Genomic DNA, 57671 nt, shown 5'->3' on the forward strand with positions numbered 1-57671 from the left:
CGTGACCTCGCCGTCTCCATCCTGCTCGACGTCTCGCGCTCGACCGAAAGTGCAATCCCCGGACATGGCCACGGCGGGCGCAGCGTCATCGACGTGGAACGCGAGGCGCTGGCCGCGCTGGCCTGGGGGCTTGATGCCACCGGCGACGATTTCGCGATCCATGCTTTTTCCTCGCTCAAGCGCCAGCGTGTCTTTGTGCAAGAGGCCAAGGGCTTTGGCGAGCCAATGGGGCCCGAGGTCGAGGCCCGCATCACGGCCCTTCGCCCCGGTCACTACACACGTCTGGGCGCCGCGATCCGCCACGTCTCGCGCGGGCTGGCTGAGCAGGCGCGCAGGCGTCGCCTGCTTCTGGTCATCACCGATGGCAAGCCAAACGACCTCGATCACTACGAGGGGCGCCACGGCATCGAGGACAGCATGATGGCCGTGCGCGAGGCTCGGCGCGCCGGGCACGCGGTCTTCGGCATCACCGTTGACCGTGACGGCAAAAGCTGGTTTCCGCGCATCTTCGGGCAAGGCGGCTTTGCGCTGATCCCTGACCCCGAAAAGTTGACGCAGGCGCTTCCTGCCATTTACAGGCAACTGGTGGTCGGATGACCGCGAATCATCCTCTCTCCTTTTCCCAAATATCCTCGGGGGGTCCGGGGGGCGACGCGCCCCCGGCCTCGCCATCCGCACAGGCACCCGACCGCCCCGGCCCCTTCGACAAACTGCCGGGCGAGTTCATGATGTGGGTCCTGATCGTGTCCGAGCTTCTGGTCTTCGGGGCCGGGCTGATCGCCTTTCTGGCGGTGCGCAGCACCGATCCGGCAGGCTTTTCCGAAGCGCAGTCGCATCTGCATCGCACCGGCGCCGGCATCAACACCATCGTTCTCGTCACGTCCGGCTGGCTTGCCGCGCTTGCGGTGCAAGCGGCCGAGGCCGGGCGGATCGCCCGCATGCGCACCCTCCTCGCGCCGGCAGCAGCGCTCGGCATCGTCTTTCTGGTGCTGAAGGCATCGGAATACGCAGACCTCGCCGCCGCGGGCATCAGCTTTGAAACCCACGCCTTCTTCACTTTCCACATGCTGCTGACCGGGTTTCATGCAGCCCATGTGCTGGCGGGCGTCGGCTTGCTGGCACTGGTCGGCGTCCTCGCCCGGCCACGCGCAGTCGAGACCGGCGCCGCCTTCTGGCACATGGTGGATCTCGTCTGGGTCCTGCTCTTTCCGGTGGTTTATCTGCTATGACGGCGACGCGCGCCTGGATGATCCTCGTCGGGCTCTCGGCCCTGTCCACATTGGCTGCAGCCAGCGGCATCGCGGGTCCCTGGCTTGCCGTCGCCGTGCTGCCCGTTGCGGGCCTCAAGGGCCGGGTGATCCTGAACCACTACCTGCACCTCGCCCAAGCGCCCGAGATCGCGCGCGGCTTCTCGCTGGTGCTCGGGCTGTTCATCGCCCTGCTGATCGGCCTTGCGATCCTGCCCTCAGCGTGACCAGGCCAGCGCCGGGTCTTCCTCGACATAGTCGCGCAACTGCGACACATCGCCGATCTGCGCCACGTTCTGGCGGATGACGACACCATGATCCTTGAGCCGCGCGAAAGCCCGGCTCAGGCTTTCAGGCTTCATACCCAGACGACCGGCGATGAGCACCTTGTCGTAGGGCAGCGTCACCTCACAGGCGCCGCTCTCGCACGGGGCTAGTTCTAGCAGGAACTCGGCCACCCTCTGCGCGCCCGTCTGCGCTTTTAGCTGCTCGATCTGCGCGACAAGGCTGTGCAGATGCACAAACGTCGAGGCAAGGACCGCAATGGCAACCTCGGGGTTGTCGCGGATCTGGCGCAAGAAGCTGTCTGCCTCGATGCGGATAAGGGTGCAATCCGTCACGGCTTCTGCGGAGACCGGGTAAGTGTCGTGCCGGAATGCCACTGCCTCACCAAAGGACGAGCCCTTGGTGAAGACGCCCACAACAGCCTCTGCCCCATTTGGCGCAATGCGGTAGAGCTTTACCCAACCATCGGCCACAAGATAAATCGCGCTCGCACGCTCACCCTGCAGGAAGATTGTTGCGCCTCGCGAGAAATTGCGGACGCGCGCCTCATCGAGCATGGTGCCCACCACGTGCTCGGGCGCCGAAGACAGCAAAAGCGAGCGTCTGATAAGGGCGGCATACTCTGCTTTCATGGCGGTTCTCATAGCAAAATCTGGGGCTTGCGGCATCGACTACTGCCGGACCATATCCTGCATCGCCGTCAATTGCCATCCGCCCTTGGGCGATTGCGACAAGTTGACTACGGCTAGAGGGCGGCTGCACTGCGCCCATCATGGTCCCGATCAGCCACTCGACATGCTCACCAAAGTGAGTGATTCCCGGCGGTCGATAGACCAGGTTGATTCCCAATTCCGCGCAGGCCGATTGGAAGGCACGGGATCGAAAGTCGCGGCCATTGTCGACGTGAACGCTCTCCGATTTGCCCTGCGCGGGCCACGGGACATTGGACTTGAGGTCGTCCAGAAACTCTGCTTTGGGGCGACGGCCCGCGCGAGGCACAAGGCCACCGAAAGGCGGGACCGCGCTTCAAAGCTGACGTGATATCGCGTCACCGGCGCAAACCTTTGGCGCGCAGCCTTTGCGCCCTCAAGAGCTTTCATGATTTCGCGGGTATCCATCGAATTAAGCCGTCGCTGAACAATGCGGCGCGTCGGGGGCTAAAGCCCCCGCTCAAGGCAGGCACTGCGGATTTCTGTCACAACTAGCGCCAGACTGGGGAGCCCTCGCCGAAGGTAGCATCGAGTCAAATCTTCTTCGATAATGCCTTCGACATCACCAAGCACCATGACCGCCACAGTCGGTCGGCCGCGTTTGCTGGGAACAAGAACGCTTATCTGGCCACCTTCTTCCGCAAGCCGTCGGATCCAGCGCCAGAAAGTGGTCTTGCTTACACCAAGCTCCCAGACTGCTTCACGGATGCCGCTCGCCGAACTCCCAGTGCGGCTGAGATACGCCTGTACAAGCGGTCGAAGGGCCGATGACCGACGCAGCACCAGAGTCGCCACCTTCTTCGTCACTACCCACTAACGCTGCCGAGCGTCCAATCCCGCGCACCTTGTGTCAGCTTTAATGGCAAGATACCATCTGTAAATGCACAACTGCACCACTGATTTTGTTGACTTTCGTGTACGGCATTTGTGGGCTACGTGACAACGGCTATGCCCACTACCCGGAATCGCGAAGCCTGCTAGAAGTCGATAGCGATGTGTTCTCGACCGCCTATGAAGCGCTGCGCAATACAGCGAACTAACGGTCGTCCACCATTGCTCCGGACCAGTTCGCGCCGGCCGGCCCGCGCAGGAAGCCATCGGACAGACGGCCCCCGGGCACGGTGGGGCGCAGAACCGCCTCCAGGCCCGCCGCATCAAGCCTCCCGCCTAACCGCCCATCCCAGGCATTGCAAACCGCAGAAAAGTCTTGCGACTGCGGCGAAAGGCGCAGGGCGGCGACCCCGGCGTCGCGCAGGACTTCGGTCTGATGCGCCATGCAGGCGGTGGATTGGCTGAGCGTCTGCACCCCGTTCACCGCCAGGAAGGGCTGGCCATCCAGCGTCTCGACATCGCGTCCGTCCGGGTCTTCGCCACAGACGAACTGGCAGCTGTCCTTCATCCGGTCATGCAGCCGTGCGTGATAGCAGCGCCCCGAGATCGCCAGCGGCAGGCGGCCATGGCCCCAGACCTCGACCGGAACGCCTGCCTCGCGGCCCAGCCGGGCCAGGATGGCGATCGAGGCGACCGGCAGTTCGGGCGGCAGGCAGATGCGCGTCGCACCGCGCCGGATCAGCCAGCTGAGCGTGCCTTCGTTGTAGGTGTTGACCAGCGGCCCGACCCAGAACGGGCGGCCCTGAGGCACATGGGCCAGTGCCGACAGGTCGTTCACCTCGACCGGCAGGCCCATGTCGGCAAGATCGGCGGTCAGCTTGCGTTCGCGCTTCAGCGTGATCAGGGCCAGCGAGGTAATGGCCACCTCCTTGCCCGCCGCCAGCAGGCATTCCACGGCACCGGGGATTTCGTCCTGCCAGAACGGCAGGCGCTTGGAGCAGACGAGTTCGCCTAGCACGACACGCGCGACCGGGGCTTGCGCGACGCCGGCATAAAAGGCGCGGACGGCTTCGGCCTGCCAGAAGAAGAAGTTCGGGCCGACGGTCAGGTCCATGGCTTTACCTCCAGGTCTTGGCATAGGCACCCGCCGTTGCGGCCTGGCCTTCGGTCAACCGTGCGAGCGTGGATTCGGGCAGGGGGCGGCCTGCCGCCTGCGCCTCGACCGCGGCGCGGAAGGCGCGGACGACCTGCGCCACATAAGCGCGGCTGCGCTGCCGCCCCTCGATCTTGAGCGCGCGCACCCCCGCGCCGGCCAGGCGCGGGATCAGATGGGTGGCATCCAGGCTGACCGGATCCTCAAAGATATGGCCGGTCTGCGGGCCAGAGGTGAAACACCCCTTGCACAGCGTGGGATAGGGCGCCGGGGCGGTTCTGGCGGTGCGGTGGATGGTAAAGCCGCCCAGCCGCGCCGCCAGATCGTTGCCCTCCTCGGCATAGGCGACATGGCTGGCGGGCGAACAGACGCCGTTCATGTTGGGCGATTTGCCGGTGGCGTAGGACGACAGCGAACAGCGCCCCTCGGCCATGACGCAGAGGCCGCCGAAGACAAAGACTTCGGTCTCGACCTCGACCTCGCGGTTGATCGCGGCGATTTCCTCGACCGTGAGAACGCGGGGCAGCACCACGCGACGCACGCCAAAGGCGCTGGCATAAAGGTTGATCGCATCGGGATTGGCCGCCGCCGCCTGCACCGACAGATGCCGACGCAAGCCGGGGTGATGTTCGGCGGCATGGGCCAGCAGCCCGAGATCGGCCAGGATCACCGCATCGACCCCCGCGGCCTCGGCATGGGCGAGCGCGCGGTGCCATATGGGTTCGGCCCCGGCGCGAGGAAAGGTGTTGATGGCGACCAGAACCCTGGCGCCGCGCGCATGGGCGAAGGCGACCGCCTCGGCCATGTCTTCGGGGGTGAAGTTCAGGCCAGGAAAGTTGCGGGCATTGGTTTCGTCGGCAAAGCCGCAATAGACCGAATGCGCCCCGGCCTCGACGGCGGCGCGCAGGGCGGCGGGGGTGCCTGCGGGACAGACGAGTTCCATCATCACTAGCCCTCCGCGGCGTCCATCCGGTGCAGCGCCAGCCCGGTTGCCCGTTCGGCCCGCGCAAGCGCGCGGCGCAGGGGCGCGCCAAGAGGGCCAGAGATGCCGACCAGTTCCTCGGTCAGGTCCAGTTCGGCGTCGTCCATCGCGTTGCGGAGCGCCAGCACGGCGGCGGTGTCGCCCTCGACCGTCAGGTCGCGCGAGAAGAAGAGGGCATCGCCATCCTCAGCCCCGTGTATCATCGCCAGGAACGCCGATAGCGGCCCGGCAATGCGGGCGTCATGTGCGGGCGGGCGGGCGCGGCGGTGGGCGGTCATTGTCGCGGTTTCGGGGTGCAACAGCAGGACCCAAGGCAGGTCTGTCGGGTCGATCAGGAAGCGCCGCGCGGAATGATCGCCCAGACGGCGCAGCATCGCGGGATGTGCGCGGGAGATGCGGCGGGTGAGGGCGCCAAGGAACAGGTTCGCGGGCGGCAGTGGCAGCGGCGAGGCGACCAGGCCGAGCGCGGGCGGCAGGCGAGGCAATGTGGCGGTCATGGATCGGTCCCGAAAGCAGGTGACCCGGTGATAGGGGATCGGCGTCGCGGACGGATTGATCTTAGTCAATTACCGCCGCCGACTTTGACGCTAACGCATCCGGGAAAGGACCTTTTCGAGCCATGCGCAGCCTGCCCGTCTTCCCCGACCTGCGTGCCTTTCTGACCCATGCCGAGGGTCGGGGCGATCTGGTGCACATCGCCGATCCGGTGGACCTGCGGCACGAGATGACGGCAGTACAGTTGGCCGCCTTGCGGGCAGGTGGGCCGGTCTTGCGCTTCAACGCCGCGCAGCATTGCGGCAGGCCCGCCGCAATGCCAGTAGTTGCCAACCTGTTCGGCACGCCGGACCGGGTGGCGGCGGGGCTGGGCCTGTCGCTGGATCAGGTGTCCGCTTTCGGCGAGTTCCTTGCCGCGCTGCGCAGCCCCGCCCCGGTTGAGGGGATGCGCGACACCCTGTCGCGCTGGCCCGTGCTGCGGGCCGCGCTGCAAAGCCGACCGAAGCTTCTGCGCCGCGGGCCGGCGCAGGAGGTCTCTGCACCGCTGGATCTGTCCCTGATTCCGGTGCAGACCCCGTGGCCTGGCGACGCCGGGCCACTGATCACCTGGCCCGTCGTCGTGACCCGCCCACAGGGGTCGGACGCGGGCCAGGTGGCGCGCTACAATCTTGGCGTTTACCGGGCGCAGGTCATCGGCCCCGACCGGCTGATCCTGCGCTGGCTGGCGCATCGCGGCGGGGCGGCACATCATCGCAGCTGGGCACGGGCGGGAGAGCCGATGCCGGTCGCCATCGCGTTGGGGGCCGATCCGGCCACGCTTCTGTCCGCCGCGCTGCCCCTGCCGGAAACGGTGTCGGAACTTTCCTTCTCGGGCGTCCTGCGCGGCGCGCGGGCCGAGCTTGTGGCGGCGAAAACCGTGCCGCTGCTGGTCCCCGCAAATGCCGAGATCGTCCTTGAAGGCTGGGTCCACCCCGGCGAGACCGCGCCCGAGGGGCCGTTTGGCGACCACACCGGCTATTACAACGCGGTCGAGCCCTTCCCGGTGATGCGCCTTTCCGCCATCACCCACCGGCGCGATCCCCTGTATCTGACCACCGTGACCGGCCGCCCGCCGGACGAACCCTCGGTCATCGGCGAGGTGTTCAACACCCTCGCCCTGCCCGTGATCCGCGCCCAGATCCCCGAGGTGACCGACCTCTGGCTGCCGCCCGCCGCCTGTTCCTACCGCATGGCCGTGGTGCAGATCGACAAGCGTTATCCCGGCCAGGCGCGGCGGGTGATGCTGGCGCTGTGGGGCATGCTGGCGCAGTTCAGCTATACCAAGACCATCATCGTGGTGGATCGCGATATCGACCCGCGATCCTGGGATGACATCGCCTGGGCCATGGCCACGCGGATGGACCCCGCGCGCGATGTGATGCTGATCGACGGAACGCCGATGGATTATCTCGATTTCGCCAGCCCGCGCGAGGGGTTAGCCGGCAAGATGGGGATCGACGCCACCACCAAGATCGGAGCCGAGACGACTCGCGACTGGGGGCAGGTCATGGAACTGGATCCGGTGCATGCGACCCGGGCAGAGGCGCTTTTGCGCGGCGTGCTGCGATGAGCGCGCGGGTCGTGCTGGGGGTCTCCGGGGCGTCGGGTGCGGCGCTGGCGCTGGATTGCGCCCGCGCCCTGATCGCCTGCGGCGCAGAGCTGGATCTGGTGCTGTCGGCCATGGCCGAACGCACGCTGGCGCTGGAGGTCGGGCCGGATGCGGTTGGTGCGCTGCGTGCCCTGGCGGCCCGGGTGCATCCGGTCACCGATCTGGGCGCCGCCATCGCCAGCGGCTCTTGTCCGCTGCACGGGATGATCGTCGTGCCCTGTTCGATGCGCAGCCTGGCCGCCATCGCGCAGGGGCTGGATGACAACTTGCTGACCCGCGCCGCGTCGGTCCAGCTGAAGGAGCGGCGGCCGCTGGTGCTTTTGGCGCGCGAGGCGCCGCTGACGCTGGCGCATCTGCGCAACATGACCGCTGTCACCGAGATGGGGGCCATCGTGATGCCCCCGGTCCCCGCCTTTTATCTGCGCCCCGCCACAACGGCGCAGATCACCGCACAGATCGCCGCGCGCGCCGTCGATCTGCTACGCATCGCCACGCCCCGGGCCCGCGCCTGGGACCCAACCGAAGGAACCGCCCCATGACCGACCTTTCCCCCGCTTCCATCGTCGGCGACATCGCCTCGGACCTGCCCGGCGCTGCCGAAGTGTTCCGCCAGCACGGCATCAGCTTCTGCTGCGGCGGCAAGCTGTCCGTTGCCGAGGCCGCCGCCAAGCATGGGCTGGCCGCCGAGGCGCTGCTGGACGCGTTGCGCGCCCTTGCCGCCGCCGCCGGCCGTGACGCGCCGAGCGAGACCCTGCCGCTGATCGACCACATCCTGACGCGCTACCACGAGACCCACCGCACCGAACTGGACTGGCTGATCCCGCTGGCGCAGAAGGTGGAAACCGTCCACGGCGACCACGAGGAAGCTCCGCTTGGCCTGACCGAGGCGTTGCTGGCGCTGCGCGTCGATCTGGAAAGCCATATGATGAAGGAGGAACAGGTGCTGTTCCCGATGATGCGGCAGGGCGGGCATCCGATGATCGCGCATCCGATCGGCGCGATGCGGCACGAACACGAGGTGACGGCCGACCTCATGCGGGGGATCGAGCATGTCACCCATGGCCTGACCCTGCCCGAAGGCGCCTGCCGGTCCTGGACCGCGCTATACACGGGGCTCGCCAAGTTCACCGAGGATCTGGTGACGCATATGCATCTGGAGAACGCGGTGCTGTTCCCCCGGTTCGAGACAACCTGACGCGCGGTCATGGCCAATCGCGGCCTCTGGCGCGCGCCGCACCTGCCTCTGTTCCTGCTGGCCTCGGTCTGGGCCATGCTGGTGCCGCTGATCTGGCTGGCGCCGGATCTGGTCTGCGACCCCGTGGCCTGGCACCGGCAGGAACTGATCTCGGGTGTCGCGGGGGCGGCGATGGGCGGCTATCTGCTGACGGCGCTGCCGCACTGGATCAGCCAGAGCGGGCGTGGCGATGCGGTCTCTGATCACGGACCCCTCGCCACGCAGCTTCTTGTGCTTGCATGGGGGCTGGGGCGGGTTTTGGGCGCGCCTTGCACACCCGATGCCTGGGCCTTGGCGGGGCTTTGCCTTTATCCCGTTGGCCTGGCGGCGGCCCTGGTCCGGCCCATCATCGCCGCGCGGGCTTGGGGGCGGTTGCCCATGGCGCTGGCCCCTCTGCTTCTGGTGCTGATCGCGGTCCGTCTGAGGCTTGCTGCCGACGGTCTGACCGCCGTTCTGGGCATCGCGCTTCTGGTGGCGCTGGTCGGAGGCCGGATCCTCCCGGCCTTCCTGCGCGCCCGTGCCGGGGGCGCTACGACCGGGCGCATCCGCGTGCCGGTCGCCGGACGGGCCGCCGACCTGACGCTGGCGCTGGCGCTGGCCGCGCATTTGGCGGGGCTGGGGCCGCGGCTGGCCGGTGCGCTGATGCTGCTGGCGGCGCTGGAACAGGGGCTGAGGCTGGTCGGCTGGCCCCTCGCCAAGGGCCTGCGCGGCGGGCAGAGCGACCTTGCGGTGCTGGTCGTCGCTTGGCTCTGGCTTCCCGCCGGTCTGGCGCTGACCGGGATGGCCCTGCGATCCGATGCGGGCCTTCCCCTGCCCGCCGCCCTGCACGCGCTGACCATGGGGCTGATGGGCAGCATGGTGCTGGCCGTGATGGCGCGGGCCTGGATGCGGCGGGTGCCGGGCGCGCTGCGGCTGGGATGGCTGCCGGGGCTGGCCTTCGCCCTTGTGCAATTGGCGGTGCTGCTGCGGTTGGCGCTGACGGATCCCGCCCTTGCCACCCTGTGCTGGAGCAGCGGCTGGGCGCTGGCCAGTTTCGCAGCCTCTGCTGCGCTTTGCCACCCGGTGCCGCGCCCGGTCCTCAGCGCCCGCCGCCAGCGAGGACCGACTGGCGCGGCAGAGAATGGGCCAGCCGCCGGTATTCGCTCCAGTCGGTGATCTCGGGGTAATATTGCTTGCGCCAGGCGCGGACGCGCGGGTTGAACATCCGCCGCCACAGCGGGGGCACCATGGCCAGTGCCGTCATCGGCGGATAGCCCGTGGGCAGGCGGGGCACCACCTTCTCGTCATAGATTTGCAACAGCGGAAAGCGCCGCTGCGGGTGCAGGTGGTGGTCGGCATGGCGTTGCAGGTTGATCAGCAGCAGCCCGGAAATCGCCTGCGCCGAATCCCAGGAGTGATGCGGCTGCACGGGCTCATACCGCCCCTCGCCCAGATATTTCCGGGTCAGGCCGTAATGCTCGACATAGTTGGTCAGTTCCAGTTGCCAGACCGCGACCAGCGCCTGAAAGGCGAAAAGCCCGACGCCGCCCCAACCGCCGATGCCATAGGCCAACCCAAGGAACGCCGTTTGCAGGCAGAGGTATTTCCAGACCGGGTTGCGCCAGTGCCAGCCGGGCAGGCCGCGCCGCGCCAGTATTGCCGCCTCGGCGGCCCAGGCCGAGCCCGGCCCCTGCCAGAGGACACGCGGGAAAAAGCGCAGGAAGCCTTCATTGTAGCGCGCCGTGACCGTATCGCGGCCCGTCCCGACATGAGGGTGATGCACCAGAAGGTGCTCGGTGCGGAAATGGCCATATAGCACCATTGCCATCAGCAGGTCGCCCAGGTTGCGCTCGATCCGCCCCGGCTTGTGGAACAGCTCATGCGCATAGACGATGCCGATCGTGCCAGTAGTGACGCCGATCGCGAACATCAGCGCCAGCGTCTCGGCCAGGGAATAGTCGCCCCGGGTGATGACCCAGATCCCGCCGAAGACCAGCGCGAACTCGATCGGCAACCAGATCCAGGTCAGAAGACGGAACCAGAACAGATCCACATCCGGGGTGTCGGGATCGGGGTTCTTCAGGTTGCGACCCAGCAGGATGTCCAAAGCGGGCATCAGCACCCAGCCATAAAGCGGCACCAGCGCGATCCACCAGCCGCCCTTGGCCAGCGCCAGTGCGACGAGCGGCACGAAGGTGATCGACAGCCAGTAGGGCCAGGCGGAAGGGGTCTTGGCGTCAGCGCTCATTGCGGTTCTCCATCGGGGTGGCGCGGGGTCAGCGCAAGGTGAATGCCGTCTTTGGCCCGCACCGTCAGATGCGCGACGGGCATCGGGTCGCGGCCTTCGATCCGCGAAAAGCGGTAGGCGCGGACCAGATGCGCCAGGATCAGCGTGCCTTCGGCCATGGCAAAGGCCGAGCCGGGGCAGACCCGCGGCCCGGCTGAAAACGGTATGTAGGCCGCGCGCATGCAGTCGCGCCCCTCGGGCGTGTCAAAGCGGCTAGGATCAAAGCCATGCGGGTTCGCCCAGATCCGCTCGTGCCGGTGAAGGTGCCAGGGCGACAGGATCACCTGCGCGCCTTTCGGCACCTGCCGCCCGCGGAACTCCTGCGGGCAGGCGGCGTCGCGCACATACATCGGCACCGGCGGGTAAAGCCGCATCGCCTCGCGGAACACCGCCCGCGCGGTCTTCAGCCGCGAGAGGGTGGAGAAATAGATCTTCTCCGTGTCGATCTCGCGCAGCACTTCGGCCGCCACCCTTTCCTGCCATTCGGGGTAAAGCGCCAGCAGATAGAGCGCCCAGCCCAGAGCGGCGGCGCTGGTCTCGTGCCCGGCAAGGAAGAAGATCGCCACCTGGTCGGTCATTTCCTCGGTCGTGAAGGCGGTGCCCGTCACCGGATCCTTCGTCGTCATGATCCGCGTCGCCAGATCGTCCGGCGCGCCGCCCGCGGCAATCTCGGCGGCGCGCGCCGAGACCAGTTGCCCGATCAGGCCGCGGATGGTGGCCGCGGTGTCGCGCGCGCCCCTGGCGTGGCGGCGCGGCATCCATTTCGGCCAGGGCAGCAGGGCGGCGATATTGGCCACCGGTTGCGCCGCCTGATGGGCGCGGAAGGCGGCAAAGGCGGCGGCGGCAATTTCATGCTCGACCGGCACGGAAAACAGCGTGCGGAAGATCACGTCCATCGCGACATGGCTGGTTTCAGCCTCGATCTCGACCGCCCGGCCATCGGCACACGGGGAAAGCCGCGCCACCGCCGCCTGCGCCGCATCCCACATCGCGGGGAAGATGGTCTTCAGCCGCCCGCCCTCGAAGGACGGGTCGATGATGCGGCGCTGCCGCGCCCAGGTCTCGCCGTTGGAGATGAATACCGATTCGCCCAAGAGTGGCTTCAGCCCCACCCGGATCCGTTCGGATTTCGGAAATTCGGTCGCCGGGGCGGACAGGATCTGGTCCACCAGCGGCGGGTCGTTGACCAAATAGCTGCGGAAGAAGGGGGTGCGGAACTCGGCCATCCAGGCGCGGTAAAGATGCGCGGGCTGTGCCGAAAGGACATCGCGCCGGAAGAGGCGCAGGTAGGACCAGAGGCCGACCTTGCCCTGTCGAGCGGGCGGCATGGGCGGAAGCGGTGCGGGCGGGCCATCTGCCCGCATGGCTTGTCGACCGTTGCTGTCCATTTCGCTGTCCTCCCCTGGTTCTTGCCAGTGTTGCGGCTGGCGGCGACGCGCCCGCCTTGACCGAAATCAGGCCCTCAACGCTCCCGCCCGGGTTTTTCTGCCCCAGAGGAAGGCCAGGCCGTAGACCCCCAGCACCGCCGCCTGCGCCAGGAGGGCCTCGGCCACCGGAAAGAGGCCCAGCCAGAGTTGCAGGGCTTCCGCCTCGGGGAACCAGCCGACCGGCGTTGCCGGCAGAAGCGCCGCCGTCTGCAGGCCGCGGATGCCCGCCCCGGTCATCATCACCGAAAGAACGGCCAGCATCACCCCCGTCACCGTGAACAGCAGCCGGAGCGGCAGGCGCCGGCCCAGGACCAGCGCGGCAAAGCCCGCCACGAAAACTGCCATCGTGCCAAGGCCAAGTCCCGCCAGAACCGCGCCCTTCGGCGCATCGGTGAGAAGCGCCTCGTAGAAAAGCACCGTCTCGAAGCCCTCGCGGAAGACCACCAGAAAGGCCAGCGCGAAGATGGTCGCTGCCGAGCCGCCCGCCAAGTCAAGTCTCTCTCGCAGCCGGGCGACATGGCCACCCTTCGCCGGGACGAAGATGGTCAGCGCGAGCGGCACCAGCACCGCCACCGCCAGAAGTGCGGTGGCGCCCTCCAGCAACTCGCGTTGCAGCGTCGAAATCTCGATCAGCCCCCGCGCCGCCTGCCAAAGCGCAAGACTTGTCGCCAGCGCCAGCCCCACACCCGCCAGCACCGGGCGGCGCCATTGCGCGGCGCCGATCCCCTCGCCCGCCAGTGCGGCCATGAGCGCGGCAAGGATCAGCACCGCCTCGAGCCCCTCGCGCAGGATGATCCCTGCCGATTGCACCGCCGCCGTGACGGGCGAAAGCGGCGCTTCGATCTGCGTCCGCGCCTCGGCGAGCCGCGATTTCAGCGTGGCGCTGACGGAGGCAAGCGCCGGGGCATCCTTCCCCGTCGCGATGATGGCGCCCAGACCCGGCTCGGCGGCGCTGCCCTCCCAGAACAGCGCTTCCAGCCGCAGGGCAAGGCCCGGGTCGCGCGGCATCAGGCGCTGTTCGATATCTGGATCGAACCAGGAATAGGCCTCGATCCGCTTGGCCTCGGCGGTGACCCAGTCGCCCGCCCCGGCCGCCCGCAGCATCTCGTCCAGCGCGGCCGGCAGAAGCTCGACTGCCGCAGCGTAGCCCCCCGCCGTGGTGGCCGCGCCGAAAGCCGCTGCCACCAGCGCCTGCGCCTCGTCGATAAGCCCGCGCAGCACGGCGGGCTCGGCCTTGGCCGCGTGCAGGGTCTTCAGATCGGCCAGCAGAGTTTCCAGCCGCGCCACCGTCGCCTTATCCGCCAGCGCAGGGCGCAGGTCGGCGAACAGCATCGCCGCCCGATCGCGGAACAGCGCCGCTTCATGATATTCCAGCGCTACCGTGACCCTGCCGTCGCGCACGCCGTCCTTGTATTCGATCCAGACCATGCCGAGGTAGCGGTGCAGCAATAACGCCCGGCGGTTGCGCTCTGCCTCGGACAGGGCCACGGCCGACCAGCTGGCCAGCGCCTCTGCCGCCCGGGCAAGCGACCCGGCATCGCCCGAACCGGCCCGGTCCAGATCGGCGCGCAGCTGCGCCAGCCCCTCGGGCCCAAGCGCGGCCTGCAACTGCGGCGACAGAAGCGCCGCCAGCCCCTCGGCCCGGCCGATATCGCCGGCAAGCCGCTGGCTTTGCCGCTTGGCCAGATCATCGCCCGCCCGCGCCAGCGCCAGTTTCAATTCGCCGTCATAGGTGGAGAGCAACTCGTCGCGCACGATCCGCGCCGCCTCGGCCATGGCCAGCCGCCCGGCCCCGGCCTCGGCCAGCGCCAGCGTCGCCGCGGTATCGCGCGCGGCGCGGGCATAGTCCCGGATCAAAAGCCAGTCGTGCGCCGTGGGCAGATCGCCCGCCTCGAGTGCCGCCAGCCCCTGCGCCATCGCCCCGGCCTGCACCCCCGCCCAGATCCGTCCCCGTGCCCGGGCGATGCCCGCCCCGTCGCCCGCCGCGACCGCTTCTGCAAGCGCCGTCATCTCGCCCGCGACCGGGCCCTCGCCCAGGTGCGGGGCCAGCGCCTGCCACGCGGCCGTCGCAACCGCCAGCTCCTCTGCAAGTGCCGCCGACCGCTCGGGGCTTTCGCTGCGGTAGGCGAGCCGCTCCAGCCGCCCGAGTGTGGCGCGCAGCGTCTCGGCGGATTGGGAGGGGCTGTCGGCAAGGGTTGCCCCGGACAGGACCAGGAGGAACGACAGGGCAGAGATGAACAGGCGGATCACTTGAGGGCCTCGTCCGGCAGGGTCAGGTCCAGTTCCGCCAGCGCAAAGGGCGGCACCGGGGTTTCCAGCCGCAGGTTCTGGTAGACCAGATCCTGAAGCGCGACCCGATACCAGAGCCGCGCGCGCAGGCGGAACGGTCCTCTGGCGTCGGCCGGCAAGGGGATGTCATATCCCACCACTTCCTCGCCCCTCGCCGGGATCGCGCGGCGGAGCCATTTCACCTCGGCCGTGGCAAAGGTCAGGTGGTTCGGGATCACCTCACCCCGGTCGTCCAGGAACTTCTCGATCCACATCACCGCGTCGGGGTCGGTCATGCCCGCGCGGTCATCGAACTGGCCCGAGCGGTAAATCACGGCGCCGGCGACGTCCTGCACCTCGACCTCAAGCCACATGTGCTTCTGGTCGGAGACGCCGGTGGGCAGGTTGTGCCCGGCGCCAAGGTTGCGCACCGCGATGTCCAGCCGCAGGCCGGCGCCTTCGGCCCGGACGCCGCGCAGTTCCAGCCCCGCCGCCGCACGCAGGAGGGCATGGGTCGCCTCGCGCTGCGCGGCGATGGCGGCATCGGCCTCGGCCATGGTCAGGCCCGGCGTCGTGCCACCGCGCAGGAAGGTGAGCGTCTCGCCCAGGCCGGTTTCGAACATCAGGTAGTTCGCGCCGACGAAAGCATGTGAATAGCGGGCGGGCTTTTCCACCCGGCCTTCGCGCAGCGCCAGAACCTGCGCGGCGGGGTCAGGGGCCATGTGGCAATCCTGACAGGTCACGCCCTGATCGGCATACCAGCTTGCCTGCCATTCGGCATAGGTCGATTGCACGTCCTGCGGGCTTGTCGCGCTGGACATCGACGCATCGTAGATCTCGGTATGGCAGGCGGCGCAAAGCTCGGACTTGCCGATCAGCGCCCTGGTCGCATCGCTGCCCCAGCGGGCGGCGTGGTCTCGCGGGGCGGCCAGAAGCGCCAGATCGGCCGGGTCGTCGCCCAGCCCCGCCAGCCGCAGGGTCAGGGCGCCATTGCCCGCCTTGGGATCGGAATGCACCGCCGCGTGGCAGGCCAGGCAGGACACGCCATCGGCCGAGGCCGGGCCGGGCGCGACCGAGGCGAGCTTGGTCACCCGGCCCGATACCAGTTCGTTCGGCGCATGGCAGCCTTCGCAGAACCGGCCCTGCTCGACGCCGTGGCGCAAAAGGTCCTCGTTCGCTTCGACGGTCTTTTCGTAAACGGCATCGCGGTCGGCGATCCCGTGCAGCGAGGGCGCCCATTCCATGAATTCCTGCCGATGGCAACCCGCGCAATCGGTAGCGGCCGGCAGGGCATCGGCGGCCGCGAGAAGGTTGCCCTCCGTCGCCAGCTGCGAGGGCCAGAAAGGCCGATCCTGCCCTTCTGCGTTAGGACCGAAGGGCAGCGCGTAATAGGGCACGGCGTCCGACGAAAGCGTGTCCGGGCGCGGCGCAAGGAAGGAATACAACCCCGCCGCGGCCAACAGCGAAAGCAGCGCGCCGCCCAGCAGCACGGGGGTATGAAATCGGGCCTGCAACTTCAGTTTCATGATTGACGCCAGTGCCTTAGTGTCAGATGCAAGATCAGCCCGAGAGCGGCGGCCAGTGAAAGCCACAGATGCAGGAAGGCCAGAAGGTGCGTGGCGGCCATCGGCCAGAACCAGATCCGCCCCACCAGCCACAATGCGGGCGGCAGGGCCATCACGAGCCCCGTTGCCAGCACGACAAGGTATTTCACCAGTAGCGCCCAGCCCAGCACGCTGAACAGTCGCCGTTGGCTTTTCGCCGTGGCAAGGCGTATGTGCCGCAGGGCCCAAGGGGCGAAGAGCGCCGCGAAAGCTCCCCCCGCCACAACATGCGCCAAGATCAACGCCGCCCCGGCCCTGCCGACACCCTCGGGGCCCCATTCCAGCACGAGCCCGCTGCCCAGAAGCGCTGCGAACTGGGCCGAGAGCATGGCGGATGCCCGTGTGCCACCCCTGCGGGCAGGGGCCGCGGGAGTCGAAAAGGCAAGGGCGGTCATCGCGTTACCCCTCCAGCTTCACGTCGTGCCGGGCCGCCGCCTGTAGCACCATCGCAACGATCCGGTCGGCCATGTCCTGCGCCTCTGATCCGAGCGCGTCGGCTTCTTCGGCGCCGAACGCCGTGCCGGCGGCCTCGCGGGTGCGGGTCTCCTCGACCAGGGCCAGCAACTCATCAAAGGCGGCGCGGATCGTCGCATCCATTTCGGGATCGCCTGCCGCCACCACCGGCGAGACCGCGCTGAAATACATTCGCTTGCAGCCCCCCATGATGCCCGAGACGTCCACCAGCCGGCTTTGCGCCACGAAGGCGCCGATCTTGCCGTTGATGAACTGCGATTCCTTCCACTCACCGAAATAGTCGCCGACCGTGGGGGTCATCGTCACGACCGCGGCGAAGGCATCGTTGCGGTTCGGCTCCCATGCCATCATCGCCACGTCCAGCTCGCCTGACCATTTCACCAGACCCGTCGCCACGCCCTGCGCCAGATTGACGTCGAACAGCCCTTCCCCCGGCGAGGCCGCGCCGTCGCCATCCACATCGCCCGCAACGATCAGATGCGCCGGATCGGTGCCCCAGAACAGGGGTTCCGACAGGCTGTGAAACAGACTACCCGGCTGATGCAGAACCGTGCCATCGGGCAGTACCAGATCGTAGTCGGCCACATCCTCGGCCTCGGTTCCGGGGTTCCCGGCATCGAGGATCAGATCGAAAAGCGCGGTCGAGGGCACGCCGGCAACGATACCCTCGATGGTCTCGTAGTCATTCGAGGCCACCAGCCACGCCGCACGAATGGCCTTGATCGCCTCGGCCAGCGCCGGGCCTTCCGCGGCCAGCGCCGCTGCATAATCGCCTTGATGCGCCGCAAGAATCGCGGCATAGGCATCGACCGCGTTCTGAAGCGCCGCGGTATCGGCTTCAAGACGAGCCGTATGCTCAAGCGTGAAGGCCTTAACCTCGGCTAGGCCGTCGGATTCGGCATCGGCGAGAACGGCGGTGGGCAGCAAGGCAAGAACGGCCGCCGCAAGGGATGCGGATTTGGTCATCTGATACTCCTTCGGGATCGGCGGGCGTGGCGGACAGGCTGGGCCCCTAGCGGTATGCGTAGAGTGGAAACCGGCGGCCTACCTTGATATCGGTCAAATGTTGACTGAATTTGTAGGTATTTTGTGCCAGTTAAGCGCGGCTTTCGATTTTTGCTCGACACTAGCCGGTCAGACAGGAGACATGATAGAGCGGAAGGGGAGTGGGCAGAACATGGGGGTCATGCGGCGCGTTTTCTGTTTGCGTCGATCAGCCGACCATCGGCCCTTGTGACGGCTACCCGGTGAGCTCCTTTTGGCGACTACCGCATCCTTCTGCGCTTTCCCATGCGGGCATTGGCAATATCATCGACTGATCCTTCTGCACGAGATGAAGAGATGGGCAGCCCGTTACGATACCGTCGGCCGTAATCGACGAGGTATTCCATGTTGTTCGCGAGTTAGGCGTACAGTGTCTCGCATCGGGCCTGCACACGAGTTGCAGCGGAGCGGACAGCCAGTGGTGCTTCCGCAAGGCGGGTACAGTCGTGCATGAGCCCCTTCAGATATGTTTCCGCGACCCGTGCTCCGCCATGCCAAAGCCACCAGCGACGACTTTTCGCGGGGCGCTGGAACAGCACTGGATTGCTGTCGCGTGAGACCGTTCAACTACCTGGGGTCATGCGGCACGCTGAAAGAGCGGTAAAGGCACGAATGGCGAAATGATAGTCTGCCTTGGTTGAACGGGCGGCCGGTAGGCGAGACGTTCCGCGAGATCGCCATTGGCAAGGGCCACGCGAACTTGAAGGAGCAGGTTTGCCCCGCATTCCGACCAACGCATCTGCTGCTTCTTGACCATTCTCCTTGCGACCAAATTGTTGACGCTCGCTTCAGCGGCCGTTGAGGCGATCCGTTTCCCTTCGCGATATCTCGCGCCGTAGTTGGTGATCGAGCCCCGGTTCTGCTCCATGTAGATGCGCAAGTTCAACAGGCCGCCGCGTAGCGAGACGATCGCGGTGCTGCCCTGTTCATCTGCCTTCAGGTCGTGAAACAGGCGATCGATCAAGTCAATTGCCCTGTCTATTTGACCATTCCAGAGACGCCACCTCACCGCTGCGATGTCCTCCAGAAACTCCTCCTGCTCGTCCGCCGGCAGTCGTCGTGCCAACCACGCGGCAGTCTGCTCGATGGGGCGCAGCTTCATGGCAATGTGAAACCAATCGAGGATGTGCTTGGCCGGCTGCGGAAGGACTGATTTCAAGCACTTAAGACATTCTTCACCGTCGGTGATCACGGTAATATCGCCCTTGCCTTCGTAGCCGAGACGCTTGAGGGCTAGTAGCCCTTCCGCCCTCATTTTCCGTCGCGATGTACCAGAAAAGGCGAACAGAACTCCTCGGTCGGATCCGACCCCGCCACGGCTTGCATGGCAGATGACCGCTTCGAAACTTCGCGTTTCACGGCCGCGGATTTGCGGGATGTGAGCAGTATCTATGCTAAGGACAAATTCCCGTTCTGGGTCTTCAGGAAGCGGCAGCTCGCGTTGACGACGCTCCTTCGTATCAACTTGTTCAAAGAACATGCGTTGTTCTTCTTTTTCTTCCAGTCGCTTACCTACTGCCAAGGTGCGATGTCGCAGGGTCGTGTGCCGAGTTGGTGTCTGTCCAGGCAGGAATTCGGCCAGAACTTCCGCCGCTGCCCGGTAGGGCATAAGTGCGCCAAGCTTAGCAGTAAGCGTCATCAGTTCTGCAGTTGCACGGTCAGGGCAGAGCTCGGAGACCGGAGTGATTGTGAAATCAACACCGGGCATGCAGCGGCGGCAGGGGTATAACCGAGGGCTCTCCACGGTGACAGCGCCGTAAACTGTCCGGATCGTTCTGGTCGAATAGTCCTTGATCGGTCGCGCTCCGCCACACGCTTGGCAATGACGTCGGAACAGAACATAGAGGGCGCATTGCTGCTCGACGATGTGCAGCTGAAGCGAGGCCATTATTGCTTTGCCTTCTTCGATCGACAGGCCGAGGTTACCAGTGGCCAGATCATCGAGGCTCTTCTCGATCTCAAGTTCGAAACGATGGCCTCGCGTGATTTCGTCCGAACCCTCAATACTGATTTTCCAGCGCATCCTGCCTCTCCTTTGCCAAGACTGGCAAAGAGTAAAGCCCGCTTCGGCAAACAATGCACCCCAGGGAATTGAACGGTCTCACGATGTACCATTGATTTTGTTGAATTCGTCACCTCAGAATTAAGGGCTACGCGACAGCAGCGGTGGGGGGCGGGCAGCTCTTCATCGACCTCGCCATCCGCGCCGCGGGGCGGGCGACGGGCGGTACGGCCAAGGCCGCGATCATCGGGTCCAGCCTCATGGGTTCGATCTCGGGCAGCGCGGTTGCCAACGTCGTCTCGACGGGCGTCTTCACCATTCCGCTGATGAAACGGACGGGCATTGCGGCCCATCGCGCCGCCGGGATCGAGGCTATCGCCTCGACCGGGGGGCAGATCATGCCGCCGGTCGTGGGCGTGGCCGCCTTCATCATGGCCGAGCTTCTGGGCATTCCCTACGTCGATGTCGCACTTGCGGCGCTGATCCCGGCGGTCGCCTTCTATCTGGCATTGCTGCTTGTCGTCGATCTGGCCGCGCGCCGCGACGGGGTGCGCGCCCTGACGGCGGAAGAGGTGGCTGAAACCGACGATATCCGCCCGCGGCTGCACCTGATCCTGCCGCCGCTGCTGCTGGTCGCCTTGCTGGTGGCGGGCTATTCGGCGCCCTATTCGGCCGTCATTGCCTCGGCCTCGTGTCTTGTCGTGCCGTTTCTGCGGCGCAACACCTGGATCGGCTGGAGGGAAATCCGCGAGGATTTCCAGGAGGCGCCGAAACAGGCGGCCGAGGTCGCCGTGCCGATTGCCGCCATCGGTCTGGTGATCGCCGTCGCGGTGCAGTCGAACCTTGCGCTGAAATTCGCAGGATCGCTGATGTCGCTGTCCGAAGGCTCGATCTATGCGTCGCTTACGCTGGCCATGCTGGGCTGCATCATCATGGGCATGGGGCTGCCGACGGTCGCGGCCTATATCATCGGTGCGGTTCTCTTCGTCCCGGCGATCCAGGAACTCGGGATACCGCCCCTCGCCGCACATTTCTTCATCTTCTACTACTGCGTGCTTTCGATGGTGACGCCGCCCGTGGCGCTGGCCTCCTTCGCGGCGGCCGCGGTCGGACAAGCCTCGACGATGAAGACCAGCCTCTCGGCCTTCGGGCTTAGCCTTGTGGCCTTCTTCATCCCCTTCGGATTTGTCTTCGACCTTGGAATCCTTGGCGAAGGCACGGTCCCGGAAGTAGCGTTCAGCGCCTTCGGTTTGCTGGTCTCGACTGCTCTGTGGGCGATCGCATTCGGCGGCTGGTGTGTCAGACCCTTGGCCCTGCCCTCCCGCATCGCCATAGGCGCCGCGGGACTTGCCGCTGTGATCGCGCCGTCCGGTTCAGTTGTCTGGTTTGCCGGTCTTGGCATCGGCTGGGCTGTTGTGATTGGACTGGTCATACTTGGCCGCGGGAACAGCGCTTGGCTGACCGGCCTAGCATTTACTCGGCCTGCAGCCACCTGAAGACAGGAAACGACCCACCCGACCGCGACCTTCAGCAGGATATGCGGTCGGGTGATCCGCAATGTCCAATCAGTGCCCTAAGACCTGCGACAGAAACAGCTTCGTGCGCTCGTTCTGTGGCTTGCCGAAGAATGCCGCGGGCGGGGCCTCCTCGACGATCTCGCCTTTGTCCATGAAGATCACGCGGTCCGCCACCTTGCGGGCAAAGCCCATTTCGTGCGTGACGCAGATCATGGTCATTCCTTCGTTGGCCAGGGCGACCATTACATCCAACACTTCGGCGATCATTTCAGGGTCGAGCGCGGAGGTTGGCTCATCGAACAAGAGGATCTCTGGCTGCATGCAGAGCGCCCGCGCGATCGCAACTCGCTGCTGCTGGCCGCCAGATAGTTGGCCGGGGTATTTCGCTGCCTGATCCAAAATGCGGACCTTCTCCAGATACTTCAGAGCAACTCTCTCGGCCTCAGCGCGCGGTGTCTTGCGCACCAACATCGGGGCGAGGGTGCAGTTTTCCAACACGGTCATGTGCGGGAAAAGATTGAAGTGCTGGAAGACCATGCCCACTTCGCGGCGAATCTCGTCGATCGAGCCGAGGCTGTCATCCAACAAGGTGCCAAACACGCGGATATCGCCGCTGTCGTGTTCTTCCAACTGGTTGATGCAGCGGATCATCGTGGATTTTCCTGATCCAGAGGGGCCGCAGACCACGACCCTTTCCCCCTTTCGCACGGTCAACGAGATACCGCGCAGAGCCTGGAATGAGCCGTAGAACTTGTTCAGGTCACGGATGTCGATGGCGGGCGCGTTCAAGTCCATGGGATCAGTCCTTGCGATGTCCGGCGTTCATCCGGGCCTCGAGGAACGCGCCATAGCGCGACAGGCCGAAGACGAAGATGAAATAGATGGCGGCGACGAAGGCGTAGACCTCGACATAGGCGAACTTCCATTCGCCGGTTTTGTAGGCGGTGTTGCCGGCAGCGAGCAGCTCGATGAAGCCGACCACAACGATCAGCGAGGTCTCCATGAAAGCCACGACGAACTGGTTGATCGTTGCGGGCAATGCCAGACGGAACGCCTGAGGCAGGACCACGCGCGACATGCGGTTCCAGTAGGTGAGGCCAAGGGCCTTGGCGGCCTCTTCCTGTCCGCGCTGGATGCCCTGAAGCCCGCCCCGAATGATCTCGGCCTGATAGGCGGCGAAGAAGACGGCTGCGCCAAAGATCACTCGGTAGAGCTTTTCGCCGATCAGGAAACCCGGAAGCCTGAAGGGCAGCACGATGGCGGCGGTAAAGAGGATCGACAAGAGCGGCAAGGAGCGGATCGTGTCGATGATCCACCCGGTCACCCGGGCGATGACCGGCAGTTCGGACCGTCGCAGCAGGGCCAGAACGATGGCAAGCGGCATCCCGATGACCCCAGTGGCCACAAAGACGAAGAGGGTCAGCGGAAGCCCGCCCCATTGCTGTTCATTGACGAGGGTGAGGCCAAGAATCCCGCCCCGCATCAGACCATAGAAGACCCCGGTGCCGAGCACCCAGGTCAGGGCAAGACGGCGGAAGCTCCACATGCGCGGCAGGCAGGACAGGATGATCACCGCCGCAACCACCATGCAGGCCAGGGCCGGGCGCCACTGCTCGGCATAAGGGTAGATTCCGAACAGGATGACCCGCCACCGAACCGCGATCACTGACCAGCACGCCCCACCCTTCGCGGCGCAATCGCTCTGATTGGCCGTGGCCGAGAATGTTGCGTCGAGCACGGCCCAATTCAGCACCCAGCCTCCCAATGCCAGCAGGACGGCAAAGCTGGCAAAGGTCATCAGCGCCGAAGGCAACGTCCCGAAATAGTCCCGTCTCAGGCGCTTCCAAACAACATTGCGCGGGGTGTGCAGAGCAGCGGTCATGCAGCACCGCCCATGTTGTGGCCCTTGAGGGCGATGGCGCGGTTGACCCGGTTCAGAATGGCGGACAGCGTGAAGTTGAGGGCCAGAAATCCGCCCATCAGGATGCCGATCAGTTCAAGCGTCTGTCCGGAATGGGTGATCGAACTGGCGATGATCATGAAGAAGTCCGAAAACCCGACCGCGATGCCCAGCGTCGTCGCCTTGATCAGCCAGACATACTGGTTGATCAGGATCGGCAGCATGGCCCGAAAGGCCAGGGGAAGGCGCACGCGGGAAAACACCTGCCACGGCGACAGGCCAAGGGCGCGGGCTGCCTCGGTCTGGCCCCGGCCTACGGCCTTGAACCCACCGCGGACGATCTCGCCCACATATGCTCCGCCATAGGTCATGATCGCAATGGCGAGGCAGGCGAACTCCGGTTGGATGCGAATGCCGCCATCGATCCGCAGGCCCTTTAGTTCGGGGCGGGTCACCCAATCGGCGCCGGGGACATGCGACGTCACAACGACAGACGCGGTGACAAGGGCGGTCAAGGTAAGCAGGCCCACCAAAAGGCGACGGCGCGGTGCGCGCTCCATGCGCTTGAAGCGAGCGGACAGGGTGACCCAAAGGCTCAGAGCAAACCCGAGAAACAGAATGCCCACGGTGGCCATTGCGGGGCCGTAAGGGATCGCAAGACCCGGCAGATAGATCCCACGCGAACTGAGCAGAGCCGATCCGACCGAGACCGCCTCACGCGGGTTCGGCAGGGAGTTGGCCAAAGCATACCAGAAGAAAAGTTGCAGGATCAGCGGCAGGTTACGGAAAATCTCGATGTAGACGGTTGCCAGAAGACGCGCAGCAGGGTTCTGGCCCGAGCGCATCAACCCGACGGCAAGCCCGATCACTGTTGCGCCGCCGAGGCCAAGAAGGCCCATGACCAGGGTGTTGATCAGACCGAGAAACAGGAACCACCAGTAGGGGTCGGTCGGTGCTGCCGGAAGGACGGTGAAGTTCATCTCCCATCCCGTGCTCTTCCACAGGAAGTCAAAGCCCGAAGTCATCCCTTGCGCGGAAAGGTTTGCCCGCGCTGTCAGGAAGGCCGCCGTAATCGCACCGACAAGCAGGATCAGGAACCCGCCCTGCAACAGAAAGCTGCGAGCTGTCCGGCTGCGCCAGGGAGAGAGTGCGATCATGGGCGGTGCTTTCGGCAAGAGGGAGTTGGCCGCGGCGAGGAGACCGCGGCCAGAGGCTGGATCAGTCGAAGACCAGCGGGAACAGAACGCCGCCGTCTTTCCACAGCGCCGTCATTTCGCGCGGCATCTTGTAGGGCGAACCCTGGCCAAGGCTGCGCTCGAAGATCTCGGAGTAGTTCCCAACCTGCTTGATCACGTTGTAAGCCCAGTCGTCGGACAGGCCGAGGCCCGTGCCCACGCCAGGGGTCGCACCAAGGAACTTGCCGATCTCGGCGGTGGGCGGGTTGGCCTTCACCTCGTCGATGTTGGCCGACGTGATTCCTTCCTGTTCAGCAAACAGCAGCGCCGACAGAGTCCAGTTGGCGATGTCGACCCAGTTGTCATCGCCCTGGCGGGTGATCATCACTTCCGGCTCCAGCGCCAGTACGTCGGGCAGCAGGGTGTGTCCGTCGGGATTGTCAGATTGCGAGGCAGCGATGGCCAGCACCGGGCCCCAGGCGGCGAAGGTGTCGCAACGACCCGAGAAGTAGGCCGCTTCGACTTCTTCGTTCTTTTCGATGGCGACGATCTCCATCTCGATGCCCTTGGCGGCGAGATAAGAGGCAACCTGACGTTCGGTCGACGTCGAGGCCGGAACACAGACCGAGCCCCCGGCGGCGTCCTTCAGGCTGGTCAGGCCAAGCTCGGCATGGGCCATGACCTTGGTGGTGCCAAGGTAATAGGAGTTCGAGAACTGTAGCCCCAACTCGCCATCGCGCGACAGCGTGCCGCCCGAGGCCTTGATGATGATGTCGATGTCGCCCGATTGCAGCGAGGGCCAGCGCTGCGCCCAGTCGATCGGGATGATGTTGGCCTTCGCCGGGTCGCCGAAGATCGCGGCGGTCATCGCTCGGCAAAGCTCAATGTCGATGCCTTTCCAGACGCCCTTGTCGTCCACCTCTGCAAAGCCAAGGTAGGAGCCGATGTCGCCGGGGCAGTTCAGCGTGCCGCGCGCCTGCACGGTTTTCAGGGTGTCGCCATTGTCGGCAAGTGCTGCAATCGGTGTCAGGGCCATTGCCCCGAACGCGAGGGTCGTCGTCTTCAACCAGTTCATTCGTGCCACTCCCATGTTGGCGTTTGGTGCAGGCAATAGTTGACCGTCACCGGCCGGGCCTGCGCTACCGGTCGGAGTTATCTCCCTGTGATTTCAGGGGGTTTCAGGCTTCGTCAGGCATAGATGTAACCGCCCGACACGATGATGTTCTCACCCGTCATGTAGGTGTTGCGCGGCCCTCCAGCCATCAGCACCCACTCTGCCATTTCTTCCGGCTCGCCGCCCCGACCCAGAGGGCTGGCCTTGGCCAACTCACCCAGGAAGCCCGCCTCGCGCGCCTTTTCGGTGGCCATGCCTGCGGGTGCGACCGAGTTGACCAGAATCCCGTCCGGTGCCACCGCATGGGCCATGCTCTTCGTCAGGCTGACCACGGCGGCCTTGGTGGCGGCGTAATGGGCATTTTGCGGGTGCGCCTTGAAGGCATCAACCGAAGTGATGTTGACGATCCGCCCGCGCACCCGGTCTTTCACCTCTTGCGCCTGCATGTGGCGGATGGCTGCCACCATCATGTGATAGGTGCCTTTGACGTTGATCGCGTTCGACGCGTCCCAATCGGCATCGGTGATCTCAAGGATCGGCTTGCGGGGGTAGATTGCGGCCGAGTTGATCAGCGTGTCCACCCGACCCAGAACGGCTGCGACCGATGCAAAGGCCTCATGCGCGGCTGGAGCGGTGCGAATGTCGCAGGCTGCGAAGCTGGCCGGGATGCCAGCAGCCCGTGCAGGAGCCAGGGCGGCCTCGGCCGCTTCCGCGTTCAGGTCGATGATGCCAAGGCCACTGGCGCCTTCAGAAACAGCCATCCGGGCCAAGAGCGCGCCCAGCCCCGCGCCACCTCCGACGATCACGACAGACAACCCCTTCATTTCTTTTCCTTTTCAGATGGCACTTGCGGGGTGACGGGCTGGCGCGTGGGAAGAATGTCGAACCGCGCCACATCCACATGCGGCGGCAATGCCAGCACGGCCAGAACCATCGCAGCGACATCCTCGGGTTGAACCGCCGTTTGACCCGCATACATCGCGGCGCGGGCGTCAGCCGACAGCACGTCCTTGTAGAGCGGGCTTTCCACCCGGCCCGCAACAATCTCGGTCACCCGCACGCCCGAAGGCGACAGGTCCAGTCGCAGGCTTTGGGCGAACCCGCCCAGGGCCGCCTTTGTTGCGGCATAGACCGCCATGTTGGGATAGGGCGTGTGCGCGGCAATCGATCCGGTAAAGAAGATGTGTCCTATGCCGCGCGCGCGCATCCCGGGTGCGACAGCATGGGTCATCAAGAGCGCCTGGGTCAGGTTGGTCGCGACCTGACGATGGATGTCCTCCTCGGCCATGTCGCAGAAATTTCCGGGGGGTGCGACCATTCCGGCGTTGTTTACCAGCACGTCGGGCGCTGCATCCCGAAGCGCTTCGGCCAGCCGGGCCGACAGACCCTCGGTCTGGCCCAGATCCAGCGCCAAGGGAATCAGCCCCCGCGCCTGCAGGTCTGACAGAGCCGCCGGATCGCGCCCTACGGCAATCACCCGATGACCGGCGGCGTGCAGGGCAAGGGCAATGGCCTGCCCAATCCCGCTTGTCGCTCCTGTCACCAAAGCCTGCGCCATGTCGTCCCTTTCCGTTTCACAAAAGCTGCACCATTGCGTCGCCGCGCCAAATCAAGAAATTCATCAGAACGACAAGAATTACTTGTCTCGACCTACCGCGGCCTGATCCGCCAGCGTGCGAAATTCCTTGTCATCCATGGAGTGCCAATTCTCGGTCTCGATCCAGCGACAGAAGGTGGCGATGGTCTTCACCCGCCGATGCGCCTTTGGCACCACAAGATAGAAGCCGGGCACCTGGGCCTCGGGCATCTTGTGCATCACATCCTGGCCAAAGGGCGCCACAAGCTTGCCCAGCTTGAGATCCTCGGCCGCGTCGATGGTCGAAATCAGCCCGATCCCAAGGCCAGTCAGAGTTGCTCGCCGCATCGTCGCGGCATCCTGAAGCTGGATATCGTTCTTTCCTGACCGGTCCTGAACTCCAAGGTGTCGCAGCACATTGGGCCAGAGATCCGATGACAGCACCGGGTGCAAAAGCGGCGTGGTCTGCAGGTCATCCGGGCCTGTCAGGCGACGGGCAAGCTCTGGCGTGCAGCAGATCACCTTGTAGTCATGCATCAGAAGCGTGGCATCATGGCCCTTCCAGGCACCAAAGCCCCACTGGATCGCCACGTCCACGTCATCGGCCACAAAATCCGGCAGATCGACCATGGTCGTCAGCCGCAAGTCGGCATCGGGTGCAATGTCGCGGAAGCGGTTTATCCGGTCCAAAAGATAGCGTGTCGCAAAATAGGGGCTCGCGTTAACGTTGATCCGGTTGCGGGTGTCGGACTTGGCCACCCGCCTCACGCCCTCTTCCAGCTCGTCAAAAGCAGCCTGCACGAAATGAGCAAGCAGGATCGCCTTTTCATTGGGCTCGATGGCGCGACCCTTGCGCTCAAAGAGCTCCGCCCCAAGCGTATCTTCCAGAAGCTTGATCTGCTGGCTGACCGCCTGCGGGCTGACGCTGAGTTCCTCCGCTGCGCTCCGAAACGACCGGTGCCGCACAACAGTGTGGAACACGCGAAGCGCATTCAACGGCGGCAACCGGGCATGGGGATTGTTCATCGCTGATTTTCCATGTGTCTCGCCCCTCAGATCACGGCCTTCTCAAGGAAGGGTCGGCCTTCGGCAATCCGCTCGTAGCCCACTTCGGACAGATCAAGCGTGCGGAACCCGCCATAGATGATCAGCTCCGACACACCGCGCCCGGCGGCCGGGCCTTGTTGCAGCCCATGGCCGGAAAATCCGTTGGCATAGACAAAGTTAGCAACTTCGGGGTGCCGACCGACGATCAGGTTGTGATCGAGCGTGTTAAAATCATAGTGCCCAGCCCATTGGTTCACGACCTTGATCGCCTCGAACCCGGGCGAGCGTTCGGCAAGAGCGGGCCAGATGATCTCCTCGAACTCCTGGTAACGCGGTTCGAAATCGTCCCAGTCCACGGCCGGGTCTTCGACCGGCGGGGCGCCCGACAGGAAGAACCGCCCCTCCGGGCGACAGAATACGCCGGAAGGATCGATCATCAGGGGTAGGCGCCCCTGATTGACGGTTGCGCTGCCTTCGGGGGTCTTGGCGCAATCGAAGACGAACAAGGTGCGCTTGCGCGGTTCTACCGGAACATCAAGGCCGGCCATCCGTGCCGTCAGGGCCGCGCGCGGGCCGGAGGCGTTGACCACAGTTCCAGCCTGCACCACAGCGCCCGACTTCAATGTGACCGAGGTCACGCGTGCCCCATCGCGGCCAATGGCCACGACTTCATCCGTCACGTATTCGGCCCCCTGTGCCCGAGCCTTGGCCTTGAACCCGTTCATCAGCCCTGTGTTGGAAAACCACCCCTCGCCAGACTGGCCGTATGACGCAAGCCGGATGTCATCCACCCGCAGATGCGGGAAAGCGCGCGCCAATTCTTCCTGTGTCCACAGCACCACATCTGCTCCACAGGCGCGCTGCACCTCGTGGTTCTCGCGCAGGGTCTGTTCCTGATCTTCCGTCGCTGCCAAAAACAGGTAGCCGCCCTGATGGAAGTTCAGGTCAGGCCTTGCTTCGCCAGCCACCTGCATGGCATCACCAAAGCCATTGATGAAGGCGCTGCCATATTGACTGATCTTCACATTGATCGGGTTGGAAAACTGCGTCCGGATCGACGAGGACGACAGCGAGGTTGCCGCTTTCGAATAGGTCGGGTCGCGTTCCACCACCAGGACCGAACCTTTGAAGTCAGGGTTCGCGGTCAAGAAATAGGCCACGGCCGAGCCGATGACGGCCCCGCCCACGATCACGACATCATAGGATTGCTTCATTTCGCGGCCTCATCATCAGGGTGACCCAGGTCGACGAACCAACCGCCCAGGTGTTTGACGGCAGGGGCATGTGGATCAGGGGGAGAAAGACGCGCCTCCACCTCGGCGCGGAACGCTTCAGTGCTGTCCTGCGGGACGTAACCGATATGCGCGGCCAGACGGTTGTCGACCATGCGGTGCCGGTTTGCAGAGGTGCCATAGACGATGGAAAAGGCCGCGCGAGGTGCGGTCAGGCTGGCTTCAACCAGACGGATGCAATCGTCGAAGGTCAGCATAGACCACAGCATCCGGCGGTCAGTAAATTCCGGAAAGCTGGAGAAGATGCGCAAGGCCACCGTCTCGATCCCGAACTTGTCCCAGTAAAGCCGGCCAAGGTCTTCAACAAAGCATTTCGACAGACCGTAGAGCCCATCGGGCCGGTGCGGGGCATTCGCGTCGATCTGATCCTCGATCTGATGATATCCGATCGCATGAACCGAGCTGGAATAGACCACCCGGGCGACCCCGTTCTTTCGCGCGCCTTCGTAGATGTGATAGCTGCCGCGGATGTTGCCGTTTAGGATGCTGTCCCAGGACCGCTCCAGCGGCACACCGCCAAAATGGACGATGGCATCGACGCCCTCGGTGGCGCGGATCGTCGCCTCCATATCGGCCAGATCGAATTGCAGGGCTTCTTCGTTTGGCTGAATGTCCTTGATCTCGGCCATATCGGCCACGCGCAGATGCGTGCACAGCGGGGCCAGGCCGCGCCGAAGATGGGTGCCAAGCCGCCCTGCGGCCCCGGTCAGAAGGATGCGGTTGAAACGGGGCTTGGTCATCATGCAGCCTTTGCGGGTGAGAGGGCAGCCACGGCGCGTCCGATGCGAGACATTGCCTCGGTCAGGGTGGCGTCCGAGGTGGCGGTCGAGATGCGGAAGAATGGCGACAGGCCGTAGGCGGCGCCGGGGACGGCTCCGACATGGCCTTCGTTCAACAGGTAGGCGACCACCGCTGTATCGTCGGCCAGCACGTCACCTTTGGGCGTGACCCGTCCGATCAGACCCGCGCAATCGATATAGGCATAGAAGGCGCCTTCGGGGGGAGACAGGCTCAGACCCGGAATGGCCGCCACACCGGCAACTACCAGATCGCGGCGGCGTTCGAACGCTTCACGGAAGTTGGCGATACAGTCCTGCGGGCCGGTCAGCGCCGCCAGAGCCGCGGCCTGCATGGGCGCTGCAACCGAGGTCACCGACTGGCTTTGCACCGTGTTCATCGCTTTAAGCAGTGGCGCGGGACCGGCGGCGTAGCCAACGCGCCAGCCAGTCATCGCATAGGCCTTTGCCACGCCGTTCACGATCAGCGTCCGGTCCCGCAATTCAGGGCAGGCTTTACCGAAGCTGACGAATTCCCGCCTGTCAAAAATGATGTGCTCATAGATTTCATCCGACAGGATCAGAACTTGCGGATGCCGCGCCAGCACCGCGCCCAAGTCGCGCAATTCCGCCAGCGAATAAACCGCGCCGGATGGATTGCCCGGCATGTTCAGAAACAGCCATTTGGTGCGCGGGGTGATGGCGGCTTCCAGCATTGCGGGCGTCAGGCGAAAGCCGGACTCAGCCCCGCAGACGGGCGTGACCGGCACCCCTCCCAGAAGCTTCACCATCTCGGGGTAGCTGACGAAGTAGGGCGCGGGCAGGATCGCCTCATCCCCATCATTCAGCGTCGCCATCAGCGCGTTGAAAATGATCTGCTTGGCCCCATTGGCGACCACGATGTCATCGGGGCCATAGTCGAGGCCATTCTCGCGGCGGAACTTCTCGGCCACCGCCTTTCGAAGGGCCAGCGTTCCCGCTGCCGGGGTATAGAGCGTCTCGCCCGCAAGGGCCGCCTTCTGCGCGGCTTCGGCCACATGGGCGGGCGTCGGGAAATCCGGCTCTCCCAGGCCAAGGTCGACCGCATCGACGCCGGTGGCACGCAGGGCTTTTGCCGCCATGCTGGCCGCCATCGAAGCTGAAGGTTTCACCGCCGCGAGGCGGGTTGCGACATAACTCATTTCGCCGTCTCCGTCACATAGCCCTTGGCCAGATCTTTCGCCCGTTCAGCGGGATCGCGCAGTGCGGGATCACCGAACCCACCCCCGCCCGGCAGATGCAGCACCAGCCGCCGACCCTCGGGCACATGTTGCCAGCCCTTGGGCTTCAGCGCCGTGCCATCGTCCAGCGCGGCCTTGCCCGCAGCCCCGGACATACCGCCATCACGGCCCTTGGCTGGATGGTCGATTCGGTCGAACATGGCCGAGAAATCGAACTCATGCCCCGGCAGCGGTTCGATCTCGATCACCTGGCCCAACCCGCCGCGATACTGGCCGTCGCCGCCGGAATCCGGCCTCAACTCCTTGCGCCAGACGACGACCGGGCCTGTCTGTTCCGTCGCCTCGATCGGCATGGTCATCACGCCTGAGGGGAAAGCGGTTGACGACAACCCGTCCGACCCCGGACGCGCGCCCATGCCGCCCGAGTTGAACATCAGGATCTCGGCCCGCCGTCCCTGCGCCCCTGCTACAGGACGCACAGACATGTGAATGTTCCACAAGGCGGCGGCTCCTTCCGCCAGAACCTGCCCGGGCAGCGCGCGGGCCAGCGCTCCCAGCACGAGATCAGGCACCAAATGCCCGATCACATGGCGCACCGACACGGGAGCGGGGCGTTCTGCGTTCAGGATGTTGGTGGGTGAGGAAATGGTGAAAGCCTCAAGCGAGGCCCAGTTGTTGGGAATATCCGGCGCCACCACGCATTTCAGCGCATAGCAGGCATAGGCCTTGGTGTAGATGATCGGCACGTTGATGCCATGCTTGCTCATCCCATCCGTGCCCGTGAAATCGACATTGACCGACCCTTCGGCAATGGAAACCTCACAGGCCAGCTTGACCGGGCTGTCATAGCCGTCGGTCAGAAGTTCGTTGGCCCAGGTGCCCTTTGGCAAAGCGGCGATCCGGTCCAGCGTGGCCGCATGGGTGCGCGAGAAGATGAACTCTCCCAAAGCATCCAATGTTGTGAGCCCGATCTCATCCATCATCTGGATCAGACGCTGGTGGCCGACGTCGTTGCAGGCAGCCAGCGAATAGAAGTCCCCCACCACCTGGTTGGCCTCGCGCACATTGGCGCGCAGGATGCGGATCAGATCGGCGTTCACCCGGCCACGTTCGGCGAACTTCATGATCGGGATCTGGATGCCTTCCTCGTAGACCGTCTTGCCATCTGCCCCAAAGCCACGCCCACCCACATCGACCACATGCGCTGTGCAAGCGAAAAAACCGACCAGCACATCGCCCTTGAAGCTGGGCGAGACCATGGTGATGTCGTGCAGGTGCCCGGTACCCTTCCAGGGATCGTTGGTCACATAGGTATCGCCGGGGAACATGTTGTCGCGGCCGATTTCCGCGATGAAGTGCAGGACTGCCTCGGCCATCGTGTTGACGTGACCGGGCGTGCCGGTCACCGCCTGCGCCAGCATCCGGCCAGCCGGATCAAACACCCCCGCCGACAGATCGCCCGCCTCGCGCACAGAGGTTGAAAATGCCGTGCGCAACAGCGTCATCGCCTGTTCCTCGACGACCGAGATCAGGCGGTTCCACATGACCTGCATGCGAATTTCGAAGGTAGCATCGGTCATGCCTGAACCCCTTTGCGGACCAGAAGAAGACTGCCATCGTCTTGCATCACCACATCGAAAGGCGAGGTGACGACGGTCGAGGTTTCGCGTTCCACCACCACGGCAGGACCGGAAAGCCGGGCGCCGGGCGCAAGGCTCCCGCGTTCGACGATGGCGGTGGGCAGAGCTTCCCCCCTCGCCGGATCGAAAACCGGACGGGACATGGAAGCGCCAACGTCCGTCCGGCCCAAGGTCAGCGCGTGACGCATCGGTGCCGGACGGCTGTCCTGCGCCTTGACCGAGAAGGTCACGATTTCGATCTCCAATCCATCCAGCCCGACGATGGCGCGGCCAAAGAAGCGGGCGTAATTGGCGTGGAAATCCTGGCGCAGAAGATCCACGTCCGCTGCAGTAAAGGGGCGGTCCGGCAGCGCCACCGGAATTTCCCATCCCTGGCCGACATAACGCATGTAAGCGGTGATCGCGCGCTGGATGGCCCCATCGGTGCCCGCGCGCACAAATCCCTCGGCCGTGGCTTTCAGACCGTCCAGCAGGGTATTCACGTCATCCGCTACAAAGTCCGAAAGCCGCGTGACCTTGGAGGCCAGCGCCTCATACCCGAAGGGAGCCTTGAGGAAACCAATAGCCGATCCAACGCCAGCCCCCGCCGGGATCAGGCATTGGTCGATGCCCAGCTTTTCGCAGAGTCGCGCGGCGTGCAAAGGTGCCGCACCGCCAAAGGCCACCATGATGTTGTCCGAGATGTTCTTGCCGTTTTCCACCGCATGGACGCGCGCGGCATTGGCCATGTTCTCGTCCACCACCTCGCAGATGCCAAAGGCGGCGGGGGTGGCAGCCAGTTTCAGCCGATCCCCCACATCGCGCAGGATCGCGGCTTCAGACGCGGCGGCCGACAATTTGATCGCGCCACCCGCGAAATTGTCGGGGTCGATCTTGCCCAGCACCAGATCGGCATCCGTGATCGCCGGACGCAGACCGCCGCGCTGATAGCAGGCCGGGCCGGGTTCCGAGGCCGCCGATTCAGGTCCTGTCTGAATACGACCCATGGCATCCACCCAAGCGATCGATCCGCCGCCCGCGCCGATCTCGATCATCTCGATGACGGGGATCGAGATCGGCATGCCCGAGCCCTTGGCAAAGCGGGTGGAGCGCGCAACCTCAAAGGTCCGGGCGGTCTTGGGGGCGAAATCCTCGATCAGGCAGATCTTTGCCGTGGTGCCGCCCATGTCGTAGCTGACAACCTTCTCCAGGCCGAAGCGCTCTGCCACGTCGGCGGCAAAGATCGCGCCGCCTGCCGGGCCGCTTTCGACCAATCGCACAGGGAACTCGGCAGCCGTTTCCACAGAAATCAGGCCGCCGCCCGAATGGATCATGAAGACCGGGCAGCCCGCCCCCTTTTCCTTCAACCGCACCTGCAACCGGCCCAAGTAATCGGCCATCTGCGGGCGCACATAGGCATTGGCACACACGGTGTTGAAGCGTTCGAACTCGCGCATCTGCGGCGAGACTTCGGACGAGATCGAGATCGGCAGTCCCGTCTTGGCCGCAATGATCGCCCGAGCGCGTTCCTCATGAGCGGGGTTCATGTAGGAATGGATGAAGCCAATGGCGACAGAGCCGAATCCGCCTGATGCGATCCGGTTGGCCAGCGTCTCAAGCGTCACCTCGTCCAGGGGCGCCAGTTCCTGCCCCTGCGCGCCAATCCGGCCCGCCACGGTAAAGCGATCTTCGCGCGGGACCAGCGGCGTTGGAAGCTGCATGTTCAGGTCATACTGGTCGAACCGGCTTTCGGTCCGCATCTCGATCACATCGCGGAAGCCGTCCGTCGTCACGAAGGCCGTCCGTGCGCCGCGCCGCTCGATCAGGGCATTGGTGGCCAGCGTGGTGCCGTGGATCACGATCTCCAGATCGTCATATCCAAGCCCGGCCTCGGCCAGCACGATGTCGATCCCGTCAAGGATGGCCTGCTCGGGCGCTACATAGTTCGTCAGCACCTTGGTGGAATGCATGCCCCTTGGCGTTTCCAGCGCGATGTCGGTGAAGGTGCCCCCGATGTCGGCACCAAGTCGGATCTGAGAGGTCATTTCTTGTCCTTTGCCGCAATCGCCGCTTCCCGCATCTGCGAAAGCGTCTGGCGCGGGGTCAGCGCCTCGGGGCTGATGTTCAGGTCCAGCACCGCACCTGTGCGCGAGGCCAGGGCACGGGCAAAGGCGGCGGGGAAATCCTCGGTCCGCTCCACCCGTTCGGCGTGAAAGCCGTAGGATTTGGCCAGCATCACGAAATCGGGGTTTTCCAGCGTAGTGCCAGAGACCCGTGCCGGGTAGTGGCGTTCCTGATGCGCCCGGATCGTGCCATAGATGCCGTTGTTCAGGATCAGGACGATGGGCTGCGCCCCCGCCTGCATCGCGGTGCCAAGTTCCTGGCAGTTCATTTGGAAATCGCCATCCCCGGCAAAACAGACGACCGTGCGATCAGGATGGGCCACCTTGGCGGCCACTGCAGCCGGCACGCCATAGCCCATCGCCCCCGATTGCGGCGCGAGAAGCCGCGCCTTGCGGCCAAACTTGAAGAACTTGTTCGGCCAGACGGTGAAGTTGCCCGCCCCGTTGGTCAGGATCACATCTTCGGGCAGAATCTCCCGCAGATGCGCCGTGGCCAACCCCATGTCCACCGGCGAAGGCTGCGGGCTAAGTTCAAAGCCCGCCTCCCACTCGGCCCGCCCTTTCGCGCGCCAGGCCGTCCATCCGCCGGTGACCGGGCGCAGGGCCGCTGCAAAGGCGTTCGGCCCGGCCTGAATCCCAAGCGCAGGTTGATAGATCTTGCCGATCTCGCGATCTGACCCATGCACATGGATCAGCGTCTGAGCGGGGACCGGAACGGACAACAGCGTGTAGCCGTCGGTTGTCATCTCGCCAAAGCGGACGTTGATGGCCAGGATCACGTCCGCCTCGCAGATCAGGCGTCTCACGTTCGCGGGCATGCCCACGCCAGCCTCGCCCGCATAGACGGGTGAGTGGTTGTCGAACTGATCCTGATAGCGGAAGGCGGCGATCACAGGGATATCCGAAGCTTCGGCAAAGGCTTGAAGTGCCGCCTTGCCGGCGTCGGTCCAGTTGCAGCCACCCATCAGGATCAGTGGGCGGGATGCCTTGCCCAGAAGCCCAAGCGCCGCGTCCATCGCCTCTGGCTCTGCCGCCGCCTCGGCAATCTGGGCGGGCCCGATCAGGGGGGCGGCATCTGTCAGGCTGGTCAGCATGTCTTCAGGCAGGGCAATGACCACAGGTCCGGGGCGGCCGGTTGTGGTGGTTACCCAGGCGCGACCGAGGATTTCGGGGATGCGCGCCACGTCGTCGATCTCGACGGCCCATTTCGCCATCGTGCCGAACACCGCGCGGTAGTCGATCTCCTGAAACGCCTCGCGGCCTTTCATGTCGGTGCCGACTTGGCCCACGAAGATGATCATCGGTGCAGAGTCCTGCATCGCGGTGTGGATGCCGATCGAGGCGTTGGTCACTCCCGGCCCGCGCGTGACAAAACAAAGCCCCGGCTGGCCCGTCAGCTTGCCATAGGCGGCGGCCATGAAGGCCGCCCCGCCTTCGTTCCGGCAGAGCACGAAGTCCAGTTGGCCTTTCGTATCGTGCAACGCGTCCAGCACCGCCAGATAGCTTTCGCCCGGAACCCCGAACCCTTTGCTTGCGCCAAGTGCCACAAGGCTTTCGACCAAAAGCTGACCGCCGTTTCGCATCACGTTCTTCCCAATGCTGATTTCCCGGTCATCCTGCCCCCTTTCGGACGCTGCCGAAATCAAGAATTGCGGGCAATTGACAAGTAATTCTTGTCAGTCCTTGGCGATGATCACACCAGGATTAAGGATGCCATTGTCGTCTATGGCGCATTTGATCCGTTTCATCAGATCGCGCTCGACGGGGTCGCGCAGCGTATCGGCTAAGGCGACCTTGGATCGTCCGAGCCCGTGTTCGGCGGCAAAGCTGCCCCCCATGCCATCGGCCAGCCGCGCGAGCGACAGTCCGAAATCGGGACCCAGGCCACCGAAATCTGCCTGCCCCTGAGGTGGGGTCAAGTTGTAGTGGATGTTGCCGTCGCCCAAGTGACCAAAGGGGTTGATCCGCGTTCCCGGCAGCAGCCCCTCGCAGATATTCGCCCCTTCGGCCACAAATTCGGCAATGCGCCCGGGTGGAACGGAAATGTCGTGCTTCAACTGCGGGCCTTCCAGCCGCTGCCCCTCGGGCTGTTCTTCGCGCAGACGCCAGAAGGCGGCGCGTTGCGATTCCGATGCCGCAAGCGCGCCGTCTGTCACCAGACCCTCGGCCATTCCCCATTCCAGAACATCCTGCAGGATGTCATCCAGCGGCACACGGGCCGAGGTACTTGCCACCTCGACCAGCAGATACCATTCCGACCGGCTTTCCAGCGGAAAGACCAGCCCCGGCACATGGCGCAGCGCCAAGGACAATCCTAGGTCGGGAAAGAACTCCAGACCGGTCAGGAACTCGCCGGCATCAGACCGCAAGCGGCGACCAAAAGTCACCAAAGCCCCGCCATCGGGCAGCGCCAGAAGCGCGGTCTGCCGATGGCTCGGTTGAGGCGACAGGCGCAGAACCGCACGTGTGACCACGCCAAGCGTGCCTTCCGCCCCACAAAAGAGCTTCCGCAGCGCATATCCGGCGTTGTCTTTCTGTACCGCGCGGAGACCGTTCCAGATTGTGCCATCAGACAGGACCACCTCCAGCCCCTGCACAAGATCGGACATCATGCCAAAGCGAAAGGCATGGCTGCCCCCTGCATTGGTGCCGATCAACCCGCCGATCTGCGCGCTGCCTTCGGCCCCCAGATGCAGTGGAAACATCAGCCCCGATCCCTCAAGCGCCGTGTGCAACGATGCCAGCACGGCCCCCGCCTGCACCGTGATCGTCCCGCTGGCCAGATCGGGGGCATCCATCGATGCCATCCGGGCCAGCGACAGGATCACCGCCCCCTCATGTCCCGCCACCGCCGCCCCGCACAACCCGGTGTTGCCGCCCTGTGGCACAATTGCGACGCCCGCCGCGTGACAGGCGGCTACCACTCGGGAAACCTCTTCGGTCGAGGCGGGCCGCGCTACACCCAAGGGCGGCGCGCCATAGCGGTCGAGCCAATCGCGCGACCAGGGGCGGGCGTCAGCACTGGCGACCCAACCCTTAGGCCCAAGGATCTGGCGAAGCGTTGCCTCCAACATGCCGGTCATCCTGCAAAGACGTAGGCGGTCTTGACCGAGGTGTAGAAATCCATCGCCATCCGCCCCTGTTCCCGCCCGCCAAGGCTGGACGCCCCGCGCCCCCCGAAAGGCACATGGTAGTCCACCCCCGCCGTGGGCAGGTTCACCATTACCATGCCCGCCTTGGACCCACGCCGGAACGCCGTCGCATGTTTCAGGGATCCCGTGCAGATACCGGAGGACAGACCAAATGGCGTGTCATTGGCCACGGCCAGCGCTTCGTCGAAATCGGCAACCTTGATGACACTGGCACAGGGGCCAAAGATCTCTTCACGGCTGACCCGCATCTGGTTGGTGGCCCCAACAAACAACGCGGGGGATTGAAAACTGCCAGGCCGGTTCAGCCGCTGGCCGCCAATCACCTCGCAGCCTTCCTCAGCAGCAAGGCGGACATAGTCAAGGTTGCCGGCAAGCTGGCCTTCCGAAACCACGGGGCCCATCTGCGTTGCCGCCTCCAGCGGGTCACCTACCGGCAGCGCGCCCATCGCGGCACTCAGTCGGGCGACGAATTCATCGTGGACCCGGTCTTCAACGATCAGCCGCGAGGACGCGGTGCAGCGCTGCCCAGTCGAAAAGAACGCCCCGTTCAGGCAGGCATTCACCGCAAGGTCCAGATCGGCATCGGCCATGACCACCATCGGGTTCTTGCCGCCCATCTCCAGTTGGACTTTCTTCATCCCCGCCGCACAACCCGCCGCGATCCCCCGCCCGACGCGTTCGGACCCAGTGAAGGAAATCGCCGCCACATCCGGGTGCTGCACCAAGGCTGCCCCGATCTCGGACCCGCGCCCCATGACCAGATTGAACACCCCCGCCGGACAACCCGCCGCCTCCAGCACTTCGGCCAGAATATGCGCACAGGCGGGCGTCAGGTCGGCAGGTTTCATCACCACGCAATTGCCCGCCGCCAACGCCGGGGCTGCCTTCCACGCCGGAATGGCGATCGGAAAATTCCACGGCGTAATCAGACCCACGACCCCCAAGGGTTCGCGCATCACATCCACCTCGACCCCATCGCGGATCGAGTTCAGCTTTTCGCCCGGATTGCGTACCGCCTCGCCCGCATAGAAGTGGAAAAGTTGCGCCGCACGCAGCGCCTCGCCCTTTGCCTCGCCCAGGGTCTTGCCTTCCTCCCGCGCCAGTACGCGCCCAAGCTCGTCGTTGCGCGCCAGAAGGAGATCGCCAGCCCGTCGGAGCACATCCGACCGCAGCTGCGGGGAGGCTGCCGCCCACCCCCGTGCCGCCGCCGATGCGGCGGCAACCGCAGCCTCTACATCGGCCTTGCCGCCACGGGCATAGACGCCGATCAGGTCGTCGGGATTGGCCGGATTGCGGTCTTCGGCGGCATCATCTGCTGCAACCCACTGACCGCGAATGAAATTCTTGAGTATCTCTGCCATGTCGCTACTCATTTCTTGAGGCGCGGCATGCGCCGGTTTCGAAAACGGTGCCGTGATGGCTGCTCAGATCTTCGCTTCTAGCTCTGGGACAGCCGTGAAGAGATCCGCGACCAGCCCGTAATCCGCGACCTGGAAGATCGGGGCCTCTTCGTCCTTGTTGATCGCGACGATGACTTTCGAGTCCTTCATCCCCGCAAGGTGCTGAATCGCGCCCGAGATGCCGACGGCTACGTAAAGCGTGGGGGCCACGACCTTGCCGGTCTGGCCGACCTGCCAGTCGTTCGGCGCGTAGCCCGAATCGACCGCCGCGCGGGATGCGCCGACGGCGGCACCCAGCTTGTCGGCCAGCTTTTCGATCATGGCGAAGTTCTCTAGGGAACCCACACCACGACCACCCGAGACGACGATGCCTGCGCTCGTCAGTTCGGGGCGGTCGGAAGCGACCACCTTGTCCTCGACCCACTTGGACAGTGACCCGTCAGCGGCGGCGGCGACCTTCTCGACCGAAGCCGACCCCGTGCTGCCAGCCGCGGCGAAGGAGGCGGTGCGGACGGTCAGCACCTTCTTGGCATCCGACGACTTCACGGTCTGCACGGCATTGCCCGCATAGATCGGGCGCTCGAAGGTGTCGGCATCGACCACGGCGGTCACGTCCGAGATCACCATCACATCCAAGAGCGCGGCGACGCGGGGCAGCACGTTCTTGGAGAACGCGGTCGCGGCGGCGGCGATGTGGCTGTAGCCACCTGCCAGACCGACGACCAGCGCGGCGATGGGTTCGGCCATCCCGTGATCGAAGGCGGCGTCATCGGCATGCAGCACCTTGGCCGCACCGTCGAGCTTCGCAGCCTCGGCTGCGGCGGCGGCAGAGGTGCCGGCGACCAGCACATGGACCTCGCCCAGAGCCTTCACCGCGCTCAGCGCCTTGGCCACCGCATCGGTCGCCAGTTGCCCGTCATTCACATCGGCAAGCAGAAGAACGGCCATCTCAGATCACTCCCACTTCGTCTTTCAGTTTCGCGATCAGCTCGTCCACCGAGCCGACCTTCACGCCCGCCTTGCGGCCTGCCGGTTCGACCGTCTTCACGACCGACAGGCGGGGGCTGACGTCCACGCCGTAATCGGCGGGGGTCTTGGTCGCCAGCGGCTTGGTCTTGGCCTTCATGATGTTCGGCAAGCTCGCGTAGCGCGGCTCGTTCAGGCGCAGGTCCACGCTGATGATGGTCGGCATCTTGACCGAGATGGTCTGAAGCCCGCCGTCAACCTCGCGCGTCACCTTCGCGGTGTCGCCCTCGATGGCGACTTCCGAGGCAAAGGAGGCCTGCGACCAGCCGAGCAGGGCCGAGAGCATCTGGCCCGTGGCGTTCATGTCATTGTCGATGGCCTGCTTGCCGCAGAGGACGAGGCCCGGGCCTTCTTCCGTGACCACGCCCACCAGCAGCTTGGCCACGGCGAGGGGTTCGATATCTGTGTGCGCATCCGCCGCAGCTTCGATCAGGATGGCACGGTCGGCACCCATCGCCAGCGCCGTTCGCAACGTCTCTTGCGCCTGCTTCACGCCGATGGAAACCACGACGACTTCGGTCGCTACGCCTTTTTCTTTCAGGCGGATCGCCTCTTCGACAGCAATCTCGTCGAAGGGGTTCATCGACATCTTCACATTGGCCAGATCAACGCCCGATCCGTCCGCCTTGACGCGCACCTTCACGTTGTAGTCGATCACCCGTTTGACAGGCACCAGGACCTTCATGGGTTCTGCCCCTTTGATTGTTCCGGGGCGACAATACCGACAGACTTCCGCGCGAGATGCCAAGAAAAGCGGGGAATTGCCAAGTTTTACTTTACAGTACTAACTTGTGAAGTAGCGCGCCAGTTGCGGTAGCGCTCTAGCGCGGCGACATCTCGGATCAAGCTGCCACCTTCCGCGCAATCTAGCTCCTGTGGTACTTGGGTCCTCGACGCCTTTCCACAGTTTGGATGCCCGGTCTTGACCTTCCTCTACGTTCCCTTACTGGCAGCGCTCGCTGGCGAGCTACCGTATTGTCGCCGGCCTGACCCATAAACTGCAACTTGCACTCATCTGGTCTTTTCCTTTAGCCAAGGTTCCTCGAGCAAAATTGAGCTTAGGGTTGTCTACCCGGCAGAACGAAAAATGCCCTCCGTCGCCTTGGTTTCCGCCTTCGCCAGCCCCCGTCCCTTGATCAGCGCATAGACCGCCGGGATGACGGCCAGTGTCAGGATGGTGGACGATACCATCCCTCCGATCATCGGCACGGCGATGCGGCTCATCACCTCGGACCCGGTGCCATTGGCCCAGAGGATCGGCATCAGGCCTGCCATGATGGCCACAACGGTCATCATCTTGGGCCGCACCCGTTCGACCGCGCCGACCATGATCGCGGCGTCGAGGTCGGCTCGGGTGAAACTGCGGCCCGCGCGGTCGACCTCGGCCCGGCGTTCGGCCAGCGCGTGGTCGAGATAGATCAGCATGATCACCCCGGTTTCCGCGGCCACCCCGGCCAGCGCGATGAAGCCGACCGCAACCGCAACCGAGAGGTTGAAGCCCATCCACCACATCAGCCAGACCCCGCCCACCAGGGCGAAGGGCAGGGACAGCATGACGATCAGGGTTTCGGTGAGGCGGCGGAAGTTCAGGAACAGAAGCAGGAAGATCACCGCCAGCGTCAGCGGAACCACGATGGCCAGCCGCTCCTTGGCCCGTTCGAGATATTCGAACTGCCCGCTCCAGCCCAGGGAATAGCCGGGCGGCAGGGTGACCTCGCCCGCCACCGCCGCCTGCGCCTCGGCAACATACCCGCCAAGGTCGCGCCCTGCGATGTCGACAAAGATGTAGACGGCGAGTTGGCCGTTCTCGGTGCGGATCGAGGTTGCGCCCCGCGTGCGCTCCACGCTCGCCACCTCGCCTAGGGGCACCGTTCCACCACCCGGGAGCGCGACCTGCACCTCTTGCGCGATGGCCTCGGGGTCCTGCCGCAGGGCCGCCGGATAGCGCAGGGCGACATTGTAGCGCTCGCGGCCCTCGACCGTCTGGGTGATCGCCTCGGCCCCAAGCGCCATGGCGATCACCTCCTGCACGTCCTTGATCGACAGGCCATAGCGCGCCAGCCGTTCCCGGTCGGGGACGATGTCGAGGTAATAGCCGCCGATCACCCGCTCGGCATAGGCGCTGGTGGTGCCGGGAACGGCGCGCAGCACCGCCTCGACCTCGCGGGCGATACGTTCCATCTCGGTCAGGTCCGTGCCGAAGACCTTCACCCCCACCGGCGTGCGGATGCCGGTCGCGAGCATGTCGATGCGGGCGCGGATCGGCTGAGTCCAGGCGTTGGAGACGCCGGGGAACTGCAGGGCCGCGTCCATCTCGGCGCGCAACGAATCCATCGTCACGCCGGGGCGCCACTCGTCCCGTGGACGCAACTGAATGATCGTCTCGAACATCTCCGTGGGGGCAGGGTCGGTTGCTGTCAGCGCGCGACCCGCCTTGCCGAACACAGTTTCTACTTCGGGGAATGATCTGATGATGCGGTCCTGCATCTGCATCAGTTCCGCCGCCTTGGTGACCGACAGGCCCGGCAGCGTGGTGGGCATATACATCATCGTGCCCTCGTCCAGTGCAGGCATGAACTCGGACCCCAATTGCCGCGCAGGCCAGATGGTGGCGACGAGCGCAACCAGAGCCAAGAGGATAGTGAAGACCCGCGCCTGAAGCACCCATTGGATGATCGGGCGGTAGAGCGCGATCAGGACACGGTTCACCGGGTTGCGGTGTTCCGCCACGATCCGCCCGCGCACGAAGATCACCATCAGCGCCGGCACCAGCGTCACCGACAGCAAGGCCGCCGCCGCCATGGCAAAGGTCTTGGTCGCCGCCAGCGGGCCGAAGAGCCGTCCTTCCTGCCCCTCCAGCGCGAAGATCGGCAGGAAGGAGACGGTGATGATCAGGAGGCTGAAGAACAAGGCCGGGCCGACCTCGGACGCCGCTTCGATCAGCACTTCCACCCGTGGCTTGCCGGGTTCGGCCCGCTCCAGGTGCTTGTGGGCGTTCTCGATCATCACGATGGCGGCGTCGATCATGGCACCAATGGCGATAGCGATGCCCCCGAGGCTCATGATGTTGGCGCCAATCCCAAGCGCGCGCATGGCGGTGAAAGCCATGAGGAGGCCCACGGGCAGCATGATGATCGCGACGAGCGAGGACCGGACATGCAGCAGGAACAGAAAGGTCACGGCCGCCACGACCAGGCTTTCTTCCAGCAGGGTCGTTCGCAGGGTTTCAATCGCCGACAGAATCAGGTCGGACCGGTCGTAGACGGTGACGATTTCCACCCCCACGGGCAGGCTTTGCGCGATGGTGTCGATCTCGGCCTTGGCATTGTCGATCACGTCGAGTGCATTGGCGCCGACCCGCTGCAGCACGATGCCGCTGGCCACCTCTCCCTCGCCGTCGAGTTCCGCGATGCCCCGGCGTTCGTCGGGCACGATCTCCACCCGCGCCACGTCGCGCAGAAGGACCGGCACGCCCCCTTGCGCGCGGATCGGCACCATTTCCAGATCGGCCACGCCGTCAAGATATCCCCGCCCGCGCACCATGAACTCGAATTCGGAAAGTTCGACCGTACGGCCGCCAGTGTCCATGTTGCTGGCGGCCACGGCTTCGCCGATCTCGGACAGCGTGATGCCAAGTGCCCGCATCCGCACCGGATCGACCGTGATCGAATATTGCTTGACGAATCCGCCGACGCTGGCGACCTCCGACACACCATCGGCTCGGCTGATGCCAAAGCGCATCACCCAGTCCTGCAGGGACCGCAGTTCCGCGAGGCTCAGGTTTTCGCCTTTCAGGGCGTATTGATAGACCCAGCCCACACCCGTTGCGTCGGGGCCAAGGGCGGGCGTCACCCCATCCGGCAGGCGTGCGGCGGCGGCGTTGAGGTATTCCAGCACGCGCGAGCGCGCCCAGTAAGGGTCAACGCCATCTTCGAAGATGATGTAGACGAAGGAAATGCCGAAGAACGAAAACCCCCGCACCACGCGTGATTGCGGCACTGTCAGCATGGCCGAGGTCAGGGGATAGGTCACCTGATCCTCGACCACCTGCGGCGCCTGTCCCGGGTATTCCGTCAGCACGATCACCTGCACGTCCGACAGGTCGGGGATGGCATCGATCGGCAGCGTGCGCAGCGACCAGAGGCCTGCTGCCACGGTGAAGACGGTGGCGAAGAGAACGAGTGCCACGTTGCGGGCCGACCATGCGATGATGTTGGCAATCATTGGTCGGCCTCCGGTGCAGCAAGGGCAGCCAGCGCCGCGTTCAGGTTGCTTTCGGCGTCGATCAGGAAGGTTGCGGCGCTGACGACCCGGTCACCCGCCGCCACGCCGCTGACGATCTCGATCATGCCGTCCCCCCGGCGACCCAACGTCACCGGTTCGGGCCGGAACCGCCCTTCGCCCAGATCGAGGATCACCACCTGCCGATCACCCGTGTCGATCACCGCCCCTTCCGGCACCTGCACGACCGGCGCGCCAGCCAGCATGATCTCGACATCGGCGAACATGTTCGCGAGCAGACGGCCATCCGGGTTCGGCAGCGCGATCCGCAGCTTGCCAGTGCGGGTCATCATGTCGACTTCGGGATAGATCGTGTCGATCCGGCCGGTCATCGGGTCACCGGCAAGCCCGCGGAAGCTGATGCGCACCTCGGTGCCCGGAACGATATCCGTCAGCGCCGCTTCCGGCACTTCGGCGATCACCCAGACCGTCGATGTATCGGCGATCCGGAACAGCGTCTCGCCCGCCTCTGACATCATCCCTTCGACCGCCATCCGTTCCAGAACCACGCCGCCGCGCGGCGCCATGATCGGGATGCTGACGCTGGCCCGGCCCTCGGCCGCGATCCGGTCGATTACTTCATCCGGCACGCCAAGATTCTCAAGCCGCTGGCGCGCTCCGTCGATCGGTCGTCCTTCGGCCCGCAGATCGGTCACGAACTGGGCAATGGCCTGGGCGATCTCGGGCGAATAGAGCGTGACCAGCGGCGCGCCTTCTGCAATCGTGCTGCCGGTGGTCACATCGGCCACGGTCTCGATGAAAGCGTCTGCCCGCAGCGAGATGACGCTGACCCGGCGCTCGTCCAGCACCACGATCCCGGGCGCGCGCAAGGTTGCGGCCAGCGGGGCCAGCACGGCCTCGGCCGTTCGCACCCCGGTGCGCTGCAGCTTGCCGGGGCTCACGGTGACCGACCCGTCATCGCTGTCCTCGCCCGCATAGACCGGGATGTAATCCATCCCCATCGAGTCCTTCTTCGGCACCGGCGAGGTGTCGGGCAGGCCCATCGGGTTGCGGTAATAAAGGATGCTGCGCTCCCCGGCCTCTGGTGCGGCAGTTGCCGCGTCCGGGTCAAGCGAAAGATCCTCGCTGGCCCGCACCGGCAGGAAGGCCCGCCCGTCCGACGTCTGCCGCTCGGTCGCCGACCATTCCGGCAACCCGTCGGGATGGCGCCAGTAGATCACCGGGCCTGTCGGCTCTGCCGCCGGCATGGCGGCGGCCCCGCGCCCGGTCAGGGCCGAAACCTGCGCCACCGCCGCATCGCGGAGGCTCGCCAGGGTCACTCCCCGTTCTCCAGCCGCCAGCCCGCCCCAAGCGGCACCACCGGCCACAAGCGCAGTCATCAGAAACCGCAACGCGCCGCTCATGGTTCGGCCCTCAGCTCGATCTCGGCCTTCACCGTCTCCGGTTCGCCCTGGATCTTCGCGGCTAGCGAGAACCGCCAACCGCCTGCCATGGTGATGTCGGTGGCAAAGCGGTAGCGGCCCGGAGCCTCGGTCGGCATGGCCGTGACCGGTGAGGTCATGGTCGCCATCCCATCGGGCGCCATGTCCATCCGGGTCGCATAGATCACTGCGTCCGCAACCGGTTGCCCGCTGCGCAGGTCGGTCAGCAAGAGTTCGATGACCGCTCCCGATCCGACTTGATGGTCGGTCGAGTCCAGATCGAACCGGTAGTCATCCGCGTCGGCCCAGACGGCGGATGCAGAGAGGGAAAGCACCAGAGCGCAGCCGCCGATGCGGCGAGGAAGAACAGTCATGATGAAGGACCCTTAGAGTGCAGATTGTACCCGCGCAGCGAATTGGCGCGGGCACTTGCGGCATCATCCGCGTGCTATTGCACGCGGCAGGGTCAGATGCGGGGGGGGCGCCTCACGCCGTCCGGCGCGACGCTTAGTGGTAAGGTTTGATCCGGGATCAGAAGCAGTCCAGCCATTTCCCGTTCCGCGACCGAAAGCGTCGAGGCCTGCAGCGGCCAGAGAGCCTGCATGCCACATCGCGCCATCATCGCGCAGGCCGCGCCGCAGGCCGGATTGTCCGGACATTCATCCTCGCAGCAGGGATCAGTCACCGCCGCGATCTCGGCCGTCAGTCCCGCCGCAGCATCGTTGACCGTGGCCCCGATGAGGGTCACGGCGAGCAAAAACGCCAGAAAAGGTCGGACTAGCCAATTCATTAGGACTGAGTGACACGAAGGAGGGATTTCGGCAACACACGACCAGTTGATTAGTCTCCCTGTTTCTGCAGGGTCTTGGATGCCAACGCAACGCAGTCAAGTGAGCGCGCGCCACATCCGATACCTCCCCTGCCCGGTGATCTCGCGGATCAAACCTCGGTCGTCCATCCAAGCAAGGTTGCGTCGAACGGCAGCGCGGCTTGCACCGGTCAGGGTCTCAGCCATGGGGGCCGAAACGAGAGGCCATTCGGTCAGCGCCGCGCGCAACGCTCGGGGCGTTTTGCCGGACAGTGGCGTCATCTCGGCTTTCGCCCGCGCCGACCATGCCTCGATGTCGTCAAGGTGGCGCATCGCGGTCAGGCATGCCGTTTCCATTCCGTCGAGCCATCGCGCTAGACGTTCAGTCGGCGGACCGCCTGCGCGCAGACCTCCTGCCCCGCCCATTGCCACAGGAGCAAAGACTGCCCCTCTACCATCACTAGCCGCGATCCGCGCGGCAGTGACCGCCGCTTCCATCCGGTCGCCGTACTTCCCGAGCCCAGCGAGACTCCAGAGATGGAAGCCCATGCAGGAACGGGTGATCGGGTGCAGATCAGCAGCTTGCGCCATGATATCAAGCCAACCACCCGCGCGATCCGCGAAGGGCTCCGCTTGATGCTCCATGTTTTCGGGGTCGCGTCGATCCAGGAAGGCGGACAGGTCCAAGTCCGGCCCCGGCCCACCCGTCAGCCGCCGCACTGCCCATCCGACACGCGAGAGCGCGGCAGTGTCATCGTGCGAGCCGGACAGGCGCATGGAGATCCAGAGCGCCAGCCGGTCCGGGCCAATGCGGTCGCCCTCGAACCAGCTGAGGTCGGCAGCCTCGATCAGGGCAAGCCTATGGCGCCAGCCCTCTGGCCCCCTCCGCAACCGCTCATCTAGGCCACCGAGCCGACTTGCGACACGGGCAAGCCGCGCGGCATTGTCCGCCTCGGCTTTGCGCCAGTCGTCAACGATCGCAGTCTCGCGGGGTTCGGCCCTGGGGCCGGGCGGCAGATCGTCGGGCTCGGCTTCAATCGGACCAGGCAGGAACCACAGATCGTCTTCCGATCTCTCCTCGGCCTCTTCCACTCCGGCCGGAGGGTAGTCAAAACTATCATGTGGAGCAGATGCTTGAGGCTTCATATATGCAAAATACGTATGTTTTGCACTTTACCCAAGGGTTTTCTCGGGGTGCGTCTGCACCCCTTATAGCACGCGCGCACGACTGCTTGCGAGATCTCTCTGACTTTGGTCAGCCTCAGGAAACCAAGGGCTTTCCGATGAACGGCACCACAAAAAGCGCCCTTGCATCCGTTTACAAACGGTCGTTTATTGATGGCATATGAAACTGCAAACGTCGGGTTTTCATGCTCCTGATAGGCTATGCACGTGTATCCACGGACGAGCAGACCCCCCTGCCCCAGTCGCAGGCTCTGAAGTCCGCAGGTTGCGCCGAGATCCATGAGGAACAAGCCTCTGGCGGAAATCGCGCCCGGCCCGTGCTGGCCCGCGTTCTGGAGCGGATCGGCAAGGGCGATACGCTGGTCGTGGTGCGCCTCGACCGCCTGGCGCGGTCGCTCTCGCATTTGCTGGAGGTGATCGAACAGTTAGAAGCAAAGGGCGCCTTCTTCCGATCGCTTACCGATCCGATCGACACGTCCTCGCCGCAGGGCAAGTTCACCCTACAGGTCTTGGGCGCCGCAGCGGAGTTCGAGCGGGCTCTGATCCGCGAGCGCACCAAGGCCGGGCTGGCCAGCGCACGGACCAAAGGCCGAGTTGGCGGCAATCCGGGTCTGCGCGCCCGAGATCCGGCCGCGCTGCGCAAGGTGCGGCTGGCGCGACAGGACGGCTACATGGAACGCCTGAACGAAACCGCGCAGGACTGGGTTCCCCATGTTCGCCGCCTGCGCCCGGACTTGGCCTGGGAAGACGTAGTGCGCATCGTCAACGGCCCCCTGCCCCGCGAGCGCCAATGGACGCAAAGCCGCCTTTTGCGCGCGGTCAACGCCTATGTCCGCGACGGCTTCCTGCCCCAGACAGTGCTGGCCCGAGCCGGCCGCCGCGAAACCGACGACCGGCTGCCAACCATCGTCGCCGCTATCAAGGGCGCAGACCCCGACATCACGCTTCAGGCGCTCTGCGCCCGACTGGAAGCGATACGCGAACGAACGCCCCGTGGGCGGACAAACTGGCAGCCTTCTTCGGTGAAAATGCTGCTGAAGCGGGCGGAGAAGCTGGGGCTATTGCCTTGACGATTCGAAAGTGCGCTCATCCTTAGAAGGCAGTACTGGCGACAGCACCACAACATGTAGCAAGCGTGAACTCTGCCTGATCTGGTAGAAGTTCTTGTTTTTCAATGTCATGACGGTCAGTAGGGCTGATGGCACGCCCGCTCATCCGGCAGCATCAGCCACGAGCTGTAGAATTTTCTTGCACCACTGCCAAACATGACGCATTCATTGTTGTAGCGCGAAATCGCGAGAATTTCGGTTTTCTGCGCTACAAAGAAAATGTGGCCCCAAGGGGCACAGTGAGTGTGGGTAAACCGCACCACAATCTAGATGAGGGCAGTATGACCGAAGAGCGTGTTTTTGCAGAGCTCCAGAGCGACGCATCCACACTGCATGAGTCGATCCGGATGCATCTGGAGCGCAATTTTGCGCCTGACGCCCGGAAGTACTTGAGAAGCTTTTCATCGACAGAAGCGGCGGAATTTCTCGGGCTCGCGCCCGGTCACCTGCGCAAACTCCACGCGGAGGACAAGATCCCCGACGTCCCGCTCGATGAACGTGGACGGAAACTGTACTCAGCCGACGACCTTGCGCAGATCCGTTTGGCTCTGGCGCGAACCACGCGCGACCCTTCGCTTTATCTGCGTGGGCGGGTCGGATCAGAGCCGCTGCAGATTATCTCTTGCGTGTCGTTCAAGGGCGGGTCAGCGAAGACTACGACAGCGGCCTATCTCAGCCAATGGTATGCCCTGCACGGCTACCGGGTGCTGGTGATCGACATGGACCCGCAGGCCTCGCTTTCGTCGATGACCGGTTTGCGGCCTGAAATCGACTTCACGCATCAAGGCACGATCTATGATGCCATCCGGTATGAGAACCCTGTGCCGATGAGCGAGGTGGTGCGGAAGACCTACTTCCACGGCCTGGACATAGCCGCCGGTGGCCTGATCCTGTCGGAGTACGAGACCGAGACCCCCTACGCCCTTCGACGTGGCTCCGAACCGCCCTTTTACCTGCGGCTTCGCGAAGCAATCCTTTCGGTCGAAGCCAACTATGATCTGGTGTTCATCGATTGCCCACCACAGCTCGGCTTTTTGACCCTCTCGGCTCTTGTGGCCTCGTCTTCGATCATCATTCCAGTGGTGCCGAACTTTATCGACGTGGCATCCCTAGCCCAGTTTCTGACCATGACCTCATCCTTGCTCGATACCATCAGGGACGCAGGAATGACGTTGGACTACGACTTTCTCCGCTACCTGGTCTCTCGTTTCGAACCTTCGGACGGGCCGCAAGCGCAGGTTGCCGGATTGCTACGCGCCAACTTTGGCAAGCGGGTGATGACCGAGACGTTTCTAAAGTCCACAGCCGTCTCGGACGCAGGCCTCACGCATCAGACGTTGTTCGAGGTCGGTCGCGGCAGCATGAACCGCAACACTTATGACCGCGCGATGGAATCGATCAACGCTGTCGCGAGGGAGCTGGAACAAGACATCCACAGAGCATGGGGGCGCGGCTGAGATGGCCAGGAAAAACATGTTCGAAGGCATCACTCCCGCCTCTCGGCCGGAGGAAGATACCAAGGCACCCCTTCCCCGCCCGATCGCCAAGATGCCAGAGGTGTTTCAAAGTGCTGGGCCGATCGCAGCCATCCGCAACGATCTGCGCAGTGTCGGGGCTCGATCAGTGCAGGACATCGATCCTGAGCTGATTGAAGATACCGGGTTAAAGGATCGCATCGGAGCGCTAGACGACGACATCGCCGACCTGCGCGAAAGCATTTCCAAACACGGCCAGCAGGTTCCGATTCTGTTGCGACCGCACCCGAAACTGAGCGGTCGGTATCAGGTGGTCTACGGGCGGCGCAGGCTTGCCGCAATCCGTGGCCTAGGAACGCCGGTCAAAGCCCTGATCCGCACCCTTTCCGACGAAGAGGCGGTCCTGGCGCAAGGCCAAGAAAACAACCTTCGTAAAGACCCGTCTTTCATCGAGAAAGCCTTGTTTGCAGGCGATCTGGAGGAGGCGGGCTACGATGCGCGCGTGGTTCAGGATGCGCTGAACGTGAACCGCAGCCATACGTCGCACATGCGCAAGGTGCGCGAGGCATTTCCGAGACAAGTGCTGGAACGCATCGGTGCGGCGCCCTCAATCGGATGGAAACGCTGGTACGAACTCGCCGTAGTGGTGCTTGAGAAGAAGATCGACGTTCTTTCCGTCCACCCTGCCCCCTTCCCTGAAGGTTCCAGCTCGGACGAGCGATTTGCGGCCTGGGTGAAAGCTCTTCCAAGGGCGGATACCCCTAAGGAGAAACGCCAACAGAGGGGCACAACGCCCTTCACGCTGATGGCGCAAGATGGGTCTGCTTTGGGAGAGGTCGCCCTTACCAAAGGGGCATTGGGCTTCCGGCCATCGGCGCAACACAGGGATTTCGCGGCGTGGCTGCATGCAAATGCGGATAACGTCTTCTCGCGCCTGCATGAAGAATTTCTCAGTCAGTCCAAGAAGGAAGACTAAGGGAATGCAACGACAACAACAGAGGAGCAGTGTCGGAAAAGGATAGGCCTCCCGAATGGAAACCACCCGGAAGGCCCGCGCAAAACACAGGGCGCCAACCCTGAGAATGCTCATCTTCTAGCACTAGCAGACTAGCGCAGGCCCGAATCGCACGCAACATCGCTTCGCGGTGATCCTATATCTTTTATCCTTTTTCTGGAGAAGAACGGACACCGACAGGCAGGGTTGCAAGGTCTTCACTCGGCTGACCCGAGCGTTCCGCCCGATTCAACATGGAACATGTCATGTCTTCGCCCGTGCAGCGGCACGTTCGGCGCACTAATTCCTCATATCTGAACGACCGCAGCACTGTGACGCCGGTTAAGACGGAAGACGCGCGCTGGTCGCTTCTGGATTTGGTACGCCGTTGCCGCAAACCTCTTGGTCTGAGAGACCGCGACATTGCGGTTCTCCGAGGTCTTCTGTCGTTCGTGCCCCAGTCGGCCGACCCAAACTCGCTTGTTGTCTTTGCCTCTAACAGGGCGTTGATCGAGCGCTGTGACGGGATCGACGAACGCACACTAAGGCGCCGCCTCACCAATCTGAAGGCAAACGGATTGCTGGCTCGAAAGTCGAGCCCGAACGGAAAGCGATATCGGGTACAGGATGAGTGTGCCGAAGCCAAACTAACCTACGGCATCGACCTCGCGCCGCTGTTCGGCATCCGCAATCACCTCATCGCACTTGCAGAAGAATGCTCCCGAGAAGAAGTTCGGTGCAAAGCGCTCCGGTCGGTGATCAGGGACATTCTTTACCACAGCGCTGCGACCACTCAGCCCGCACTGCACGACCTTGCGTGCCGCTCACTGCGTCGCTCATTGTCTTCGGACCAACTGGCCGGCCTCATTCAGGAACTACAGAAAAACCTTCCTCAGACAGACACCGAGACAGCGTCTGTTGCAGATGCAGTGACCGTCAGCGACAGACAAAATGACCGGCACATTCAGAGGTCAAAGAAAGAAAACTATGAATCTGAAGTTGCACCCGAGAAAGTAAGCACAGCCAATCGATCCGGCGATCCAGGAAGCACTGATGTAGGACAAACCAACGATATCTCGGTGTCTGAGTGCATGGCCCTAGCCAAGAATGCAGCATCCTTCGCTTCCGAAACTGCAAAAGATTGGGGCGATGTCGTTCGATTGTCCGACACCCTTGCTCCGGCGGTTGGACTAGCGAAAACCGACGTAGAGACTGCACGAAAAGCGATGGGTGCGCTTGGCTCAGCACTCGCCATTCTTGGTATTATTGAGGCGTTCGACAGAATTCGGCAGCCGAGGGCCTATCTACAAGCACTGGCTAATCGGGCGGCCAGTGAAGGCATCGACTTTGTCCGTATGTTCCGCTCCCTCACAAACTGCAGCGCTGCATCAGCGCGTCGTATGACCATTGCTTGATGTATACCCGGGTAAACATAGCCCCCTTGATCCATGTATACCCCGGTAAACATGGAGCCAAGTTCGAAGAGAGAAAGGCTGGGGGTTTGAGGGGTGACGGGAAGTGAGATCGGGAGAGTGGCTTCCGGCGCCCGTCGTGGAGAAGATCTGATGGCGAGAGCATCTCAGAAAGTCATCCTGTCCCCGTCGCGGGACATCCCCTTCGACAAGCTCGTGCTGAGCCAGTCCAACGTCCGGCGCATCAAGGCTGGCGTCTCGGTCGAGGAACTTGCCGAAGACATCGCCCGCCGCGGCCTCCTGCAGGGGTTGAACGTGCGGCCCGTGCTCGATGCTGATGGTGTCGAGACCGGGATGTTCGAGATCCCGGCCGGGGGTCGTCGTTTCCAGGCGCTGTCGCTGCTTCTGAAGCAGAAGCGGCTGGCGAAGACGGCGCCGATCCCTTGCATCGTGCGGGATGCGGCGTCGGAGATTCTGGCCGAGGACGACTCGCTGGCAGAGAACATGCAGCGCGTCGCCTTGCACCCGCTCGACCAGTTCCGCGCCTTCCAGTCCCTGCGGGAAAAGGGTCAGGGCGAGGAAGCGATCGCGGCGGCCTTCTTCGTCACGCCGCAGATCGTGAAGCAGCGCCTGAAGCTCGCCTCCGTGGCCCCTGCCCTGCTCGAGGTCTATGCCGAGGATGGGATGACGCTGGAACAGCTGATGGCGTTCACGGTGAACCCGGATCATGCGCGTCAGGCGCAGGTCTGGGATGCGGTGAAGAACTCCTGGAACAAGGAGCCCTACGCCATTCGGCGCATGCTCACGGAGACCTCGGTCCGGGCGTCTGATCGCCGCGCGGTGTTCGTCGGCATCGATGCCTATGAGGCGGCAGGTGGTGTCGTGCTGCGCGACCTGTTCCACGGCGACGACAGTGGCTGGCTCGAGGACCCTGCCCTGCTCGATCGGCTGGTCTCCGAGAAGCTCCAGGCTGAAGCCGAGGCGCTGGTCGCCGAGGGCTGGAAGTGGATCGAGGTGGCGACCGACCTGCCCTATGGCTACAGCCATGATCTGCGGCGCCTGGCCGGTGATCCGGCACCGATGACCGACGAGGAAACCGCGGCCCATGCGGCGCTTCTCGGCGAGTATCGTGCGCTGGAGGAGGAATATTCCGGCCAAGACGAATACCCCGAGGAAATCGATGCCCGGCTTGGGCAGCTCGAGATGGCGATGGAAGCGCTCGAACAGCGGCCGCTGATCTACGACCCGGTCGAGGTTGCGCGCGCGGGTGTCTTCGTCACGCTGGATCGGGATGGCGGCCTGGCTGTCTATCGCGGCTATGTCCGGCCCGAGGATGAGCCGCGCGAGGAGACCGCGGTCCAGGATGGTGATGGAGCAGATGCCATGGGGCAGGGCGGTGATGTCGGTGGTTCTGGCCGGACGCCCTCTGCAGCCTCCGCTGGGGGCACGGTCATCACCTCGGGTGGTCAGCCGATCGGCGCGGATGCGTCCGAAGAAGACGACGACGGGGCGCTGAAGCCGTTGCCCGAGCGGCTGGTCATGGAATTGACGGCCCACCGAACCCTGGCGCTGCGCGAAGCCATAGGGCGCTCGCCAGACGTCGCACTGACGCTCCTGCTTCTGAAGCTGGTGACGGATACCTTCCGCACCTCCTCTGCGACGGGCAGCTGTCTGGAAGCCTCAGTGCGTCACGTCTACATGTCTGCGCAGGCGCCCGATCTCAAGGACAGCGTGGTAGCCAAGCTGGTCGATGAGCGACACGCCGCCTGGGAGGCCGATCTGCCCCTCGGCGACGATGCCGCGCTCTGGGACTATCTGACGGTCCTCGACCAGAGCAGCCGTCTGGCGCTCCTCGCGCACTGCCTCAGCTTCGGCATCAATGCGCTCCATGAGAAGGTGAACCCATATGGTGCGGGCATCTCCGCCAGCGGCCTGACCCGCCGCATGGCCCATGCTGATTTCGTGGCGCGAGCTGTCGATCTCGACATGGTCGAAGCGGGCTGGGAGCCATCGGTCGATGGCTACCTCAACCGTGTGCCGAAAGCCCGCATCCTCGAGGCCGTGCGCGAGGCGAAGGGCGAGGGGACCGCGCAGCTGCTCGATCACCTGAAGAAGGGCGAGATGGCCACCGAGGCCGAGCGGCTCCTCAAGGGAAGCGGCTGGTTGCCCGAGGTCCTGCGCCGGACTGATGTCGTGGCGCTCGACGGCGAGGCGGTCGGAGAAAGGCAGGGGGAGGACGCGAGCGAGCCTGAGGATGTCGATCTCCCGGCCTTCCTGATGGTCGATTTGCCGGACAGCGCCGCGGCGATGATGGCCGCGGAATGATCTGAGCCATCCGGGGGCGGAGAAACCCGCCCCCTTCTCTCACAAAACACAGCAATATCAATATGATGAATGCAAATACTCGCATTCGGGATGAGGAATCATGTCTGCAACAAACATCATCGACACAGCCCCTTTGGGGGCGCTGATCCGTTACACCGACGGCAGTCCCAAGCCGCCGGCACGTTTCACCAAGAAGCTCGCAGCCTGGGAGCGCTCGAACGGCGTTGGCCGCCTTGTGAAGAAGGAGCCTCCCCGGGTCTATCCGACATGGACGGCGCCGGCCTCCTTCACCCTGCATGAAGGGAACTTCTCTTCGGACGGGGTGATCCTCGTCACCATCATGCGCAGCCATTCGGCCGACAGCCGGTTGGTCTTCGAGGTGGCCGAGGAACCGAAGCCCGGGCAGGTCCGCGTGCTTCTGGACTTCGGCGGCAACACTGAATTGCTGCATCTGGCGGAGTCCGTCACCGCGGCGGAGCTCTGGATCGCGCGAGAGGGCTATCGCAACGCGCGGCTTGAAATCGTCGGTGCCGAGGACGGCGATAGGGCAGGGGACGCGGATCTAGCCGCCTGAGCCCTGACATGGCGTGAGGGGCCTGCCGACGGGCGGGCCTCTCACCGATCACGCTATCGTCCCGCGATGTCGCCGGGCACCAAAGGATCCATCCCCCAAAAGACGGAGGTCTTGAACCAAGAGCCTGCCCGGGAGGCGGGCGGCGTTCCAAGCATTAACGGGACAATGGGCTCCTGACGTTGGGGCACCATCCCCCGCTCGCCATTCCCTTCCTTGCCCCGAATCCTGTCCTCGAGATCAACCTGCAAGGGGTCGGACTACGGGCAAGCCCGTGCCGCCGCGTGGATTCGGGCGAGCCGAACGCACCCGGTGATGTCAGCCAGTCTTCGGGCCTGCGGGGTCCTGTCGCGCGGGGGATGGTCCCCCGCGTCCAAGACAGGAGCCAAACAGATGTCCCGCAAAGATGCTCACGCCTTCGCAGCCTCCCTCGCCGCCACGCTCATGGTCTCGATCGTCGTCTTCCAGGCAGGGGATGGATCCTTCGGCGCCGTCCCCGCCGATGAAATCGACGGCGACGAAGTCGTGATCGTTTCGGAATACGATCCCTTCGGGTGAGGCTTCGGCCTCACTTCAGGAGGGCCCGGATACGGCGCCTACGCGCCGCCGGGCCCATCGATGCCCATGTCTGGGCCAAGCACTAGCTGCCTTAGCTCCTGGTGATGCTAGGGTGCCTTGCCACCGTGGACATCTGACCGGGCCTTTCCAGCACTACGCTGCCTTAGGCCAACGACGGTGCAGGTCGTCGATCACGACGGCATGGGCATGACTGGGCCCGTGTTCCGCAAGATGCGGATGGTCGGGCGGCAGGTCGGGGTGGTTGTGCGGCAGGACGGTCTGGTCATCGGCAGGCCAGAGGCGCAGCACAGCCGCAATGCCTGCCGCGCCGATGGCCGCCAGCGTCAGGGCGGCAACCGATAACCCCGCACCCGCGCCAATCCAGCCCGCCAGCGGATAGGTCACCAGCCAGCAGGCGTGAGAGAGGGCGAACTGTGCGGCAAAGACCGCGCCCCGGTCGGTCTCGCGCGCCGAGCGGTTGATGATCCGGCCGATGGGGGTCTGGGTCAGCGAGAATCCGAAGCCGATCAGGGCCCAGAGCGCGATCAGCGCGGCAAGGCCGCTCACCAACGGCACGAGCGCAACGCCAGCAACCATGAGCGCGGCACCCCCGATCATCACCGGACGGTCTTCCCGCCGGTCGAGCATGCGCGGCAGCAGGAAGGCCGCCAGCATCGACCCCGCGCCGAAGCCCGCGAAGGCGAGCGCCACAGATTCCTCGCCTAGGCCCAAGCGGGCCTGCACCAGCACCACCGTGTTCACATAGACCATCGCCCCTGCAGCAGCGACGGCGGCCTCCATCACCATCAGCCCGCGCAGGCGGGGGGTGCGGGTGTAGATGCGGATGCCCTTGGTCACATCGCCCCAGAAATGGCCGGGCTCGGCCCTTGCTCGCGCTGGCAGGCGCGCAGTCACGACCAGAAGGGCCGAGGCGATGAAGCCTGCGACGGTGCCCAGAAACAGC

The 57671-nt window shown here is 64.6% G+C and carries 50 protein-coding genes and 1 pseudogene (2 of these 51 running past the window's edge); 15 read left to right on the plus strand and 36 right to left on the minus strand.

Annotated elements, in window-relative coordinates; translation table 11 throughout:
• From V6590_RS11515 to V6590_RS11525, 3 genes are all read left to right on the plus strand, one after another.
• Positions 1-597: the 3' portion of a nitric oxide reductase activation protein NorD gene (locus tag V6590_RS11515; RefSeq protein WP_335423075.1), read on the plus strand. The gene continues 1362 nt to the left of window position 1, outside the view; 597 of the gene's 1959 nt are visible here — the last part of the coding sequence; the start codon falls outside the window, past its left edge; the stop codon is at positions 595-597.
• A gap of 131 nt (positions 598-728) precedes the next feature.
• On the plus strand, positions 729-1229 hold the full coding sequence (locus V6590_RS11520) for a cytochrome c oxidase subunit 3 (RefSeq protein ID WP_335423077.1): 501 nt from the start codon (positions 729-731) through the stop codon (positions 1227-1229).
• Positions 1226-1474, plus strand: coding sequence for a cytochrome C oxidase subunit IV family protein (locus V6590_RS11525; protein ID WP_335423080.1), 249 nt, complete (start codon positions 1226-1228; stop codon positions 1472-1474). Before V6590_RS11520 ends, V6590_RS11525 begins: the two co-directional genes overlap by 4 nt.
• Here V6590_RS11525 and V6590_RS11530 read toward each other — a convergent pair.
• From V6590_RS11530 to ubiT, 5 genes are all read right to left on the minus strand, one after another.
• Positions 1466-2164, minus strand: a complete 699-nt coding sequence (locus V6590_RS11530) for a Crp/Fnr family transcriptional regulator (protein ID WP_335423082.1) — start codon at positions 2162-2164, stop codon at positions 1466-1468. The two genes, V6590_RS11525 and V6590_RS11530, sit on opposite strands and share 9 nt — an antisense overlap.
• On the minus strand, positions 2079-2531 hold the full coding sequence (locus V6590_RS20995) for a TnsB C-terminal domain-containing protein (RefSeq protein WP_491546697.1): 453 nt from the start codon (positions 2529-2531) through the stop codon (positions 2079-2081). Before V6590_RS20995 ends, V6590_RS11530 begins: the two co-directional genes overlap by 86 nt.
• Before the next feature lie 747 nt (positions 2532-3278).
• On the minus strand, positions 3279-4187 hold the full coding sequence (gene ubiV / locus V6590_RS11535; protein ID WP_335423084.1) for a ubiquinone anaerobic biosynthesis protein UbiV: 909 nt from the start codon (positions 4185-4187) through the stop codon (positions 3279-3281).
• Positions 4188-4191: 4 nt separating this feature from the next.
• Complete coding sequence (ubiU, locus tag V6590_RS11540) at positions 4192-5169, minus strand: ubiquinone anaerobic biosynthesis protein UbiU (RefSeq protein WP_335423381.1); 978 nt, start codon at positions 5167-5169, stop codon at positions 4192-4194.
• 5 nt (positions 5170-5174) lie between these two features.
• Positions 5175-5705, minus strand: a complete 531-nt coding sequence (ubiT, locus tag V6590_RS11545; RefSeq protein WP_335423086.1) for a ubiquinone anaerobic biosynthesis accessory factor UbiT — start codon at positions 5703-5705, stop codon at positions 5175-5177.
• Positions 5706-5827: 122 nt separating this feature from the next.
• Between ubiT and V6590_RS11550 the strand changes: the two genes are divergently transcribed.
• The 4 genes from V6590_RS11550 to V6590_RS11565 are packed head-to-tail and all read left to right on the plus strand — an operon-like array spanning position 5828 to position 9740.
• Entirely contained in the window at positions 5828-7312 is a 1485-nt protein-coding gene (locus V6590_RS11550; protein WP_335423088.1) for a UbiD family decarboxylase, read from the plus strand.
• A complete protein-coding gene (locus V6590_RS11555) occupies positions 7309-7890 on the plus strand; it encodes a UbiX family flavin prenyltransferase (RefSeq protein ID WP_335423090.1) in 582 nt (193 codons plus the stop codon). Before V6590_RS11550 ends, V6590_RS11555 begins: the two co-directional genes overlap by 4 nt.
• The gene (gene ric / locus V6590_RS11560; protein ID WP_335423092.1) at positions 7887-8546 is read left to right on the plus strand and encodes an iron-sulfur cluster repair di-iron protein; all 660 of its coding nucleotides are present in this window, start codon (positions 7887-7889) and stop codon (positions 8544-8546) included. The genes V6590_RS11555 and ric overlap by 4 nt, the downstream gene beginning before the upstream one ends.
• Positions 8547-8555: 9 nt before the next feature.
• Complete coding sequence (locus V6590_RS11565) at positions 8556-9740, plus strand: NnrS family protein (RefSeq protein ID WP_335423094.1); 1185 nt, start codon at positions 8556-8558, stop codon at positions 9738-9740.
• Here V6590_RS11565 and V6590_RS11570 read toward each other — a convergent pair.
• The 8 genes and pseudogenes from V6590_RS11570 to V6590_RS11605 form a co-directional block, all read right to left on the minus strand.
• Positions 9664-10812: an alkane 1-monooxygenase gene (locus V6590_RS11570; RefSeq protein ID WP_335423095.1), complete on the minus strand. Its 1149-nt coding sequence runs from the start codon at positions 10810-10812 to the stop codon at positions 9664-9666. The genes V6590_RS11565 and V6590_RS11570 overlap by 77 nt on opposite strands.
• Positions 10809-12179, minus strand: coding sequence for a cytochrome P450 (locus tag V6590_RS11575; RefSeq protein ID WP_335423097.1), 1371 nt, complete (start codon positions 12177-12179; stop codon positions 10809-10811). Before V6590_RS11575 ends, V6590_RS11570 begins: the two co-directional genes overlap by 4 nt.
• A gap of 126 nt (positions 12180-12305) precedes the next feature.
• Entirely contained in the window at positions 12306-14528 is a 2223-nt protein-coding gene (locus V6590_RS11580; protein WP_335423099.1) for a 4-helix bundle domain-containing protein, read from the minus strand.
• A complete protein-coding gene (locus V6590_RS11585) occupies positions 14525-16072 on the minus strand; it encodes a multiheme c-type cytochrome (protein WP_335423101.1) in 1548 nt (515 codons plus the stop codon). Before V6590_RS11585 ends, V6590_RS11580 begins: the two co-directional genes overlap by 4 nt.
• Entirely contained in the window at positions 16069-16545 is a 477-nt protein-coding gene (locus V6590_RS11590; protein WP_335423103.1) for a hypothetical protein, read from the minus strand. Before V6590_RS11590 ends, V6590_RS11585 begins: the two co-directional genes overlap by 4 nt.
• 4 nt (positions 16546-16549) lie before the next feature.
• Complete coding sequence (locus tag V6590_RS11595; RefSeq protein ID WP_335423105.1) at positions 16550-17590, minus strand: imelysin family protein; 1041 nt, start codon at positions 17588-17590, stop codon at positions 16550-16552.
• A 218-nt stretch (positions 17591-17808) separates the two neighbouring features.
• A pseudogene (locus V6590_RS11600) lies at positions 17809-18210 on the minus strand (ISKra4 family transposase); the annotation flags it as partial.
• Between the two features lie 35 nt (positions 18211-18245).
• Positions 18246-19691 carry an ISKra4 family transposase gene (locus tag V6590_RS11605; RefSeq protein WP_335423106.1) on the minus strand — a complete coding sequence of 482 codons (1446 nt, stop codon included), beginning with the start codon at positions 19689-19691 and terminating at the stop codon, positions 18246-18248.
• A 143-nt stretch (positions 19692-19834) separates the two neighbouring features.
• Here V6590_RS11605 and V6590_RS11610 point away from each other — a divergent pair, with 143 nt between their 5' ends.
• On the plus strand, positions 19835-21166 hold the full coding sequence (locus V6590_RS11610; protein ID WP_335423108.1) for a TRAP transporter permease: 1332 nt from the start codon (positions 19835-19837) through the stop codon (positions 21164-21166).
• A gap of 69 nt (positions 21167-21235) precedes the next feature.
• Here V6590_RS11610 and V6590_RS11615 read toward each other — a convergent pair whose 3' ends face one another.
• The 22 genes from V6590_RS11615 to V6590_RS11720 all read right to left on the minus strand — a co-directional run bounded on the left by V6590_RS11615 (position 21236) and on the right by V6590_RS11720 (position 48224).
• On the minus strand, positions 21236-21982 hold the full coding sequence (locus V6590_RS11615) for an amino acid ABC transporter ATP-binding protein (protein WP_335423110.1): 747 nt from the start codon (positions 21980-21982) through the stop codon (positions 21236-21238).
• 4 nt (positions 21983-21986) lie between these two features.
• Positions 21987-23069 carry an amino acid ABC transporter permease gene (locus V6590_RS11620; RefSeq protein ID WP_335423112.1) on the minus strand — a complete coding sequence of 361 codons (1083 nt, stop codon included), beginning with the start codon at positions 23067-23069 and terminating at the stop codon, positions 21987-21989.
• Positions 23066-24244, minus strand: coding sequence for an ABC transporter permease subunit (locus tag V6590_RS11625; RefSeq protein ID WP_335423114.1), 1179 nt, complete (start codon positions 24242-24244; stop codon positions 23066-23068). Before V6590_RS11625 ends, V6590_RS11620 begins: the two co-directional genes overlap by 4 nt.
• A gap of 61 nt (positions 24245-24305) precedes the next feature.
• Positions 24306-25337 (minus strand): amino acid ABC transporter substrate-binding protein, encoded by a 1032-nt coding sequence (locus V6590_RS11630; RefSeq protein ID WP_335423116.1) that lies wholly within the window; start codon positions 25335-25337, stop codon positions 24306-24308.
• 113 nt (positions 25338-25450) lie between these two features.
• Positions 25451-26200 (minus strand): SDR family NAD(P)-dependent oxidoreductase, encoded by a 750-nt coding sequence (locus V6590_RS11635; protein WP_335423118.1) that lies wholly within the window; start codon positions 26198-26200, stop codon positions 25451-25453.
• Positions 26197-26934 carry an SDR family oxidoreductase gene (locus tag V6590_RS11640; protein WP_335423120.1) on the minus strand — a complete coding sequence of 246 codons (738 nt, stop codon included), beginning with the start codon at positions 26932-26934 and terminating at the stop codon, positions 26197-26199. Before V6590_RS11640 ends, V6590_RS11635 begins: the two co-directional genes overlap by 4 nt.
• Before the next feature lie 78 nt (positions 26935-27012).
• Positions 27013-27978 (minus strand): LysR substrate-binding domain-containing protein, encoded by a 966-nt coding sequence (locus V6590_RS11645; protein ID WP_335423122.1) that lies wholly within the window; start codon positions 27976-27978, stop codon positions 27013-27015.
• A gap of 26 nt (positions 27979-28004) precedes the next feature.
• Positions 28005-29213, minus strand: a complete 1209-nt coding sequence (locus V6590_RS11650; protein WP_335423124.1) for an NAD(P)/FAD-dependent oxidoreductase — start codon at positions 29211-29213, stop codon at positions 28005-28007.
• The gene (locus V6590_RS11655; protein WP_335423126.1) at positions 29210-30031 is read right to left on the minus strand and encodes an NAD-dependent epimerase/dehydratase family protein; all 822 of its coding nucleotides are present in this window, start codon (positions 30029-30031) and stop codon (positions 29210-29212) included. Before V6590_RS11655 ends, V6590_RS11650 begins: the two co-directional genes overlap by 4 nt.
• Positions 30031-31248 carry a pyridoxal phosphate-dependent aminotransferase gene (locus V6590_RS11660; RefSeq protein ID WP_335423128.1) on the minus strand — a complete coding sequence of 406 codons (1218 nt, stop codon included), beginning with the start codon at positions 31246-31248 and terminating at the stop codon, positions 30031-30033. The genes V6590_RS11655 and V6590_RS11660 overlap by 1 nt, the downstream gene beginning before the upstream one ends.
• Complete coding sequence (locus V6590_RS11665) at positions 31245-32867, minus strand: hydantoinase B/oxoprolinase family protein (RefSeq protein ID WP_335423130.1); 1623 nt, start codon at positions 32865-32867, stop codon at positions 31245-31247. The genes V6590_RS11660 and V6590_RS11665 overlap by 4 nt, the downstream gene beginning before the upstream one ends.
• On the minus strand, positions 32864-34951 hold the full coding sequence (locus tag V6590_RS11670; RefSeq protein WP_335423132.1) for a hydantoinase/oxoprolinase family protein: 2088 nt from the start codon (positions 34949-34951) through the stop codon (positions 32864-32866). Before V6590_RS11670 ends, V6590_RS11665 begins: the two co-directional genes overlap by 4 nt.
• Positions 34948-36612 (minus strand): thiamine pyrophosphate-dependent enzyme, encoded by a 1665-nt coding sequence (locus V6590_RS11675; RefSeq protein ID WP_335423134.1) that lies wholly within the window; start codon positions 36610-36612, stop codon positions 34948-34950. The genes V6590_RS11670 and V6590_RS11675 overlap by 4 nt, the downstream gene beginning before the upstream one ends.
• 93 nt (positions 36613-36705) lie before the next feature.
• Positions 36706-38112, minus strand: a complete 1407-nt coding sequence (locus V6590_RS11680) for an FAD-binding oxidoreductase (RefSeq protein WP_335423137.1) — start codon at positions 38110-38112, stop codon at positions 36706-36708.
• Positions 38109-39542 carry an aldehyde dehydrogenase family protein gene (locus V6590_RS11685; RefSeq protein WP_335423139.1) on the minus strand — a complete coding sequence of 478 codons (1434 nt, stop codon included), beginning with the start codon at positions 39540-39542 and terminating at the stop codon, positions 38109-38111. Before V6590_RS11685 ends, V6590_RS11680 begins: the two co-directional genes overlap by 4 nt.
• A 63-nt stretch (positions 39543-39605) precedes the next feature.
• On the minus strand, positions 39606-40529 hold the full coding sequence (locus V6590_RS11690) for an electron transfer flavoprotein subunit alpha/FixB family protein (RefSeq protein WP_335423140.1): 924 nt from the start codon (positions 40527-40529) through the stop codon (positions 39606-39608).
• Position 40530: 1 nt separating this feature from the next.
• Complete coding sequence (locus V6590_RS11695) at positions 40531-41292, minus strand: electron transfer flavoprotein subunit beta/FixA family protein (RefSeq protein WP_335423143.1); 762 nt, start codon at positions 41290-41292, stop codon at positions 40531-40533.
• Between the two features lie 383 nt (positions 41293-41675).
• Positions 41676-44831, minus strand: coding sequence for an efflux RND transporter permease subunit (locus V6590_RS11700; protein ID WP_335423145.1), 3156 nt, complete (start codon positions 44829-44831; stop codon positions 41676-41678).
• Positions 44828-46252: an efflux RND transporter periplasmic adaptor subunit gene (locus V6590_RS11705; RefSeq protein ID WP_335423147.1), complete on the minus strand. Its 1425-nt coding sequence runs from the start codon at positions 46250-46252 to the stop codon at positions 44828-44830. Before V6590_RS11705 ends, V6590_RS11700 begins: the two co-directional genes overlap by 4 nt.
• On the minus strand, positions 46249-46644 hold the full coding sequence (locus tag V6590_RS11710) for a FixH family protein (RefSeq protein WP_335423150.1): 396 nt from the start codon (positions 46642-46644) through the stop codon (positions 46249-46251). Before V6590_RS11710 ends, V6590_RS11705 begins: the two co-directional genes overlap by 4 nt.
• 92 nt (positions 46645-46736) lie before the next feature.
• Positions 46737-47060 (minus strand): hypothetical protein, encoded by a 324-nt coding sequence (locus V6590_RS11715; RefSeq protein WP_335423153.1) that lies wholly within the window; start codon positions 47058-47060, stop codon positions 46737-46739.
• Positions 47061-47156: 96 nt separating this feature from the next.
• Complete coding sequence (locus tag V6590_RS11720) at positions 47157-48224, minus strand: hypothetical protein (RefSeq protein ID WP_335423155.1); 1068 nt, start codon at positions 48222-48224, stop codon at positions 47157-47159.
• A gap of 224 nt (positions 48225-48448) precedes the next feature.
• Between V6590_RS11720 and V6590_RS11725 the strand changes: the two genes are divergently transcribed.
• From V6590_RS11725 to V6590_RS11755, 7 genes are all read left to right on the plus strand, one after another.
• Complete coding sequence (locus tag V6590_RS11725; RefSeq protein ID WP_335423157.1) at positions 48449-49333, plus strand: recombinase family protein; 885 nt, start codon at positions 48449-48451, stop codon at positions 49331-49333.
• A gap of 128 nt (positions 49334-49461) precedes the next feature.
• Positions 49462-50829 carry a plasmid partitioning protein RepA gene (gene repA / locus V6590_RS11730; protein WP_335423159.1) on the plus strand — a complete coding sequence of 456 codons (1368 nt, stop codon included), beginning with the start codon at positions 49462-49464 and terminating at the stop codon, positions 50827-50829.
• Positions 50830-50845: 16 nt separating this feature from the next.
• Complete coding sequence (gene repB, locus V6590_RS11735) at positions 50846-51823, plus strand: plasmid partitioning protein RepB (protein ID WP_335423161.1); 978 nt, start codon at positions 50846-50848, stop codon at positions 51821-51823.
• 284 nt (positions 51824-52107) lie between these two features.
• Entirely contained in the window at positions 52108-53256 is a 1149-nt protein-coding gene (gene repC, locus V6590_RS11740) for a plasmid replication protein RepC (RefSeq protein ID WP_335423163.1), read from the plus strand.
• Between the two features lie 150 nt (positions 53257-53406).
• Positions 53407-55578: a ParB/RepB/Spo0J family partition protein gene (locus tag V6590_RS11745; protein WP_335423165.1), complete on the plus strand. Its 2172-nt coding sequence runs from the start codon at positions 53407-53409 to the stop codon at positions 55576-55578.
• A gap of 100 nt (positions 55579-55678) precedes the next feature.
• Positions 55679-56152, plus strand: coding sequence for a UCP036055 family protein (locus V6590_RS11750; protein WP_335423166.1), 474 nt, complete (start codon positions 55679-55681; stop codon positions 56150-56152).
• Positions 56153-56542: 390 nt separating this feature from the next.
• Positions 56543-56707, plus strand: coding sequence for a hypothetical protein (locus tag V6590_RS11755; RefSeq protein WP_197087170.1), 165 nt, complete (start codon positions 56543-56545; stop codon positions 56705-56707).
• A 153-nt stretch (positions 56708-56860) separates the two neighbouring features.
• On the opposite strand, the gene V6590_RS11760 is transcribed toward V6590_RS11755, so the two are convergent.
• On the minus strand, positions 56861-57671 hold the 3' portion of the coding sequence (locus V6590_RS11760) for an MFS transporter (RefSeq protein ID WP_335423170.1). Its footprint extends 497 nt past the window's final position; 811 of the gene's 1308 nt are visible here — the last part of the coding sequence; its start codon lies beyond the right edge, outside the window; it ends in the stop codon at positions 56861-56863.

The organism is Gemmobacter denitrificans, assembly GCF_036964905.1.
Lineage (GTDB): Bacteria > Pseudomonadota > Alphaproteobacteria > Rhodobacterales > Rhodobacteraceae > Gemmobacter > Gemmobacter denitrificans.

Coding starts and splice junctions, on each gene's coding strand:
- V6590_RS11520 (WP_335423077.1), top strand. CDS start 729: ATGTGGGTCCTGATCGTGTCCGAGCTTCTGGTCTTCGGGGCCGGGCTG.
- V6590_RS11525 (WP_335423080.1), top strand. CDS start 1,226: ATGACGGCGACGCGCGCCTGGATGATCCTCGTCGGGCTCTCGGCCCTG.
- V6590_RS11530 (WP_335423082.1), bottom strand. CDS start 2,164: ATGAAAGCAGAGTATGCCGCCCTTATCAGACGCTCGCTTTTGCTGTCT.
- ubiV (WP_335423084.1), bottom strand. CDS start 4,187: ATGGACCTGACCGTCGGCCCGAACTTCTTCTTCTGGCAGGCCGAAGCC.
- ubiU (WP_335423381.1), bottom strand. CDS start 5,169: ATGGAACTCGTCTGTCCCGCAGGCACCCCCGCCGCCCTGCGCGCCGCC.
- ubiT (WP_335423086.1), bottom strand. CDS start 5,705: ATGACCGCCACATTGCCTCGCCTGCCGCCCGCGCTCGGCCTGGTCGCC.
- V6590_RS11550 (WP_335423088.1), top strand. CDS start 5,828: ATGCGCAGCCTGCCCGTCTTCCCCGACCTGCGTGCCTTTCTGACCCAT.
- V6590_RS11555 (WP_335423090.1), top strand. CDS start 7,309: ATGAGCGCGCGGGTCGTGCTGGGGGTCTCCGGGGCGTCGGGTGCGGCG.
- ric (WP_335423092.1), top strand. CDS start 7,887: ATGACCGACCTTTCCCCCGCTTCCATCGTCGGCGACATCGCCTCGGAC.
- V6590_RS11565 (WP_335423094.1), top strand. CDS start 8,556: ATGGCCAATCGCGGCCTCTGGCGCGCGCCGCACCTGCCTCTGTTCCTG.
- V6590_RS11570 (WP_335423095.1), bottom strand. CDS start 10,812: ATGAGCGCTGACGCCAAGACCCCTTCCGCCTGGCCCTACTGGCTGTCG.
- V6590_RS11575 (WP_335423097.1), bottom strand. CDS start 12,179: ATGCCGCCCGCTCGACAGGGCAAGGTCGGCCTCTGGTCCTACCTGCGC.
- V6590_RS11585 (WP_335423101.1), bottom strand. CDS start 16,072: ATGAAACTGAAGTTGCAGGCCCGATTTCATACCCCCGTGCTGCTGGGC.
- V6590_RS11590 (WP_335423103.1), bottom strand. CDS start 16,545: ATGACCGCCCTTGCCTTTTCGACTCCCGCGGCCCCTGCCCGCAGGGGT.
- V6590_RS11595 (WP_335423105.1), bottom strand. CDS start 17,590: ATGACCAAATCCGCATCCCTTGCGGCGGCCGTTCTTGCCTTGCTGCCC.
- V6590_RS11605 (WP_335423106.1), bottom strand. CDS start 19,691: ATGCGCTGGAAAATCAGTATTGAGGGTTCGGACGAAATCACGCGAGGC.
- V6590_RS11615 (WP_335423110.1), bottom strand. CDS start 21,982: ATGGACTTGAACGCGCCCGCCATCGACATCCGTGACCTGAACAAGTTC.
- V6590_RS11620 (WP_335423112.1), bottom strand. CDS start 23,069: ATGACCGCTGCTCTGCACACCCCGCGCAATGTTGTTTGGAAGCGCCTG.
- V6590_RS11625 (WP_335423114.1), bottom strand. CDS start 24,244: ATGATCGCACTCTCTCCCTGGCGCAGCCGGACAGCTCGCAGCTTTCTG.
- V6590_RS11630 (WP_335423116.1), bottom strand. CDS start 25,337: ATGAACTGGTTGAAGACGACGACCCTCGCGTTCGGGGCAATGGCCCTG.
- V6590_RS11635 (WP_335423118.1), bottom strand. CDS start 26,200: ATGAAGGGGTTGTCTGTCGTGATCGTCGGAGGTGGCGCGGGGCTGGGC.
- V6590_RS11640 (WP_335423120.1), bottom strand. CDS start 26,934: ATGGCGCAGGCTTTGGTGACAGGAGCGACAAGCGGGATTGGGCAGGCC.
- V6590_RS11645 (WP_335423122.1), bottom strand. CDS start 27,978: ATGAACAATCCCCATGCCCGGTTGCCGCCGTTGAATGCGCTTCGCGTG.
- V6590_RS11650 (WP_335423124.1), bottom strand. CDS start 29,213: ATGAAGCAATCCTATGATGTCGTGATCGTGGGCGGGGCCGTCATCGGC.
- V6590_RS11655 (WP_335423126.1), bottom strand. CDS start 30,031: ATGACCAAGCCCCGTTTCAACCGCATCCTTCTGACCGGGGCCGCAGGG.
- V6590_RS11660 (WP_335423128.1), bottom strand. CDS start 31,248: ATGAGTTATGTCGCAACCCGCCTCGCGGCGGTGAAACCTTCAGCTTCG.
- V6590_RS11665 (WP_335423130.1), bottom strand. CDS start 32,867: ATGACCGATGCTACCTTCGAAATTCGCATGCAGGTCATGTGGAACCGC.
- V6590_RS11670 (WP_335423132.1), bottom strand. CDS start 34,951: ATGACCTCTCAGATCCGACTTGGTGCCGACATCGGGGGCACCTTCACC.
- V6590_RS11675 (WP_335423134.1), bottom strand. CDS start 36,612: ATGCGAAACGGCGGTCAGCTTTTGGTCGAAAGCCTTGTGGCACTTGGC.
- V6590_RS11680 (WP_335423137.1), bottom strand. CDS start 38,112: ATGACCGGCATGTTGGAGGCAACGCTTCGCCAGATCCTTGGGCCTAAG.
- V6590_RS11685 (WP_335423139.1), bottom strand. CDS start 39,542: ATGGCAGAGATACTCAAGAATTTCATTCGCGGTCAGTGGGTTGCAGCA.
- V6590_RS11690 (WP_335423140.1), bottom strand. CDS start 40,529: ATGGCCGTTCTTCTGCTTGCCGATGTGAATGACGGGCAACTGGCGACC.
- V6590_RS11695 (WP_335423143.1), bottom strand. CDS start 41,292: ATGAAGGTCCTGGTGCCTGTCAAACGGGTGATCGACTACAACGTGAAG.
- V6590_RS11700 (WP_335423145.1), bottom strand. CDS start 44,831: ATGATTGCCAACATCATCGCATGGTCGGCCCGCAACGTGGCACTCGTT.
- V6590_RS11705 (WP_335423147.1), bottom strand. CDS start 46,252: ATGAGCGGCGCGTTGCGGTTTCTGATGACTGCGCTTGTGGCCGGTGGT.
- V6590_RS11710 (WP_335423150.1), bottom strand. CDS start 46,644: ATGACTGTTCTTCCTCGCCGCATCGGCGGCTGCGCTCTGGTGCTTTCC.
- V6590_RS11715 (WP_335423153.1), bottom strand. CDS start 47,060: ATGAATTGGCTAGTCCGACCTTTTCTGGCGTTTTTGCTCGCCGTGACC.
- V6590_RS11720 (WP_335423155.1), bottom strand. CDS start 48,224: ATGAAGCCTCAAGCATCTGCTCCACATGATAGTTTTGACTACCCTCCG.
- V6590_RS11725 (WP_335423157.1), top strand. CDS start 48,449: ATGCTCCTGATAGGCTATGCACGTGTATCCACGGACGAGCAGACCCCC.
- repA (WP_335423159.1), top strand. CDS start 49,462: ATGGCACGCCCGCTCATCCGGCAGCATCAGCCACGAGCTGTAGAATTT.
- repB (WP_335423161.1), top strand. CDS start 50,846: ATGTTCGAAGGCATCACTCCCGCCTCTCGGCCGGAGGAAGATACCAAG.
- repC (WP_335423163.1), top strand. CDS start 52,108: ATGTCTTCGCCCGTGCAGCGGCACGTTCGGCGCACTAATTCCTCATAT.
- V6590_RS11745 (WP_335423165.1), top strand. CDS start 53,407: ATGGCGAGAGCATCTCAGAAAGTCATCCTGTCCCCGTCGCGGGACATC.
- V6590_RS11750 (WP_335423166.1), top strand. CDS start 55,679: ATGTCTGCAACAAACATCATCGACACAGCCCCTTTGGGGGCGCTGATC.
- V6590_RS11755 (WP_197087170.1), top strand. CDS start 56,543: ATGTCCCGCAAAGATGCTCACGCCTTCGCAGCCTCCCTCGCCGCCACG.